53 protein-coding genes and 1 tRNA gene are annotated in these 57671 nt (G+C 65.7%); 15 read left to right on the top strand and 39 right to left on the bottom strand.

Annotated features, from left to right (window positions below; genetic code table 11):
- Window positions 1-112: 112 nt before the first annotated feature.
- A complete protein-coding gene (locus E3O65_RS08085; protein WP_241985806.1) occupies window positions 113-910 on the top strand; it encodes an IclR family transcriptional regulator in 798 nt (265 codons plus the stop codon).
- A gap of 15 nt (window positions 911-925) precedes the next feature.
- On the opposite strand, the gene E3O65_RS08080 is transcribed toward E3O65_RS08085, so the two are convergent.
- The gene (locus E3O65_RS08080) at window positions 926-1546 is read right to left on the bottom strand and encodes a TetR/AcrR family transcriptional regulator (RefSeq protein WP_241985805.1); all 621 of its coding nucleotides are present in this window, start codon (window positions 1544-1546) and stop codon (window positions 926-928) included.
- A 167-nt stretch (window positions 1547-1713) separates the two neighbouring features.
- Between E3O65_RS08080 and E3O65_RS08075 the strand changes: the two genes are divergently transcribed.
- From E3O65_RS08075 to E3O65_RS08060, 4 genes are all read left to right on the top strand, one after another.
- Window positions 1714-3306, top strand: a complete 1593-nt coding sequence (locus E3O65_RS08075) for an oleate hydratase (RefSeq protein WP_134363235.1) — start codon at window positions 1714-1716, stop codon at window positions 3304-3306.
- An 84-nt stretch (window positions 3307-3390) separates the two neighbouring features.
- The gene (locus tag E3O65_RS08070) at window positions 3391-4986 is read left to right on the top strand and encodes an oleate hydratase (RefSeq protein WP_134363234.1); all 1596 of its coding nucleotides are present in this window, start codon (window positions 3391-3393) and stop codon (window positions 4984-4986) included.
- Window positions 4987-5445: 459 nt separating this feature from the next.
- Window positions 5446-6045, top strand: a complete 600-nt coding sequence (locus E3O65_RS08065) for a TetR/AcrR family transcriptional regulator (RefSeq protein ID WP_134363233.1) — start codon at window positions 5446-5448, stop codon at window positions 6043-6045.
- Window positions 6042-7841: an alpha/beta fold hydrolase gene (locus E3O65_RS08060; protein ID WP_134363232.1), complete on the top strand. Its 1800-nt coding sequence runs from the start codon at window positions 6042-6044 to the stop codon at window positions 7839-7841. The genes E3O65_RS08065 and E3O65_RS08060 overlap by 4 nt, the downstream gene beginning before the upstream one ends.
- A 287-nt stretch (window positions 7842-8128) precedes the next feature.
- Here E3O65_RS08060 and E3O65_RS08055 read toward each other — a convergent pair whose 3' ends face one another.
- The 6 genes from E3O65_RS08055 to E3O65_RS08030 all read right to left on the bottom strand — a co-directional run bounded on the left by E3O65_RS08055 (window position 8129) and on the right by E3O65_RS08030 (window position 14818).
- Entirely contained in the window at window positions 8129-8845 is a 717-nt protein-coding gene (locus E3O65_RS08055) for a DUF4386 domain-containing protein (RefSeq protein ID WP_134363231.1), read from the bottom strand.
- A 752-nt stretch (window positions 8846-9597) separates the two neighbouring features.
- Complete coding sequence (gene arcC / locus E3O65_RS08050) at window positions 9598-10530, bottom strand: carbamate kinase (protein WP_134363230.1); 933 nt, start codon at window positions 10528-10530, stop codon at window positions 9598-9600.
- Window positions 10530-11531 carry an ornithine carbamoyltransferase gene (argF, locus tag E3O65_RS08045; RefSeq protein ID WP_134363229.1) on the bottom strand — a complete coding sequence of 334 codons (1002 nt, stop codon included), beginning with the start codon at window positions 11529-11531 and terminating at the stop codon, window positions 10530-10532. Before argF ends, arcC begins: the two co-directional genes overlap by 1 nt.
- Window positions 11528-12757 carry an arginine deiminase gene (locus tag E3O65_RS08040; protein WP_134363228.1) on the bottom strand — a complete coding sequence of 410 codons (1230 nt, stop codon included), beginning with the start codon at window positions 12755-12757 and terminating at the stop codon, window positions 11528-11530. Before E3O65_RS08040 ends, argF begins: the two co-directional genes overlap by 4 nt.
- Before the next feature lie 33 nt (window positions 12758-12790).
- The gene (locus E3O65_RS08035; RefSeq protein ID WP_134363227.1) at window positions 12791-14209 is read right to left on the bottom strand and encodes an APC family permease; all 1419 of its coding nucleotides are present in this window, start codon (window positions 14207-14209) and stop codon (window positions 12791-12793) included.
- A gap of 450 nt (window positions 14210-14659) precedes the next feature.
- On the bottom strand, window positions 14660-14818 hold the full coding sequence (locus E3O65_RS08030) for a hypothetical protein (protein WP_134363226.1): 159 nt from the start codon (window positions 14816-14818) through the stop codon (window positions 14660-14662).
- Window positions 14819-14944: 126 nt separating this feature from the next.
- Here E3O65_RS08030 and E3O65_RS08025 point away from each other — a divergent pair, with 126 nt between their 5' ends.
- The 3 genes from E3O65_RS08025 to E3O65_RS08015 all read left to right on the top strand — a co-directional run bounded on the left by E3O65_RS08025 (window position 14945) and on the right by E3O65_RS08015 (window position 16707).
- On the top strand, window positions 14945-15376 hold the full coding sequence (locus tag E3O65_RS08025) for an Lrp/AsnC family transcriptional regulator (protein WP_134363225.1): 432 nt from the start codon (window positions 14945-14947) through the stop codon (window positions 15374-15376).
- A 141-nt stretch (window positions 15377-15517) separates the two neighbouring features.
- Window positions 15518-15724, top strand: coding sequence for a hypothetical protein (locus E3O65_RS08020; protein ID WP_134363224.1), 207 nt, complete (start codon window positions 15518-15520; stop codon window positions 15722-15724).
- A 254-nt stretch (window positions 15725-15978) separates the two neighbouring features.
- Window positions 15979-16707, top strand: a complete 729-nt coding sequence (locus E3O65_RS08015; RefSeq protein WP_134363223.1) for a TetR/AcrR family transcriptional regulator — start codon at window positions 15979-15981, stop codon at window positions 16705-16707.
- A gap of 249 nt (window positions 16708-16956) precedes the next feature.
- On the opposite strand, the gene E3O65_RS08010 is transcribed toward E3O65_RS08015, so the two are convergent.
- From E3O65_RS08010 to E3O65_RS07980, 7 genes are all read right to left on the bottom strand, one after another.
- Window positions 16957-17418: an SRPBCC domain-containing protein gene (locus E3O65_RS08010; protein WP_166785693.1), complete on the bottom strand. Its 462-nt coding sequence runs from the start codon at window positions 17416-17418 to the stop codon at window positions 16957-16959.
- Between the two features lie 568 nt (window positions 17419-17986).
- Window positions 17987-18733 carry a RibD family protein gene (locus tag E3O65_RS08005; RefSeq protein ID WP_134363221.1) on the bottom strand — a complete coding sequence of 249 codons (747 nt, stop codon included), beginning with the start codon at window positions 18731-18733 and terminating at the stop codon, window positions 17987-17989.
- Entirely contained in the window at window positions 18730-19755 is a 1026-nt protein-coding gene (locus E3O65_RS08000) for a lysylphosphatidylglycerol synthase transmembrane domain-containing protein (protein WP_134363220.1), read from the bottom strand. Before E3O65_RS08000 ends, E3O65_RS08005 begins: the two co-directional genes overlap by 4 nt.
- Window positions 19752-20573 carry an SAM-dependent methyltransferase gene (locus E3O65_RS07995; RefSeq protein ID WP_134363219.1) on the bottom strand — a complete coding sequence of 274 codons (822 nt, stop codon included), beginning with the start codon at window positions 20571-20573 and terminating at the stop codon, window positions 19752-19754. The genes E3O65_RS08000 and E3O65_RS07995 overlap by 4 nt, the downstream gene beginning before the upstream one ends.
- On the bottom strand, window positions 20570-21673 hold the full coding sequence (locus E3O65_RS07990) for a glycosyltransferase family 4 protein (RefSeq protein ID WP_134363218.1): 1104 nt from the start codon (window positions 21671-21673) through the stop codon (window positions 20570-20572). Before E3O65_RS07990 ends, E3O65_RS07995 begins: the two co-directional genes overlap by 4 nt.
- Entirely contained in the window at window positions 21646-22044 is a 399-nt protein-coding gene (locus E3O65_RS07985; protein WP_134363217.1) for a 6-pyruvoyl trahydropterin synthase family protein, read from the bottom strand. The genes E3O65_RS07990 and E3O65_RS07985 overlap by 28 nt, the downstream gene beginning before the upstream one ends.
- Entirely contained in the window at window positions 22041-22928 is an 888-nt protein-coding gene (locus E3O65_RS07980) for a zinc-dependent alcohol dehydrogenase (protein ID WP_241985804.1), read from the bottom strand. The genes E3O65_RS07985 and E3O65_RS07980 overlap by 4 nt, the downstream gene beginning before the upstream one ends.
- Window positions 22929-23100: 172 nt before the next feature.
- Between E3O65_RS07980 and E3O65_RS07975 the strand changes: the two genes are divergently transcribed.
- A complete protein-coding gene (locus tag E3O65_RS07975) occupies window positions 23101-23853 on the top strand; it encodes a CDP-alcohol phosphatidyltransferase family protein (RefSeq protein ID WP_134363215.1) in 753 nt (250 codons plus the stop codon).
- Window positions 23854-23898: 45 nt separating this feature from the next.
- Here E3O65_RS07975 and E3O65_RS07970 read toward each other — a convergent pair whose 3' ends face one another.
- Together E3O65_RS07970 and E3O65_RS07965 are read right to left on the bottom strand one after the other, a co-directional pair.
- Window positions 23899-24267 carry a hypothetical protein gene (locus E3O65_RS07970; protein WP_241985803.1) on the bottom strand — a complete coding sequence of 123 codons (369 nt, stop codon included), beginning with the start codon at window positions 24265-24267 and terminating at the stop codon, window positions 23899-23901.
- A 254-nt stretch (window positions 24268-24521) separates the two neighbouring features.
- Window positions 24522-24611: transfer RNA gene (locus tag E3O65_RS07965), tRNA-Ser, on the bottom strand.
- A gap of 132 nt (window positions 24612-24743) precedes the next feature.
- Here E3O65_RS07965 and E3O65_RS07960 point away from each other — a divergent pair.
- Window positions 24744-25595, top strand: a complete 852-nt coding sequence (locus E3O65_RS07960; protein ID WP_241985802.1) for an SGNH/GDSL hydrolase family protein — start codon at window positions 24744-24746, stop codon at window positions 25593-25595.
- A 9-nt stretch (window positions 25596-25604) separates the two neighbouring features.
- Window positions 25605-26969 (top strand): DNA repair protein RadA, encoded by a 1365-nt coding sequence (radA, locus tag E3O65_RS07955; protein ID WP_134363214.1) that lies wholly within the window; start codon window positions 25605-25607, stop codon window positions 26967-26969.
- A 50-nt stretch (window positions 26970-27019) separates the two neighbouring features.
- Here the strand turns inward: radA and E3O65_RS07950 are convergent, their stop codons facing one another.
- The 6 genes from E3O65_RS07950 to E3O65_RS07925 all read right to left on the bottom strand — a co-directional run bounded on the left by E3O65_RS07950 (window position 27020) and on the right by E3O65_RS07925 (window position 38449).
- Window positions 27020-28618 (bottom strand): diguanylate cyclase, encoded by a 1599-nt coding sequence (locus E3O65_RS07950; RefSeq protein ID WP_134363213.1) that lies wholly within the window; start codon window positions 28616-28618, stop codon window positions 27020-27022.
- 167 nt (window positions 28619-28785) lie between these two features.
- The gene (locus tag E3O65_RS07945; protein ID WP_241985801.1) at window positions 28786-29211 is read right to left on the bottom strand and encodes a dehydrogenase; all 426 of its coding nucleotides are present in this window, start codon (window positions 29209-29211) and stop codon (window positions 28786-28788) included.
- Window positions 29212-29334: 123 nt separating this feature from the next.
- Window positions 29335-29973 (bottom strand): hypothetical protein, encoded by a 639-nt coding sequence (locus E3O65_RS07940; protein WP_134363211.1) that lies wholly within the window; start codon window positions 29971-29973, stop codon window positions 29335-29337.
- Window positions 29974-30027: 54 nt separating this feature from the next.
- A complete protein-coding gene (locus tag E3O65_RS07935) occupies window positions 30028-34917 on the bottom strand; it encodes an ExeM/NucH family extracellular endonuclease (RefSeq protein ID WP_134363210.1) in 4890 nt (1629 codons plus the stop codon).
- A 195-nt stretch (window positions 34918-35112) separates the two neighbouring features.
- On the bottom strand, window positions 35113-35619 hold the full coding sequence (locus E3O65_RS07930) for an amino-acid N-acetyltransferase (protein ID WP_134363209.1): 507 nt from the start codon (window positions 35617-35619) through the stop codon (window positions 35113-35115).
- A gap of 304 nt (window positions 35620-35923) precedes the next feature.
- Complete coding sequence (locus tag E3O65_RS07925; protein WP_134363208.1) at window positions 35924-38449, bottom strand: ATP-dependent Clp protease ATP-binding subunit; 2526 nt, start codon at window positions 38447-38449, stop codon at window positions 35924-35926.
- A gap of 273 nt (window positions 38450-38722) precedes the next feature.
- Here E3O65_RS07925 and E3O65_RS07920 point away from each other — a divergent pair, with 273 nt between their 5' ends.
- The 3 genes from E3O65_RS07920 (at window position 38723) to pgi (ending at window position 42401) form a co-directional block, all read left to right on the top strand.
- Window positions 38723-40288, top strand: a complete 1566-nt coding sequence (locus E3O65_RS07920) for a hypothetical protein (protein ID WP_134363207.1) — start codon at window positions 38723-38725, stop codon at window positions 40286-40288.
- Window positions 40289-40402: 114 nt separating this feature from the next.
- Entirely contained in the window at window positions 40403-40567 is a 165-nt protein-coding gene (locus E3O65_RS16685; RefSeq protein ID WP_166785691.1) for a hypothetical protein, read from the top strand.
- 106 nt (window positions 40568-40673) lie between these two features.
- The gene (pgi, locus tag E3O65_RS07915) at window positions 40674-42401 is read left to right on the top strand and encodes a glucose-6-phosphate isomerase (RefSeq protein ID WP_134363206.1); all 1728 of its coding nucleotides are present in this window, start codon (window positions 40674-40676) and stop codon (window positions 42399-42401) included.
- A 270-nt stretch (window positions 42402-42671) separates the two neighbouring features.
- Here the strand turns inward: pgi and cls are convergent, their stop codons facing one another.
- The 16 genes from cls to tilS form a co-directional block, all read right to left on the bottom strand.
- Complete coding sequence (gene cls / locus E3O65_RS07910) at window positions 42672-44135, bottom strand: cardiolipin synthase (RefSeq protein WP_134363205.1); 1464 nt, start codon at window positions 44133-44135, stop codon at window positions 42672-42674.
- A 6-nt stretch (window positions 44136-44141) separates the two neighbouring features.
- Window positions 44142-44318: a hypothetical protein gene (locus E3O65_RS16680; protein WP_166785439.1), complete on the bottom strand. Its 177-nt coding sequence runs from the start codon at window positions 44316-44318 to the stop codon at window positions 44142-44144.
- A 44-nt stretch (window positions 44319-44362) separates the two neighbouring features.
- Window positions 44363-44593, bottom strand: a complete 231-nt coding sequence (locus E3O65_RS07905; protein WP_134363204.1) for a hypothetical protein — start codon at window positions 44591-44593, stop codon at window positions 44363-44365.
- A gap of 7 nt (window positions 44594-44600) precedes the next feature.
- Entirely contained in the window at window positions 44601-46109 is a 1509-nt protein-coding gene (lysS, locus tag E3O65_RS07900) for a lysine--tRNA ligase (RefSeq protein WP_134363203.1), read from the bottom strand.
- A 143-nt stretch (window positions 46110-46252) separates the two neighbouring features.
- Entirely contained in the window at window positions 46253-47149 is an 897-nt protein-coding gene (gene panC, locus E3O65_RS07895; RefSeq protein ID WP_241985800.1) for a pantoate--beta-alanine ligase, read from the bottom strand.
- 32 nt (window positions 47150-47181) lie between these two features.
- The gene (locus E3O65_RS07890; RefSeq protein ID WP_134363201.1) at window positions 47182-47949 is read right to left on the bottom strand and encodes a Rossmann-like and DUF2520 domain-containing protein; all 768 of its coding nucleotides are present in this window, start codon (window positions 47947-47949) and stop codon (window positions 47182-47184) included.
- Window positions 47946-49529 carry a PH domain-containing protein gene (locus E3O65_RS07885; protein WP_134363200.1) on the bottom strand — a complete coding sequence of 528 codons (1584 nt, stop codon included), beginning with the start codon at window positions 49527-49529 and terminating at the stop codon, window positions 47946-47948. Before E3O65_RS07885 ends, E3O65_RS07890 begins: the two co-directional genes overlap by 4 nt.
- Window positions 49526-50053 carry a PH domain-containing protein gene (locus E3O65_RS07880; protein WP_422386413.1) on the bottom strand — a complete coding sequence of 176 codons (528 nt, stop codon included), beginning with the start codon at window positions 50051-50053 and terminating at the stop codon, window positions 49526-49528. The genes E3O65_RS07885 and E3O65_RS07880 overlap by 4 nt, the downstream gene beginning before the upstream one ends.
- Window positions 50016-50486 carry a DUF3180 domain-containing protein gene (locus tag E3O65_RS07875; RefSeq protein ID WP_134363199.1) on the bottom strand — a complete coding sequence of 157 codons (471 nt, stop codon included), beginning with the start codon at window positions 50484-50486 and terminating at the stop codon, window positions 50016-50018. The genes E3O65_RS07880 and E3O65_RS07875 overlap by 38 nt, the downstream gene beginning before the upstream one ends.
- Window positions 50483-51013, bottom strand: a complete 531-nt coding sequence (folK, locus tag E3O65_RS07870; RefSeq protein ID WP_134363198.1) for a 2-amino-4-hydroxy-6-hydroxymethyldihydropteridine diphosphokinase — start codon at window positions 51011-51013, stop codon at window positions 50483-50485. Before folK ends, E3O65_RS07875 begins: the two co-directional genes overlap by 4 nt.
- On the bottom strand, window positions 51010-51375 hold the full coding sequence (folB, locus tag E3O65_RS07865) for a dihydroneopterin aldolase (protein WP_134363197.1): 366 nt from the start codon (window positions 51373-51375) through the stop codon (window positions 51010-51012). The genes folK and folB overlap by 4 nt, the downstream gene beginning before the upstream one ends.
- Complete coding sequence (gene folP, locus E3O65_RS07860; protein WP_134363377.1) at window positions 51372-52166, bottom strand: dihydropteroate synthase; 795 nt, start codon at window positions 52164-52166, stop codon at window positions 51372-51374. Before folP ends, folB begins: the two co-directional genes overlap by 4 nt.
- A 20-nt stretch (window positions 52167-52186) precedes the next feature.
- Window positions 52187-52756, bottom strand: coding sequence for a GTP cyclohydrolase I FolE (gene folE / locus E3O65_RS07855; RefSeq protein ID WP_134363196.1), 570 nt, complete (start codon window positions 52754-52756; stop codon window positions 52187-52189).
- A 13-nt stretch (window positions 52757-52769) separates the two neighbouring features.
- Window positions 52770-54779 (bottom strand): ATP-dependent zinc metalloprotease FtsH, encoded by a 2010-nt coding sequence (ftsH, locus tag E3O65_RS07850; RefSeq protein WP_134363195.1) that lies wholly within the window; start codon window positions 54777-54779, stop codon window positions 52770-52772.
- A gap of 66 nt (window positions 54780-54845) precedes the next feature.
- Window positions 54846-55397 (bottom strand): hypoxanthine phosphoribosyltransferase, encoded by a 552-nt coding sequence (hpt, locus tag E3O65_RS07845; protein ID WP_104169606.1) that lies wholly within the window; start codon window positions 55395-55397, stop codon window positions 54846-54848.
- Window positions 55378-56472, bottom strand: coding sequence for a tRNA lysidine(34) synthetase TilS (tilS, locus tag E3O65_RS07840; RefSeq protein WP_134363194.1), 1095 nt, complete (start codon window positions 56470-56472; stop codon window positions 55378-55380). The genes hpt and tilS overlap by 20 nt, the downstream gene beginning before the upstream one ends.
- Window positions 56473-56517: 45 nt before the next feature.
- Between tilS and E3O65_RS07835 the strand changes: the two genes are divergently transcribed.
- On the top strand, window positions 56518-57066 hold the full coding sequence (locus E3O65_RS07835) for an inorganic diphosphatase (protein ID WP_134363193.1): 549 nt from the start codon (window positions 56518-56520) through the stop codon (window positions 57064-57066).
- A gap of 105 nt (window positions 57067-57171) precedes the next feature.
- Here E3O65_RS07835 and E3O65_RS07830 read toward each other — a convergent pair.
- Window positions 57172-57671, bottom strand: a 500-nt coding sequence (locus tag E3O65_RS07830; RefSeq protein WP_166785692.1) for a C40 family peptidase, incomplete at its 5' end; no start/stop codon positions are given.

The following is a 57671-nucleotide window of genomic DNA, read 5'->3' as shown; positions in this document are numbered from 1 at the left end:
GTTAGGGGGCGTTCTGTGGGACTGTCAATCACGGCCAAGTGATGCAATCTCTTGGGTATCCACGCAGTGAACACTACGCTTTCTAATATCCACATTATGGACAGGAGTACTCGTGACCGGCATCAAGCCCAATCACTCCGTGCCCGTGCAGGGAGCCCAGGTGGTCACCCGAATCGCCCGCATTCTGCAGCTCGTCGGGCGCAATCCCGCCGGGACGCCCCTGGCGGAGATCGTGCGGGATTCCGGCCTGACCCGACCCACGGTGCACCGGTTGCTCAGTTCTCTGGCCGCGGAAGGCCTGCTCGACCATGACCCGGCCAGGCACACCTGGCACTACGGACCGGAGATCTTCGTGATGGGCGCGGTCGCCACTCACCGCTACCCGATCGAGGAGTTGGCCCGGCCGAGCCTGCTCCGACTGGCGGAGGACACCGGCGAAAGCGCGTTCCTCTCCATCCGGCGCGGCGGCGAAACCGTGTGCCTGCTCCGGGAGGAGGGCAGTTTTCCGATTCGTTCCTTCGTGCTGCACGAAGGTCTGCGACTGCCGCTGGGAGTCGCGTCGGCGGGCCTGGCCATCCTCGCCTATCTGCCGGAGACCGAGATCGAGCAGTTCCTCGCGCAAGACGCCGCCTTCGCTCAGCGCTGGGGTGAGAATCACTCGCCTGCGGCTATCCGCGCCAACCTGGAAGAGACCCGGATCACCGGCTACTCGGTCAACCCTGGACTCATCCTGGAAGGCAGCTGGGGCATGGGCGCCGCGATCTTCGACCGCGCCGGCCTGCCCGGCTGGGCGCTGTCACTGACCGGCATCGAGCGGCGCTTCACGCCGGAACGCCGCGCAGTACTAGGCCAGTTGCTGCTCGAGGAGGCCAGCACGATCACCCAGTCACTGCAGCGCGCTCGCGTGTAGGCGCCAGCCCGTCCTCTATCTCTGGGCGAAAACCCCGTACAACAGGACATCGACGTGTGCACGTAAGGTCGCCGTCAGCGTCTGGGGATCCTCGCGCCCGATGCTGACGCGAATCAGTTCCATGTGCAGCGTGGAGAAGGTTGTTCGCGCCGCGCCATTGAGGTCAACCCCCGGCCTGACCCAGAGCGTGCCGGTGAACCTTCTCAGGATGTCCCCGATCGCGTTCTCGAGCTCGGAGATCCGAGCGAGTGCCTCGGTGCGGTACTGCCCCTGCTCGGCGCCGAAGAGGATCTCTCTCTGGTACACGGCGGTGTTCTCGGAGAATGCCGGTGGCAGGTGGATCTGCGGCGCCAGCAACGCCATGATCGCTTCGGTCGGCGAGGTGGGGGACGCGGACGCGGCAATGCCCTCGCGGGTGTCGAGCCGCATCTTCTCGTTCATTACCATCATCAGCAGTTCCGCTTTCGAGCTGGCGTAGCGGAACAGCGTGCCCGTTCCGACGTCAGCCTGGTCCGCGATCATCTGCGTCGTCACTGCCGAGTAGCCCAGCCTGGTGAACAGCTCCGATGCCGCCTCGAAGATCCGTTGCTGCTTATCCGCCTTATTGCGAGCCCGTCGGCCGACCGTTGCGAGCACAGGCGGTGCCTCCGATGGTGTCACAGGCAACGCTCCTTCCGCACGGGTGGTCTCGCTTATGGTTGCACGTTTCTTGGGCCGATTTGCGCGATCCATAAATTGCGGATTACGCTCCTAAACGATTCTACTCCGATTCATTCAGGGTCAGTCGAACGAGAGGAACGACCATGACGATCGAACCGAAAGAGGCACACGTCTGGATCGTGGGTGGCGGGATCGCCGGCATGGCGACTGCGGCCTTCGCTATCCGCGACGCCGGGGTACCCGGCGTGAACATCCACATCCTCGAGGAGCTGGGTCACGTTGGCGGTGCCATGGATGCCGTGGACTCTCCGGCGATTCGTGGCGCCATGGTCACGCGCGGGGCCCGGATGTTCTGCGAGGAGGTGTACCAGACCACGTGGGACCTGTTCGCAACGATTCCCTCGCTCGAGGACCCGGATGTCACCGTCCGGGAGGAGATGCTGGATTGGAACGACAAGCACGAGACCCACGGCAAGACCCGGCTGGCGGATGCGCGGCACCGCATCCTGGACGCCACCGACTATGGCCTGAACACGCGCGACCGTTTTGAGATATCGCGCATACTCGCCCTGAGCGAGAAGACCCTTGGCGCCCGCCGCATCGAAGACCTGTTCAGCGCACACTTATTGCAGACAAATTTTTGGCACATGTGGCGCACCACGTTCGCGTTCCAGAAGTGGAACTCCGCTGCCGAGCTTCGCCGCTACTTCCTGCGCTTCATCCAGGAGTTCGAAAACCTCGACACGCTCTCCGGAGTGCGGCGGACCAAATACAACCAGAACGACTCGATGATCGTGCCACTCCAGCGCTGGCTTGTGGCCCAGGGCGTCAACGTTCGTCTCGGCTCGCGCGTCACCGACGTCGACTTCACAAACTCTCCCCAGCGGCGGCGCGCAACCTGCCTGCACGTGGAGGACTCGGCCGGCAGCAGCACAATCGATCTCGGCCAGAACGACTTCGCCTTCATCACCATCGGCTCCAACGTCGCCGACACCACCTACGGCGACAACGACACCGTGCCGCCGCTGGTCCGGGACCGGGTGGACGGCAGCTGGTCACTCTGGGAGAAGTTGGCTAAGAAGGCCCCGGACTTCGGTCGCCCCAATACCTTCTGCGGCAACGTCGACGAAAGCAAATGGGAATCGTTCACCCTCACGATGCACAGCGATACGCTCATCAAGCGGTGGGTCGAGTACACCGGCAACGACCTGGGTACCGGTGCCATGACGACGTTAATCGATTCGGGCTGGTACATGTCAGCCGTCGTGGTGGCGCAGCCGCACTTCGCCAATCAGCCCGAGGGCACCTACACGATGTGGGGTTGGGGGCTGGAGATCGACAATGAGGGCGACTACGTCAAGAAGACCATGGCGCAGGCGACCGGCACCGAGATCCTCACCGAGCTCATCCACCAGTTCGGCTTCGAGGACATCCTCGATGAGGTGATCGCCACGACCGACGTCACGACGTCGATGATGCCGTACGCCTCCGCGCTGTTCGCCCGGCGCGTTCCGGGCGACCGTCCCAAGGTCATCCCCGACGGTGCGCAGAACTTCGCGTTCCTCGGGCAATTCACCGAGCTTCCCGGCGACGTCGTGTTCACCGTGGAGTACTCGATCCACGGGGCCATGCACGCGGTGTACGAGTTCCTCGGGGTCGACCGGGAGATTCCGCCGATTTTCAAAGGTCTGCACGACCCGAAGGTCCTGGTCACGGCACTTCAGGCTGCCTATTGAGCAGCCCCCGCGATTCAGCTGGGTCGAGCGAGGCCCCGTTCTGGATTCCAGTCCTACAGCACGCATCGATAGAGAGGAACAACCATGACCATTGATCCGAAACAGGCCCACCTGTGGATCGTCGGTGGGGGGATCGCCGGCATGGCGGCCGCCGCCTTCGCCATCCGCGACGCCCAGGTGCCCGGCCCGAACATTCACATCCTCGAGCAACTCGACGTCACCGGTGGCGGCATGGACGGGGCGAAGTCCCCCGTGGTCCCTGGTACCTATGTGACACGCGGCGGGCGGATGTTTGAGGAGCAGGCGTACCAGACCGTCTGGGACCTCTTCTCCACCATCCCCTCCCTTGAGAATCCAGAGGTGACCGTTCGCCAGGAAACCCTCGCCTTCAATGCCACCATGAAAACCCATGCCCGCGCGCGTCTGGTCGACGCGCAGCACCGCATCCTGGACGCCTCGAGCTACGGACTGAGCACCCGCGACCGGCTCGCCATGACTCGCATGCTGGCAATGAGCGAGAAGGCCCTCGGGGCTCGTCGCATCGATGAGGTGTTCGGCAAGCACTTCTTCGAGACCAACTTCTGGCACATGTGGCGGACCATGTTCGCCTTTCAGAAGTGGCACTCGGTCATTGAGCTGCGCCGCTACTTCCTGCGATTCGTCCAGGAATTTGACCTCCTCGACACGGTCGGGGGAATCTGCCGCACCACGTACAACCAATACGACTCGATGATCGTGCCGCTGCAACGCTGGCTCGTGTCCCAGGGCGTCGACGTCCGCTTCGGCACGCGCGTCACCAATGTCGACTTTGCCGGCGCAGATCAGCCACGGCGTGCAATACGCCTGCACGTCGAGGACTCCGCCGGCACCGGGGCGATCTCGCTCGGCACGAACGACTACACCTTCATCACCATTGGGTCCATCACCGCTGACACCACCTATGGCGGCAATGACACGGTGCCACCGCTGATCCGGGACCGCGTGGACGGTGCCTGGTCGTTGTGGGAGGAGATCGCCAAGCAGGCCCCCGACTTCGGGCGCCCCAATACCTTCTACGGCAACATCGACGAGAACAAGTGGGAGTCGTTCACACTGACGATGCACAGCGACCGGCTACTCAACCGCATCGTCGAGTACACGGGAAACGAACCGGGAACCGGGGCGTTGACCACGTTCATCGAGTCGGGGTGGCACCTGTCGATGGTTGTGCCTGCCCAGCCGCACTTCCCCGACATGCCACAGAACACCTACACGCTGTGGGGCTACGGCTTCGAGATCGACGACGAGGGTGACTTCGTCAAGAAGAAAATGTCGCAGGCCACCGGCAGGGAGATCTTGACTGAGCTCATCCACCAACTCGGCTTCGAGGACATCCTTGACGAGGTGCTCGCCACCACCGACGTGACCAGCGTGATGATGCCCTACGCCTCGGCGCTGTTCAGCCGCCGGGTCCCGGAAGACCGCCCCAAGGTCATCCCGGACGGCGCGCAGAACTTCGCGTTCCTCGGCCAGTTCACCGAGCTCCCGGGGGACGTCGTCTTCACGGTGGAGTACTCCGTGCACGGGGCCATGCACGCGGTGTACGAGCTCTTCGGCGTCGACCGTCCCATCCCTCCGATCTACCAGGGACTGCACGATCCCAAGGTCAGCCTGAAGGCTCTCCGGTCAGCGTTCAAGTGAGTTGACCGGGCGACCTCGCGGGGAACCCCCGGCCATGGGACCGCCCGCACGGGGGGCCGGGACTGCCGAGATTCATGGGACTACCGTCACGTCCGGCTATCAGGAGGGCTGGACACGGTTGGACTCCACGAATCTCACCCGACCTCAACCGACGGACTTACTCGGGGCTATTGGCCTCCGGTTTGACACGCAGGGCAATCCCTGCAGCTCAGCGACCAGAAGGAAGTTGAAGACTCTGGGACAGCGTCCGGGGAATCCCTGCTGCTCGGGGTGACCTCGAACGTGGACGAGTGGGCATTGTGTCACTTATCCCCGTGGATGTCGGGCCTATCGGTTGAAGCGCGTGCAGGTCGACCCGATCGCCACACGTCGACCGGCGGTGACATCACCTAGGAGATGGGTGTGCGTCACACTGAGATGATCATTGACGGAATATACAGACTGGTCTATATTTTTGGGATGAACGCACTCTTCACGAAGGGCGATGCAACTCGTCAGCGCCTCACTGAGTCGATGCTCCAACTCATTCAAGACAAGGGGTACCACGGCGCCGGCCTCACTGCGGTCCTTGAACACTCGGGCGCTCCGCGGGGGTCGTTGTACTACCACTTTCCGGGCGGTAAATCGCAACTGGGAAGCGCCGCCATTCTTCTGACTGCCGCACAGTTCCGGCTCTCGATCTCGGAAGGCATCGCGATGACCGATTCCGTTGACGGGCTTGTCGACACCATGGTCGAGGGGCTTATCGGACAACTAGTCGGGAGCGACTTCCGTGATGCCTGCCCCGTCGCCGCTGTCACGCTCGACGCCGGGTCTGAAGACGAGCAGCTTCGTGCAGCGTGCCGCGACGCCTACGCATCGTGGATTGCACCGCTGGAGGCGTATTTGGCGACGTTCCACACAGGTGACACCCGTGGCCTGGCCACGGCGGCAATCTGTCTCATCGAAGGCGCGCTGATTGTGTGCCGCGCGCAACGGAGCACGGAGCCGCTCGTCTCGGCTGCCAGAGCGCTGAAACTCCTGTTTGCCCCCGGCAACAGCCAGGAGGGAGACCGTTGAGCGCCTCTCGGACGGCACTCGTCTTCGGAGCGAGCGGATTCATCGGTCGGTGGCTAGTGCGTGAGTTGCTCGCGCGAGGGGTCGCCGTCGTCGCGGCCGTGCGGAGCGAACGCTCGTATGCGCAGCTCTCCTTGTGGCTCGCCGCCCACGGTACGGGTCGGCATGTAGATCATGTCCTCGTCGACTTCGATGATGCGCGCCTCGGGCTGGACCCGGCGGATCGTTCGATCGGCGGTGTAACCGAGGTCTACAACGTCGCAGGTGCCTATCGCTTCGGAATGACGATCAATCAGGCACGTGCAGCCAATGTCACATCATCCGAGCGGATCGTGGTTTTCGCCTCGCAGCTGCCCGCCCTGACCAGGCTGGTACACCTCTCCGGCTATCGGGTGGGCGGACAGGATCCAGCGCACGTGCCGTGGTCTTCCGCGCGAGTGGCGGCGGAGTACGCCTGCTTGGGTGCCTACGAGGCTTCCAAGGTCGAGTCCGATGCCGTGGTCCAAGCCACCGCCTCAGAACTCGGCGTTCCCTGGACCATCGTGAATCCAGCGACCGTGATCGGAGACTCGGTCACGGGCGAGTCGGAGCAGCTCCTCGGCATCGCCGGCACCATCCGCGAGCTTCATAACGGAAACCTTGCGGCATTGCCAGGCGGGGACGACACGTTCGTTCCCGTCGTGACCGTTGACTACCTTGCGGCATTCATGGCTCTCCTCCCAGTCGTGCCAAGCACCCAGAGCCAATCTTTCTGGCCACTCGATGACGCGACACCTCCGCTCCCAACGATGTTGACGATTCTCGCGGATCATCTCGGCGTTCGTGCGCCCCGGTTTCGAATTCCGGTCCGGCTCCTGCGTGCACTGCCACCGGGACTCACGAAGGCCCACCCCGAAACGTTGAGTTTCCTCTCCTCGGATCGGTATCCGACATCCTCGGCCAACGATCTCGCGGAAAGTCACGGACTGCGTCACCCCGACGTGAGCGTCTCACTCAAGCGATGGGCGGACTACCTCGTCGCCCATCGATTTGGCATGATTCCGCCCTCTGTGGCAGTGCGAATGTTCACGAGTCAAGCCGGTGTTCGCACCTTCTCCCTTGGGAAGTCCGACGCCCACACGATCGTGTTGCCGGGCCTGCCGGTGAGTGCCGAGACGTGGGCGGAAACCGCCCACCTGGTCGGCGGCCGGGTCCTCGACCTGCCGGGACTGGGGTCGAGCGCGGGATCAGCGCATGATTGGCATGCCTGGCTCGACTCGGTAATCGGTGATAGGAGAAACATTCATCTCGTGGGTCATTCTGTCGGTGCCGCACTGGCTCTGGAGTACGCGGCAGATCACCCGGGCCTCATTGCGCGCCTGACACTGGTCTCGCCCGATTTTCTCCAGTCCCGACCTGCGCTCACGCAGCGGATGCCCCCCCTCGCATGGGCGTACTTCGCAACCGTCACTGCTGCGCGTTTGGCACACGTGCTCACGGGAAGTCAGGACCAGGCCGAGAAGCTTCAGCCGAGCGTCGCGGACCTGCGCCGAGGAAGCGCTCGAGCCACCGCACGCCTCCTCCGCGGGGCGTCCCAACCGAAGCGCCGTCGAAATCTTGCTCGTCTACTCGCTGAATACCCGGGCGACGTGCAGCTGATTGTCGGGTCGGATGATCCGTTACTCGTCGACGCGGGAAGTGCCGCAGCGGTGTCACGTGACGGGCGACCCATTCCGGTCCACGTCATCCATAGTGCTGGCCATCACCCGCAACTGACGCACGCGACCACCGTCGCACGTCTCATCCACGCCGTGGTCTGAGATACGGGTCGGCCTCCCACCCCCTCGCAGCCCTCGCAGCCGCCTCCGTTAGTTGCTGCTCGCAACACCGATCGGGATCGTACCAAGCCTCGACCCACCGGCCGGATTGAGGAGTCCCGGATTGAGGAGTCCCGGATTGAGGAGCCAACGAGGCTTTAATCTGAGAACGTTCTTTCGATCGGGACGAATAGCGCTCACTACGGCAACTATTTACCGAACCATGGGCCCACGTCTCTTGTCCGCGACTGTCGACCATACGGATCTCGTGTCGACCGGTGGATCGAAGCTCAGGGCACGGCCGCAACGAGAGGAGGAGCGGGAGAGTTCAGAATGCTCACTGGGCGAAAGCCTTTGAGGATCAGCCAGAGCGCGAGAGATAGTTCCCAGGCGAACACCGGGAGCGCAACGACGAGGCCGAGGGTCGAGAACTGCCCGTACAAGCCCAGCACTACGGCGATGGCGGAGAGACCGATCAGTGCGCCGCCGACGAGGCCGAGCACGGCTATGCCCCGAGGCACCAGGCGGGACGAGTACATCAGCGAGGCCAGCAGCAGCGAGGCGGCCCCGAGAGCGAAGCCCGGCCCGAACAGGTAGGTCCAGTTTCGCAAGGCCACAAGCGTGGAGCCGATGGTGGACAGGGTGACCGGGTCGGCGTCTGTGGTTGACTCGAACTGCTGACGGAGCGTGACAATCGTCAACAGACTCAAAGATCCGACGAGGATGAGTACTGCTTCCAGCACACGAGCAGCGACGAACGCCAGGGCTAGGCCCTCGTGCTGCCGCTTCAGGATCGGGTACAGCGTGATAGCGGTGCTCACTGCGGCGATCACCAGGAGAAGTTCGAACAGCACACCGAGGAGGATCGAACCATCGGCCCCGGCGCCGGTGATGTAATCGGCCCCGGTCAGGATCGGGCCATAGAGAGCGACCGCCGCTATTGCGGTGACCTCCGTGAGCAGGAAGAACACTCCGGCGGTGACGGCGGTGGGTCTGTACAACTTCATGATGATCCCTTCATCTCTTCAAACCATTAACGTGTACGGCGTACACTTCATAGTAGGAAGCTACGGTGTACACCGTACGCTTGTCAAGCGATCGGTGATCCGTACTGCACCAGCTCTTAACAGCATGCAGAGGAGCACTATTGCGCCCTCGGGTCAGCTCGGAAGCGTTAGCCGGCCTACTTCCGCATCGAGTTGACCCGCTGGAGGCGATCCTGCGCCCGGCTGTTCAAATGCCCTGGGCGTAGAAGCTGAGCTCGACGCGGTCAGGAATAGGAATTCAACCGATTTTCTGCACGATAACGTGGGCCGCAGGCCGCCGCGGACAGGGCTGTCCAGCCGGTTTCCCATGGTCAGCTGGCCGGTTCCAAGGTCGAGGTCAAGGCCGCGTTCAAGCAAGCGCGTCCTCTGGTTGGCGGCCGCCCAGGTTTCATTCCTTATCCTGGTCAGGGTCAATGGGATCGCAGAGCTTATATGTTCTTCGTGCGGATCAAGAATCTGTAAAAGCCCTCACGCGAGGATTTCAGCCTCGAGCCACGCAGGTTGCTGGTGGCGAAATCGGCGGACTGATTCGCGTTTTGACTCCGATCGCCAAATTATTCTCGAGGCCGTTACTCCTGACATGACCTGGTTGCGAGAGAAGGCTGCGCTGCCCACCTGCCGTCTACGCGCACCTGCCCGGACCGTTGAGTCGGCCCGGGCAGGTTTCCGCCGCCCCCGTCAGCCGCCGTGGACCGGCGTCGGGGACCGCGGGGTCAGCGGTAGGCCACGCCGTTGGCTGTCACGGAGACCCGGGTGCCCGCGGTTCCGTCCAGGAGCGCCGGCAATTCTGTCAGGGATCCGATGAAGGCGTCGCGACCGGTGTTGCGGGCGAAGTCGATCGCCGCCTCAACCTTGGGTCCCATCGAGCCCGCCGGGAAGTCGAAGCCCGCGAGCGTGTCCGGGTGGACGAGCATGATGGCGCGCTGTTCTGGCGTCCCCCAGCCGGTGTAGACGGCGTCCGCGTCGGTGGCGATCACGAGGGAGTCGGCCTCGAGGTCCCGGGCCAGCACCGCGCTGGCCCGGTCCTTGTCGATCACAGCGTCGACGCCGATGAGATTGCGGGAGCCGGGCTGGTACATGGTGGGTATGCCACCGCCGCCGGCGCAGATCACCACCGTGCCGGCCGCCACCAGCGTTTTTATCGTGCTCAGCTCGAAGATCCGCTGCGGCATGGGCGAGGGCACCACCCGACGCCAGTGGTCGCCGTCGGGTTTGACGACCCACCCCCGAAGCGCCGCCAGGCGACGCGCCTCGTCGGCGTCGTACACCGGCCCGACGAACTTCGTCGGGTCCGTGAACGCCGGGTCCGCCGGGTCCACCTCGGTCATTGTCAGGATCGTCGCGATCGACTTTTCGAACGGGAGTCGGTTGCCGAGTTCTTGTTCGATCATGTACCCGATCATTCCCTCTGTCTGGGCGCCCAAGACGTCAAAAGGGTACTCGGACGTGTGGTCGTAGGCGGCCGCCTGGAGCGCGAGCAGTCCGACCTGCGGCCCGTTGCCGTGGGAGATCACCAGCTGATGCTCCTGGGCGATTGGCGCCAGCGCGGCACATGCCTTGGCGACGTTGGCACGCTGGTTCTGCACCGTCATCGGGGCGCCGCGCTCCTGGAGCGCGTTGCCGCCGAGAGCGACCACGATGCGCATCAGGAACCCAGGGTGGCGACCATGATCGCCTTGATCGAATGCATCCGGTTCTCGGCCTGAGCGAACACGATGGAGCTGGACGACTCGAACACCTCGTCCGTGACCTCAAGCTCGCTGAGGCCGGTCTGCTTGAACAGTTGTTCCCCGACGGCCGTGTTCCGGTCGTGGAACGCCGGCAGGCAGTGCATGAACTTGACGTCGGGGTTGCTGGTCTTAGCCAGGACGTCCGTCGTGACCTGGTAGGGAAGCAAGGCGGCGATGCGTTCGTCCCAAGTTTCCTTGGGCTCGCCCATGGAGACCCAGATGTCGGTGTAGATGAAGTCGACCCCGGCCACGCCCTCGGCGACGTCCTCAGTGTGGGTCAGCCGCGCGCCCGTGCTTTCGGCGATGGCCTGGGCGGCCGCGATCACTTCGTCGGTGTTCCACAGCTGGCGGGGGGCCACGATGCGCACGTCCATCCCCATCAGCGCCCCTGCCACCAGAAGCGAGTTCGCGACGTTGTTGTGCGCGTCTCCGAGGTACGCGAAGGCGATCTCGTGGTCGTTCTTGGTGGAGTTCTCGCGCATCGTGAGCATGTCGCACAGCGACTGGGTGGGGTGCCACTCGTCCGTCAACCCGTTCCACACCGGCACGCCCGACGACGCGGCCAGTGTCTCGACGTTGGTCTGCGCCGAGCCTCGATACTCGATGGCGTCGAACATCCCGCCCAGCACCCGCGCGGTGTCCTTGACGGACTCCTTGTGCCCCATCTGCGACCCGCTCGGATCGAGGTAGGTCACGTGGGCGCCCTGGTCGTGCGCGGCGACCTCCATGGCGCAGCGGGTCCGGGTGGAGGTCTTCTCGAAGATGAGGGCGATGTTCTTCCCGGTTAGCCGCGGCAGCTCAGTGCCGGCGTATTTGGCTGCCTTGAGGTCCGCGGCCAGCCCGATGAGGAACTTCCACTCCTTCGGGGTGAAGTCGATTTCCTTAAGGAAACTCCGGTTGTGCAGGTTAAAGCTCACAGGATCACCGCATCTCTTTCGATTGGACAGGACAGACATCGCGGACCGCCGCGGCCGCGGCCGAGCTCAGATCCCACGACGGGTACGACTTCGATGCCCTCGTCGGCGAGGTATCGATTGGCGGTCGTGTTCCGCTCATAGCCCAGCACGACGCCGGGGGAAACGGCGAGGAAGTTATTTCCATCGTTCCACTGCTCTCGCTGCGCACCCGCGCGATCGATTGGGGTGCGCAGGACCCGGACCTTGTCGACGCCGAGGGCCTCGGCCACGAGAGGAAACAGGTCCGTGTGCTCCGTGATGTCGTAGTCGCCGCCGGACCCCACCGGGGTGAGCATGAACGCGCGCAGCGTGTCGGGCAGGTACGGATATACGGAGAACGCGTCCCTGTCGACCATTGTCATGGCGGTGTCCAGGTGCATGAACGCCCGCTCTTTCGGCAACTCGACGACGATCACCTGGCGGACATGGCCGCCTTGGAAGAGCAGTCGGGCCAGTGTCTCGACCCCCTGGGGCGAGGTCCGCTCGCCCATCCCGATCATCAGCACCCCATTCCCGATCACGAGCACGTCACCGCCCTCGACGGTAGCGGGCTCGTGGGGCAGGGAATCGTCGCCGTAGACGATCTCCAGCCCGGCGTCGCGGAACATCGGGTGGAACTTGTAGATCAGGCGAGAGTTGATGGTCTCGCGTTTGCGGGCCCGCTTGGCCATCGGGTTGATGCTCAGGGCGCCGTAGATCCAGGCCGAGTTATCGCGCTGGAACAGGTGGTTGGGCAAGGGGCGCAGCAGGAAGTCGTCGATGCCGAGGGACTCCATCAGAAGGCTGGGCGTGTGCAGCAACGGCATGACGTCACTTTTGAGCACGCCCCCGATCAGGAGTTCGGAAAGCATCTCCGACGACGTTTGGTCGACGATCCGCTCCAGCGGCTTGTCCAGCGCGGGCCCGAACCGGATGGCCGTGGTCAGACACTTCTGCAGGAACTCCCGGGCACCCGGCGCGTCCAGCGCCGCGGCGAGCAATTCGCGGAAGTAGTGCACCGTCACGTTGCGCTCTCTGAGCTGGCCGACGAACGCGTCGTGCTCTTCCCTGGCCCGATCGGCCCACATGACGTCGTCGAAGAGCAGGTCGTCGACGTTGTCCGGGGTCAGCCGGCTGAGCTCGAGACCCGGCCGGTGGACGATCACCTGGCGGAGCACTCCTACCTCGGATTCAACACGAAATGGCATGGCTATTCCTCACTATATTGATGGTGTAAATGCTCAGCGGTACTCGGGCACGGGGGCCGGCTCAGTCATCCGGTGCCGCTGCGCAAGGTAGACCGGGATCCCGACGACAAACGCGCCGCCGGCCATCAGGAACGGGCCCCAGACGACGTACCACAAGTCGCTGGTGTTCCTGGAGTAGTAGATGAAGGCGACCGAGAAGATCAACGCCACGATCGCCACCGACACATCGAACACGAACCGTGAGGTGTGGACTGGGTGACTGTCCCGCCAACGCCACTTGATCTGGACCAAGGCGGAGAATGCGTAGGGCACGGCCGCCGTGATCCCGGTCATCAGGACCAGGGTGGTAAACACCGTTGAGCCGCTGGTTCCCAGATAGCTGATCACCACGGCGACCGACGCCAGCGCGGTGGACGCGATGATCCCGAAGGCCGGAACCCGGCGCCGCGACAGGCCCCCGAACCGTGCCGGGAACAGCCCGTCCTTCGCGGCAGCCAACGGCATCTCCGCGCAGATCATTGTCCAGCCGTTCAGCGCGCCGATGCCGGAGACGATGACGGCCAAAGCCACCAAGTCCCCGGCCCAGGAACCGCCGCCGACGATCGAGTTGGCCGCGACGGAGTAGGACGCTTTGTTCACGTCCATTGCCAACTGCGAGGCAGGCACGATGCCGAAGACGGCAACCATCGACAGCAGGTAGACGATGGCGCTAGCGAGCGTGCCGTAGATGGTCGCCTTCGGGACATTCCGTTCTGGATCGCGGACCTTCGCCGCGGCAACGGCCGCGGTCTCGACGCCCAAATAGCTGAACAGTGCGATCGCCATCGCTCCACCGATCGCCGACAGGCTGCTGTCACCGCTGAGGTTCCACGGCGTGAAGTTCCCCGCCTTAATGAATAACAATCCGACGGTCGACATGATGGCCAGCGGGATAAACTTCAGCACCGTCGTCCAGACCTGGACCGAACCCATCGCGCGCACGCCAGTCAGGTTGATCACGGCCGGGATCCACAACCCGACGAGGGCGATCAGGATGGACCAGCCGACCGCGCCGTCCTTGTTGAGGAAGTGCTCGACGTAGTACACCCAGCCAACGACGATCGCCGCGTTGCCCGCCCATGCCGTGATCCAGTAGGACCAGGCGTTAACGAACCCGGCCGCGTTGCCGAACCCTGAGCGTGCATAGGCATACGGTCCGCCGGCAGCCGGGAGGCGTCGCGACATCACCGCGAACATCAGCGCAAGCGCGACCGCCCCGACGGTGGCGAGGCCCATGGCGACCAGGCTGATCGGGCCATACGACGCTAATGCGTAGGGCAGCGAGAAGATGCCGACACCGATGATACTGCCCATAATCAGTGCTGTCGACTGAGGCAGGGACAGGGCGCGCTCGGTTGTGCGCCCCTCGGGCTCGGTCGGGACAGACCCGACCTCGGACCTTGGTTGGACCATAATGACCTCCGGCGTTGATACGGATATGTGACATCCGATCGTCAGGTCGAAAGGTTTCCGGGCCTAGCGGCCGAGGGAACTAAGTGGCGAGTTCACGGATGTTCTTGAAATGGATGTTCTTGAAATGGATGTTCTTGAAATCTGCCGTGCATTTCGGTGGAGCATGTCAGAAACCGACGCAGGGCAATGGCTGATCAGGTGCTAAGAAACGCGGTGATTGGACTTGACATTTGCGGCACGCCGATCACCGCCCCATAGAGCCGGCGCTTTCGTCCGAGCAGAAATCGAGACAGTGACGTCAGCGACCAGACCAAATAGGTTCTGAGGATCGACGGGACCGGCGATCAGATCGAGTTCGACGAAGAATGAGGCGCCGGCGACCGAATCGCGCAGGTAGCGCAGTCCCGATGAGTCCTCGATGGCAAAATCGACCGAGTCGAAGATGGCGATCTAGTCGTAGTGCGTGCGTCCCGCCGCCTGGGTCATATCAGCTGTGGAGGTCGTGATGATGTCGGCGCCTGCCACCGCGTTCCGCACGCTCGCTACCACGACGATGTCGAAGCCGAACGGCCGAGCGGCGATGTTCTTCACGTTCATAAAACGCACCACGGCAACCTTCTCTTTGTTTTCTATAATTAGCCTATGACCGGGCAATGTGCACGCGTAACGAGCAGACCGAGCCAATATGTTCCATCAATCTCTCAAGATGATTACCATGGCTGTACAGTGTGAATCATGTACACGCTCGACGACCTTGATCGCCGCCTTATCGGCGCGTTGCGGGCGGATGGGAGAACCCCCGTCACCACGCTCGCCCATGACCTCGGAGTCACGAGGGCAACGGTGAACATCCGACTCCAGCGACTGCTGGACTCGGGCACCGTCCTCGGATTCTCCGTCCGGGTTCGCGAAGAGCGGGATCCCGACTCGATCCGGGCGATCGCGCTCATCGAGGTCGAGGGGCGCTCAACAGATCGGGCGATCAGCCAACTTCGCGGATTTCCCGAGGTCCGGGCACTGCACACCACGAACGGCGGCTGGGACCTGGTGGCCGAGATCCGGACCGACACGCTGAGCAACTTCGACCGGCTACTCGGCCAGATTCGCTCCGTCGAGGGCGTCGTTAACAGTGAGACGAGTCTGCTGCTCAGTTCGACGCTGTCCTAGGCCTCATTCCACCGACCGACCGAGGTTGGGAGTCGTTATCTGATCAGAGATGCGGCGGCGTGCTGGGGCGTGGTTGTGCGCTGAGCCTCACTTCTCGCGTTGTTCCACTTGGCGTCCAGGTCGTGCCGGGTCGGGGTGCTGGTGAAGAAGAACGCGGGGGAACCGGTGCAGGTCGAGGACGGTAGCCTGGCCGGCGCTCGCGCCCTTGTCAGTGGGACGCTCAACCATTTGTCGGCCAGCCGCCGCCGGCCCACTCTCTCGGCCAGTTTCATCGCCGGGACCAAACCCGCAGAAGACACGGGGTTTGGAGTCATCGATGACGTGCGACACGACGCGGGTGGTGTGTGAAACGTGCGTCTACGAGATGTCCTTCTGGATCAGGTGAATTGCTCTTTAGTCGACACAATTTGTCTCATATCAAGGGCCCCCGCTGTTCAACGCGCCCCTTGATCCCAAATCTGATCGCCGGATTCAGGCCAAGAGGCGATTGGGGCCGACGACCGAGCTGAGCGCCCACGGCACAACCCTGCGGGAAATGAGCTGAAGAGCGTACCGCGTACACTCGATACCAGCATGGGCCGCGATGCGGAAAGGTTCTGAGAATGAGCGATCATGAGCTCTCCCCGACACGTGTCCGGTTGAACCGAGCACGTGTGCTCAAGGCTGCAATCGACCTCGCCGACGAAGTCGGAATTGACGCACTGAGCATGCGACGACTCGCCCAGGAGCTTGATGTTGTCCCCATGGCGCTCTACAAACATGTCGCCGATAAAGAGGATCTGCTCGACGGGATGGTCGAAGAAATCGTTCGAGAGATTGACGTTTCCGTTCCGGGATCCGGCTGGCGCGAAGCGATTCGTCGACGGGTGTTGTCCGCGAGGCGTACTTTTCAACACCATCGTTGGGCTCGCCAGGCAATCGAATCCCGGAGCAAGCCCACACCCGGCGTACTGGAGTATCAGGACTCCTTCGCCGGTCTCTTTCTGACCGGTGGATTCTCGCCCGACCTTACTCATCACGTTATGCACGCCCTGAGCGGCCGAATGTGGGGATTCACCCAAGAGTTATTCGACAGCTCGGCCAACCCAAAGACACGAGCGTCACCCGAGGCGAGTCAGGGCGTTCAAGCCGAGGTGTTCGCAGAGATGGCAACGCTTTACCCGAACATTGCGGCGATCGCCACATCGACACCGCACGACGACTCAGTGGTCGGACATGGCTGCGATGACCAGTTCGAGTTCGAGTTCGCTCTCGATGTGCTTCTGGATGGATTTGAGCACCTTCAGCGGCGCGAGTGGACGTCCCCGGGAAGACGGAACTCGGGTGGGTAGGACTTGGGCGTCATGACGTCTTTCCAGCGAAGAAGAATCTGCACAGCGGCAAGAAAAAAACCCGGCCTCCCACTCGAACCAGGGGATGCAGGGGGTCTTCTGTGACGGGTTCTTCCGAATAGCTCACAGGCCGCTGAATCACTGGGCAATCTTTCGGCACTCTCGCGCACGTCTTCTGTGCTCTGCCGAAGAGTCCTCTACCGGCCGAACAACGTGGCCAACACGTCGAGCTACTCCCCTAATCGTGAACTACGGGGTGACACCCTCGAGCAGGATCGCGAGCTCGTCGAGTTCGACGTCCCAGCCCTCTCGGTTCTGCTCAAGACGCTCGCGACGGTAGCGGGTGCCGCCGGGGAGTGTGTCGAAGCCCGATTCGATCACCGTGACATCCGTGCCGGTACCAGCATCTGCGATGGTAAAGCGCACGTGCGTCGAGTACTCGTCGAGCTCTTCGGCGGGAATTCCCGACCAACGGAAGCCGAACGAGCAGTCGGGCACCACCTCGGTGATTTCGATCGGGAAGCTGCCGTAGTCATCCCACTCGATGCTGCCAGTAGCACCGGGCTCGAGCGCGTCGAACCCCACACCGTCGCCGAACCACTTGACCATCACCTCGGGGTCGGTCAGCGCCTTCCAGACGCTCGCGCGCGAGGCCTCGATGTGCACGGTGCGGGTCACGGTGTGGCCCTTGATTCTTGCGTGATCAGACACGGTGTTTCCTTCACGTTCGAGCCGAGCGCGACGGGACATAGCCCGCCGAGCGGCACGTCAACTAGTTCTGCAAACGCACCTCATTGAGCGTACCCATGATTGCGTATCTGTTCACAAGCGGGGAAACTCCTCGCTGGGGAAGCACCGCCACAACAAAACACCCCCTGCTTCCCAGTGCAACCGAGTACGACACTCTCGTGCCCGCATCCGATACCCGAGCCTCCTTGCTCGCGGCGCAGGGTCGGCCCTGCGCCACGTTCTCAAAAGTGCGCCGCGGCGATCACGGGCAGCGGATGCCGGCGCTCACCGCCTCGAAGCGCCGACGCGCGTGCGGACCGCCGATAGGCACGGGTGGCAGGGTGACTCGGTGACCAGTGCAACCAGGCAGGTTGCCGAACGCCGTGAGAAATCGGTCCCGGAACTCGTCCATCCGCCAAACCGGCGCTGGGTGTGCGGGCTCTGCCAGACGATGCTCAGAGGTAGTCTCTGATCCGGCTGTCGGTCGTAGACCGTCAGGCGGACGGGTCTCGGGCGGATCGCCCGGTGGACGTTCCGGGTTCTCCTGCTTTCACCGCATTCCAACCGTGAGGGGCGCGGTCATCGCGCGGTGTTGGGCTTCGGTGTCGTGCTCGGCGCATCGACCTGAGAGTGCATAGCGCATCAGGACCATGTCGCCGATCTGCCGGACCTCGGCGAGGCTCGCCCGCCGATCACTGTTCCACGGAAACGCTGCGTCGCCGACGAATCGGGCGCCGCCGGCGTTGCCGACGAAGAACGGCGCCATCGAAAGGTGGAGTTCGTCGACGAGATTCGCGGCCAGGAACTGGGTGTGGATCATGGCTCCTCCCTCGACCATGAGCTCGCCAATCCCGCGATCCCCCAGGTCCGCAACGAGGTCGGTCATCGTCACATCGCCGCCCAGGCCGACGACGACGGCGGCGCATCCGAGCCGTCGCCGGAGGCTTTCGGCGATCAGTGCGGGGCAGTACACCAGCTTGGTCGTGTCGCCTGCGGTGAAGAATGCGGCGTTCAGATCCAGATCGCCCGTCGCCGTCACCGTCACCTTCCACGGTGAGCGAGCCAGGCCTTCGGTCTCTCGAAGGCCTTGGCGGGCAACGCTGCGCACCAGCAGTCGCGGGTTGTCGCGCCGCACGGTGCGTGCCCCGATCAGGATGGCGTCGCTGCGTGCGCGCACCTCATCGACGCGATCGAAGTCGGCGTCATTCGAGAGGGTGAGCCGTGGAGGACTCGCTGTGTCGAGATACCCATCTAGTGAGATGGCGCAACTCAAAGTGACGTAGGGCGTGACGCTCATGATGCCTCCTCCTGATCGAGAGCGGTCGGAATGAGGATAGATGCCGTGCGGGTGGGTGGCGTCCCCGGCATGGCGTGCTTCGATCCTCGTCGGCGGGCGGCGGACACGGCGGCGACGATGGCCCCCGGCGCGATGGAGATGATGGCGAGCACGCCGAACAGGGTGGATGCTGCCACCCCCGCCGAGGCTCCGAATCCGGTCAGTGCGAAGGCCCAACCGGCGATTCCCTCACGCGGTCCCCAGCCGCCGATGTTCACCGGAACCCCGGCGCCGAGCAGGACGACCAGAGCCAGAGTGAGCATGGGCCCCACCGGCACTCTCTCGCCCACCGCCGCGGTTGCGATCGTGAAGGTCGCCACGTGGCAGCCGATCACGATGACCGATGCGATCGTGACCTGCACGGCGGTGCGAATCGACCCGAGGGCGGCGCGGAGTTCGTGCGCCTCTCGCAGCAATGCCCGGCGCACGCGGGCGCTTGCCGCCGACACCGCAGCAAGTGCTCCGATGACAACACCGAATCCGATCCCCAGCGCCGGCAGCAGGAACCTCTCGATCTCGGTTCCCAAATAGGCCAGCACCATCAGGGTCAGTGCGAGTTGAACCGCCTGCCCGGAGAAGCGTTCGATCGCGACCGCGCGTGCAGCGTGCACGAGACGTGTTCCGCTCGGGACGCGGGTAACCGCTCGTCGAATGTCCCCGATGATGCCGCCGGGAAGCATCATGTTCACGAACTGGGACTGATAGTACATTCCGACAGCAGTCGGCAGGCGCAGGGGGATTCCCAGCCGCGACGCGATGAGTTGCCACCGCCACGCGGCTGCCACGGTTGCGGCCGCCGCGAGGAGGAGAGCCGCGACGATATTCGCACCGTTCAGACTGAGGATGCCAGTGATGAACGGGTCAGCGCCTACATGCGCGCCCACCCCTACGAGAATTCCGCCGCCGACGATGAGACGAGCGGTCCGGCGGAAACCGGGAGAGTGAACTGCCCGGCGAAGCAGGGTTCGGATGGCGTGTGTCATCCGCGGGGCCAGGCCAACAGGTCGACGTGACGGATGCGTGCGGCAAGCTCCCCGCGTGCGATCTGGGACAACCGAAGTCGGCAGTATCGGTCGACCTCGGTGCGCAGCCGGGGATCCTGTTCGATGGCGGCATCCACCCAGCCGTGAAACCACTCGACCAGCAGGCGTTGCCGGCGGCGGTCAAGCCGCCATTCGGTTGTGCTCGGCCGCACAGTCCAGCCGGCCTCCGTGAACAGTCCCCGCGCGATGGGCGCACCATGCGGACCGAGCTGCCGGCGATCGTCGGTCAGTCGAAGTTGATGCGCATTGAAGGCGGCCTCAAATGCTGCGTCCAGGTCGTCGCGAGGACTGAAGCGAACCTGTCCAGTCACGCTGAGCGAAAGGAGAGCGGGACACCTGGCTTCAACGCAGGCGTTCACGATCGTGTGGGTCTCGTGCGAGCTCAGCACGTCGAGCAATGCGGACGCTGTCACGAGTGACGCTCCCGCTAGATCAGACGGACGCAAGTCGGCGAGATTACCCGGTTGCGCGAGAACCGAGATTGCCACATTGTTCGCGTCCCTCGGACGCGTGCTGTGGATCGCCCGTTCGATCAGGTCTGCATTCCAGTCATGGAGAACCCACGTCTGCGGTCCGGGAAGGAGCGGAGCCAGCCAGCGCATCATCGAACCGGTCCCGCTGCCCAGATCGTGAACAATCACCGGCCCCTCGGCGATCCTCATGGCGGCTGCCAGCGCGAGGTCGTGTGAGCGCGCATCCGCGTCCTCCGGTTCCCGAAGCGCCAGCCAGTCCGCACTGACCAGAGGAATTTCGATCATGCGGACACCGCCACTCCGCTGAGTGCCATCTCGTCGAGCGTTGACGCAATGGCGGCGACCGTCGCGCTCCAGGGTCGGACCGATCGGCGAGCCTCCACGGCCGCCTCTATGAGCCGTGACCTCTGGGCCGGACTGGCCCACCAGCGGCGCAGCACCACTGCGAGGGCCTGCGGATCGTCCGGCGGGACAAGGATTCCTGCCGTCATGCTCGATAGGGCTTCGGGTATGCCACCGACACGGGCGGCCACGACGGGGATGCCCCGTGCCAATGCCTCCGCGACAACCATGCCGAAGCTCTCGTTTCGGGACGGCACCACGACGAGGTCAGCTCGGGCGTATGCCGCGTCCAGTCGAGCTCCGGCGAGAGCGCCGGTGAACGTTGCCCTGGCGGTGAGGCGATTTCGGTAGGCAATCCGCGTCAGCTCGTCGGCGAAATCCGTTGCAATGTCGAGTGATCCGGCAAAGGTGCACGTCCACCCGGCGATGTCGGTGAGCTGCGCCAGGGCGCCGAGGAGAACGTCCTGACCCTTGTGCGGGGCGACCGCGCCAATGCACAGCAGCCGGTTGCCAGATCGTGAAGCACTCGTCCGGGCGGCCGGATCCGTTCCGGGGTAGGCGACGATCACGTCGTGGGGCCGACCGAGGCTGCGCGCGATGATTTCGGACCGTGTCCATCCGCTTGTTGCGATGATGCGTTTCGCCGCCCGAAATGCGTGTCGCTCACGATCGGCAGACACGGCATCGGCTTCCGCTGTTGCCGCTGAGACGACGCTTCCGACCATGTGCGCCAGGATGATGAGCCGGAGCCGGGTGGAATGTGCCGTCATCGCCACCGATTCGCGCACAGCGACCAGACCATCGACTAGTGCGAGGGCGCCGTTCGGCAACTGGGCCAGGGTCTGAGCCGTCAGTGTGTGATCATCCGGCGGAATCAGAACCGTGTGAACCGCCCAGCCGCTGCGTCGAAGCCCATCGCGAACGTGCCGGTTGTAGACATTGCCGCCGCTGACTCTGCCCGCGTCGTCGATCGAATCAGGGACGAAGAAATACACCCACCGTGCCGAGGAGACGCTCACGGTGCCCTCGTGTAACTTGCCCACGCGATGTGCGACTCGTGGAGCGTGACCGTGATGGACTGAAGCTGCTGGCCGGGGGCGAGAGCCCCGGTGGTCACCTGTTCTGCCAGGCGATCCGCGATCACTTTGCAGAGTACTTCGGTGGTCGTGTTTCTGCCGACGAACCGAGGATCCTCGTCGAGGTTGCGATAGGTGAGAGAACCTGTGATCTCTGCGAGCGCGGCAGTCACCCGTCCGATGTCCACCACGACGCCGTCGGCGTCCAGCTCGGTGGCCGCGAAGGATGCGTCGACGACGAATGTGGCTCCATGGAGTTGTTGCGCGGACCCGAACGATTCGCCGGCGAGGCTATGGGCGATCATCATGTGGTCCCGGACCGTCACCGTGAATGTCATTCTGGTTCTCCCCAATTGATTGTGTGACACAGGGTGTTCGGCGCTCCGTCGAAAAGACCCGTCATCACCTCGGGGAGATCATGCCAGCAGGATTCGTCCGTCAGCAAGGCCTCGAAGGCAGGGTCGTGCAGAAAGTCCAGGGCCAGCACGAGGCGTTCGCGCGTCGTTCGGTTCCGCCGATGCCCCGCGGCTACCGCGCCGACCTGGCTCGACCGGATGGTCAGTCGCCGTGAGTGGAAGTCGGTCCCGAGCCTGAGTGTGGCCGGGCGATCTCCGTACCAGCTCGCCTCGATCACGTCACCGTCGGTGACCACGGTTTCGAGTGCGAGCTGCAATCCGGCATCCGAACCACTCGTATTGATCACGATGTCCCGGTTGCCCGGGGGGCTGGCCGTGTCGGCGAAGCCCACTCCAAGTTGGTCCGCCACCTCCTTCCGTGCCGGGTTCACGTCGATCAAAGCCACCTCGACGCCGGGGACGCCGCGCAGAAGTCGGGCCACGCAGCATCCGATCATGCCCGCGCCAACAACGGAGACACGGTCACCGAGGTGAGGACGAGCATCCCAGAGCACGTTGACGGCCGTTTCAACCGCGCCCGCGAGCACGGCCCGGCGGGCCGGGACTCCCTCGGGAATCGGGAAGACAGCATCGGCGGGCACAACGAATGCGGACTGGTGCGGGAAAAGCGTGAACACGGTCCGGCCTCTGAGAGACTCAGGCCCACTCTCCACGACGCCGACATTGAGGTACCCGTATTTGACCGGGCCGGGAAAGTCGCCGTCCTGGTATGGTGCACGCATCCGGTCGTACTCACTGGGTGGCACATTTCCGCCGAACACCGAGACTTCGGTTCCTCGGCTCACTGCCGTGTAGAGAGTCCTCACGAGCACCTCCCCGTCGCCGGGTAGCGCTAGCGGTTCCCGCCGAAGATTCCCGACGCCAGGCCTGTCAATCCAGAAAGCGGTGCAGTCGAGCATATTCCCCCCTAATAGTGAACGGTTCCCGGCGGAGTGCCGCCTTACTGAATAGATGGTTCAAGAGAGAAACGAGGCAGGGATGGCCAAAGTTCACTTCGTGCCGATTTCAGCCGCGATCGTGGGGGCGGCAGCCGCGACGCTCCTCGGCCTTGTCGCTGTGCACTGGTACCGGTCATGGGTGCCGATCGTCGGGTGGTTGGCCACTCTGAGTTATCTTTTGCTGTCGACTGTATTCCTGCTGAGCGGGCTTCGACGCAGGAGGACAACTTTGTTCGGGCCGGCAAACGTCGTCACAGCGGTTCGATCAACGTTGGTCGGCCTGATCGGAGGGATGGTCGTTGTATCGTTCGCGGAGCCGATTCCCGTCCCCCTCCTGGTCGCCCTGATCGTGCCGGCCCTGCTTCTGGACGCTGTCGACGGATGGGTTGCCCGCCGCACAGATTCTGTGAGCGAGCTGGGCGCGCGGTTCGACATGGAAGTCGACGCGTTCCTTTTGCTCGTTCTCAGCGTGTACGTTTCGAATACCCTCGGGATCTGGGTACTGGCAATCGGCACGATGCGCTACGCCTTCGTGCTTGCGGGCCTGATCTTTCCCTGGTTTCGTCGGGTATTGCCATCCCGCCCGTGGCGGAAGGTGGTCACGGCCGTGCAGGGCATTGCACTGGCGACGGCCGTGGCGCGGATCCTCCCGGGGTTGGATGCCCTGCTGGTCGCGATTGCGCTAGCCCTGCTCGTCGAATCCTTCGGTCGTGACGTCGTTTGGCTCGCCGTGCGGCGGGCACGTCCCGACAGCGAGGAGAGGGACTCACTCACGACGCGGACGCTGGGGTGATGCAGCTGCTCGGGGCGCCAGCCTGCCATCCGCGTCGTGGTCTGCTCAGTCAATTCGTGGTTTGCGGAGCACCAATGCCGCGGTGAGGGCCAGCACCACGACGCCGGCAGCCTCGATGACGACCGTCTGCGGCACGAGGGTGAAACTCCACGTCTGCGCAATGCCGAACAACCCCACCGTCAGGGCGAGCACAAGCGCCAGAAGGCTCGCGATCATGAACAGCAGACCAAGCACGGTGGTGAGCCCCAGAAGCCTGCCGCGCAGCGTCAGGACCCCGATGGCCAGCAGGATGCCCGCGATGCCGTTGAGAACGAAAGACACGCCGAGCACGCCGCCGACGCCGTCGAACACCAGGAACAGGTGGATGGCGCCGGTCGCCGCGAGAGTGATCGCGCTGAGACTCCGCATCACCATGGGAAATCCTTTGCTCATGTCGTTCATCGTCACGCCTGCTTCCGATTCGCGTCACCCTCACTGCGGACATACTAGTGAAACGAGTCGGGCATCCCTGGCCGTGCATCAGCTTTTAATCCGCGCCACCAGCCTGCATGAGCGGGAAACCACGCACTACCCACGCCGGAAACGACGAATGGCCTCCGAAACCTCGGAGGCCATTCGTTCTGGGACGAGTTCTAAGAGCAGATCAACCAGTTCGCAGAACAACCCTGTGGCGGTACCGGTGGGATTTGAACCCACGGTGGAGTCTCCCCCACACAACTTTTCGAGAGTTGCACCTTCGGCCGCTCGGACACGGTACCGAGGGAGAGTTTAGTTGCAAGCGGGGGCCGTGCGCGAATCGCGATGCGGGCATCCGTGCCTGACTGCCCTTGAAGGCACCCCGAACAGCCCCTGACCGGCGGGAACCCAGCGTAGAGCGGTATTCTCACCGGGTGATATCGACGAACCACAGCATCCGCACACTGGCTCTGACGGCCGCCACTCTCGCCACGGCGGCCGGTATCGGCGCCGCCGCCCTGGTCAACTACCGGGGCTTCCAGCGTCGGGTCGCCGAAAGCTCGGTGATGCTCAACGAGACCCTGCCGGTGCACTCGCTCTGGTGGCGCACCCGCGCTAAGGACAAGGGGGAACTGCTCTACGCCGTCATCGGAGACAGCGCCGCCCAGGGCATCGGGGCGAGTTCCCCGCATCGCGGCTATGTCGGAATCCTGACCGACCATATCCGTCTGTCCACCGGACGCTCGGTGCGCGTGGTGAACCTCAGCGTGTCGGGCGCCACGGTCGAGTTGGCCGTGCGCGACCAGCTGCCGAAGTTCATCACCCTCACGCCCGATATCGTCACGGTCGCGATCGGTGCCAACGACATCGCCCTCTGGGACGCCGCCGTGTTCGAGGCCGGCATCCGGCAGATCTTCCAGGCTCTGCCCCAGCACGCGCTGGTGGCCGACCTGCCCTGCTTCCACCTGCCCCGCAACGAACGGATGGTCGCAGTCGCCAACCGCATCCTCCGCCAGGTGGCCGCGGACCACCGGCTGACCGTGGTGCCGATGCACGCCACGACCAAGCGTCTCGGGCTGCGCAGCGTCGCCACGCATGTCGCGGGCGACCTGTTCCACCCCAATAACCGCGGCTACCGGGCCTGGGCCGAGGCTTTCCTGCCGGCGCTGGACTCTCATCTCGAGCGCGGCATCCGGCCTGCCGACCTCCCCTCCCCCACACCGGGAGCAGCGCAGTCGTTCTCCGCCGGCACGCCCCAAAGGAGCGGTGTCAGCGGCCCGAGCTAGGCTCGCAGAATGGCCAGACCCGTTTCCTCCTTCCGCTGCACCGAGTGTGGCTGGACCACCCTGAAGTGGGCAGGCCGCTGCGGCGAATGCCAGCAGTGGGGCACCGTGGTCGACACCACAGAGAAGGCGAGCCTGGCCCGGGCGCTCAAGCCGGCCAGCGTCAGCGGCGCGGGAGTCGCCCGCCCCATTACTCACGTCGACACCACGGCCGTCTCGCACTGGCCCACCGGAATCGCCGAGTTCGACCGGGTGCTGGGCGGCGGCATCGTGCCGGGCTCGGTCATCCTGCTCAGCGGTGAGCCCGGCGTCGGCAAATCGACGCTGCTGCTCGAAGTGGCCTCAAAGGCCGCGGCCGCAAAGTCCCGCGTGCTCTACGTCAGCGCTGAGGAGTCGGTCAGCCAGGTGCGCCTGCGCGCCGAGCGCACCGGGGCGTTGCAGCCCGAGCTGTACATCGCCGCCGAGACCGATTTGGCCACAATCCTCGGCCAGATCGATGCCGTGCAGCCCAACCTCGTCATCGTCGACTCGGTGCAGACGGTGGCCAGTTCACTCTCCGACGGCCTCGCGGGAATGCCCAGCCAGGTGCGGGAGGTGGCGTCCACGCTGATCCGGGTGGCCAAAGACCGTAACCTTCCCATCCTGCTCGTCGGGCACGTCACCAAAGACGGCTCGATCGCTGGGCCCCGCCTGCTGGAGCACCTTGTCGACGTGGTGTGCCAGTTCGAAGGCGACCGGCAGACGGCGCTGCGTTTCGTGCGCGCGCTGAAGAACCGGTTCGGCTCGACCGACGAGGTGGGCTGCTTCGAGATGACCGGCGACGGCATCGCCGAGGTTCCCGACCCCAGCGCACTGTTCCTCAGCCGCGGCTCCACCCCCGTGTCGGGCACCTGCGTCACCGTGGCGCTCGAAGGCCGCCGGGCGATGCCCGTCGAAGTGCAGGCCCTCGTGATCAAGACCCAAGCGCCGAACCCCCGCCGCGTCACCAACGGGGTGGATTCTTCCCGAGTGGCCATGCTCCTCGCGGTGCTCGAGCGCCGGGCGAACCTGTCGGGCCTCGGCAGCATGGATGTCTACGTGTCGACAGTGGGCGGCATCCGTCTCACCGAGCCGGCCGCCGACCTCGCCATCGCCCTCGCGATCGCGTCGGCCTTCAAAGACCAACCCATCGCGCAGGGTGCCGTGGCCTTCGGCGAGATCAGCCTCGCCGGCGAGGTGCGGTCGGTTTCGGCGGCCAAGCTGCGCGCGGCGGAGGCTGCGCGGCTCGGATTCACCATCCGCATCGATGCCCAGTCCGGGGCTATCGGCACCGCGGTCGCCGCGGCGATCGCAACCGGCCAGTCCGCGCGGGACGCCGAGCTCGACCGCGCGTTCTAAACGGTGGGACAGGTCTCGCCAAGCCCGACCGACACAGACCCGACCGACGGTCAGCGGACCGCGAGCAGGTCCGGCTGCGGCTCCGGCGCCGTGGTCGAGATGACGGCCACATGCACGACCCGGTTGCGGCCGTCACGCTTCGCGACGTACAGGCGAACATCCGCCGCCCGCAAGAGGTCGGAACTCTGCTGGCCGTCGGCTGGGGCCAGGGCAACCCCGATGCTCGCGGTCACCGGCAACGTGCCCGTGATCCGAGACCAGTCGTAGTCCGCGATGGACCGGCAGACCGCCTCGAAGCGCATTTGGGCTTCGGCGGCTTCGACGCCGGGCAGTACCAGCAGGAATTCCTCCCCGCCGAGACGTGCGGCGATGCCGTCGACCACGGATGCCGCGGCAGCGATCAGGATGCTGCCCACCTCCCGCAGCACGCTGTCTCCGACCTCATGCGACAGGGTGTCGTTGATGCGCTTGAAATGGTCCAGGTCGACCATCGCGATGGCCAGGGTCGGTCCACCCTCGCGCATCCGGAGCAGCGCGACGCCGAGGTGCTCGTCGACGAACCGCCGATTGTGCAGTCCCGTGAGCGGGTCGCGTTCGGCCAGCTCGCGGTACCGTTCGCTCTCCCGCCGGGCCTCGGCCGTCTGGAAGACGGCCTCGAGGATGCGCCCGCGGGACTCGTTCTCGCTGGCGCCCAGCGCCTCGGACTGCTCGTGGAATTCACGATAGGCCTCGAACGCCGCACGAAAGTCCCCGTTCGCGGCGTGAATCTCGGCCTGTTCCCTGGCCGCCGCCGTCGACCAGCGGATCAGCCCGTTGCGCTGCGACAGGTCCCGGCACCGGTCGATCACGGTCTGGGCCTGAGCCAGCTTGCCCTGCATGCGATAGATCTCAGCCAGGGTGACCAGGGCCGCCGTGGAGCCGTCAGGGTGCCGGTCGCCCACGGCCGGGTCCATGGCGGGCAGCAGCTTCTGCTCGGCCTCGTCCAAGCGCCCCGCCGTGAGGTAGACACGCGCAACGGTGTCAAGGGCGTACATGCCGATCTGACGGTCACCCACCTCGGACAGGCCGATCAGCTGCTCCACGGCCGCAAGGGCCTCGGCCTGGTTGTGAGCCAGGTACTCGGTGTAAGCGAGATTGTTCAGGATGTTGTATCGAATGATGGTCTCAGGGTCGTCGATGACGAGACGGAGGGCGTCGTCGTAACGGCGCCGAGCCTCGTCGAGGGATCCGGCAGAGCCGAGAGCGTCGGCCAGGCACTTACGCGCGGCCGCCCGCATGAGCGGCACCTCCGAGTCCTCCAGCAGGTCGTTGGCCGCGACGGCGTGCTCGAGCGCCAGCGCGCGGTCGCCCACCATCTCGAAAATAGAGCCGAGCACGTCGTGGCAGCGCGACTGCAGGGCGAGTTCGACGTGCTGCTCCGCCCAACTCAGAATCTCCTGCACGTCGACGGCACTCTGACTCGGGTCTCCGCGACGGATGCGCACAGCTGCGACGACAACCTGCAACCGGCGTGCGGTCGCTCCGTGATCCCCCTCGCCGAGCTCAGCGAGCCACGTCTCGGCATCTTCGAGGGCCACATTTCGGTCGATCCAGAACTGACGTTCGATGCGCGCCAAACGCACATTGGTCGGATCTGATTGAGTTCCCACCACCACGACCTGCTCCCCGACAGGCCGATTGCTGACCGTGAAAAGTCCGTCGAACTCCGCTCGAGGAGCGGGCCGAACACTGTCTAGCGCCAGCCTAGCCCCAGCCAACCGCCGCACCCATCGATGCAGACCCCCAGCCCGAGGGGGCAAAAAGGTGTTGTTCCCGGTTACTGCCCGGCTTCGGTTTCGCCGGTCAGTTCCTCGCCCGGCAGCGGACCGAGAGCGCGCATCAGGTCTGCCGGAGCCGCCTGCATCACGTGGGGGCCGGCAATGTCGAAGAACACCATCTCGAGCACGTTCTGGTGCACCGTGAGGAACTCACGGAGCCATTGGGCGTCACCGATCATGACCTGCGGATCGACCTCGTCAGGAATCATGCGGGCGTAGTTCTCAGCAGAGGAGAAGAGCAACAGCATCCGGCGGTCGGTACCCTCCCGGCCGAACACACGCACCTGCTCCGCCTGGCCGTTGACGACCAGCTGGGGCACGATCATCACGTCGTTGCGGAGGGCATAGGCCACTGCCACCACATCCTGCGCGGCCAGAGCCGCGGCGAGCGCGAGGGAATTCGTCGGTGGAGTCTCGTCAGTCACACTGTCTATTCAACCAGTTGGTTCGACGTGGCCTCGACGACTTCGACCCGCGGGAGACCTGCCATGAGCGAACGGGGGCAGCAAGGGGTGCGGCAATCGACAGGTCACTTCGCCACCGACAGGTCAGGAGAGCAGGAACTGCTTCGGGGTGGACGCCTCGACGCCGCCCACGGAGACGCTCAGGTTGTACGCCGCTCCACCGGCCGGTGCGGCCTCACGGCTGGCCTCGCCGCAGGTCTCCAGGCTAGACCGGGTGCGATCCCAGGCGATCGGCTCCCCCGAACTGAGCGGCTTCCCAGGAGTCAGCGTGACCTCCGCGTCGGCCGGATCCTGCTGGCAGTCGGTCGACGTCCAGTAGACATCCGAGCCGCTCGACACCGTGAAGACCTGCGTCGCCGTACCGGCATTCAACACGCAGGGTTCCGTGCCGATATTGGTGACGCTCAGGGACAGCATCGGCTGCGCCCCCGGCTCGTACGTGACCGCGTCGGTGATGGCCTCCACCTGCACGGATGCCGGGTCGCAGGCGGCCGGGCCGGCCGCCGGGTCAGAGGCGGGGGCCTCCGTCGCCGTGGCCGAAGCCGCGTCAGAGGAGGTCGGCGCACCACCCGGACCGCCGTTGCCGGCGGCCGGGCGCACGATGAACGAGACGACCATGATGAGGAAGGCAAGCACGAGGAGCAGGCCCAGGCCCACTACAAGACGACGGCGCCAGTACACCGTGCTGGACTGGGGGCCGACTGGATGTTTGATCGTCGACATGACCCAAGGCTAGCGAGGTATACCGGCGCCGCCGGCACTACTGTGCGTGTCGGTTTATGATTCCCCGAATCCCACGCGGCGACGCCGAGCCAGCAGCAATCCTCCGAGCAGCAGCAGCAGCGTGCCGCCCGCCGCGAGGGGTGCGAGCTCAACACCGGTGTGAGCGAGGCCGCCCACGCCCGAACCTGAGCCTGAGCCCGTGGACGTGCCGGGTGTCGGCGTGGTCGGCGGCGTGGTCGGAATGATCGCCGCAGCGAACACCTCGATCTCGGTCCAGCCGATGACTCCCCCGGCGGCATCCTGAACGACGAGGCGGTACATCCCCGCCGTCGCGTCGGTCGGAACCACGGTGGTCACCTGACCCTGGGCGTTGGCGCGGAGCCAGCCGCCCAGGCTCGTGTCGTCGAGGGTGACCCAGACGTACTGACCGGCGAACTTCTCACCCACGGTGACCGTGATCGGGTCGCCCGCGTCGTAGCTGGGCTTGTCGGTCGTGACGAGGTTTTCCAAGTCGGCGTCGACGTCGCCCACGCTGGTCGGGGCATCCGTCGGCGCGATCGGAGCGTTGACGTCGATGGCGACCCGCACGATCGTGCCGGATTCCTTCGCAGTCAGCTCGAGCACGCTGTCGGCCGGGGCGTCGAGCGGCACCGTGAATGAGACGACCGACGAGCCTTTGGCGTCAACGGATGCCGTGCCCAGGACCGCTGTGCTGCCCGGCCAGAGCAGGGTCAGCACGGTGTTCTTCGGGGCCCCGAGCGAGCTCAGGTTGAGGCTCGACACCGTGAGGCTGACCGTGGCGCCAGGGTTGACGGCCGCAGCCGGCACGCCCGTGACGCTGGCCTGACGAGCCGCGAACGACGGCGTGACCGGGCTCGTGGCCGTGAGGTAGGCGATCCAGGCGTCCCGGTCGACAAGACCGGAGTCGCGCGTGTTCGTTCCATTCTTGAACTCCCGGAAGTTGTCGCCGCCGGTGAGCAGGAAGTTGAACGAACCCACCCGGTAGGAGCGCGCCGGGTCGATGGCTGAACCATCGATCCAGATGCCCGTCACGCGGTCACCCTCGGCCCGGCTCGCGTCGAACGTGTAGTTCACGTTGTCGGAAAGGCCCAGCTGCAGGTAGGGGCGGCTCGGGATGCTTCCCTTGGCATCCCGCTGCCACTGCTGCTCCAGAACGGTTTTGAACTGCGCGCCGGTGAGGCTCGTGGTCCAGAGGTTGTTCAGGAACGGCAGCACCGCGTTGGCCTCGGAGTAGGTGACGACGCCGTCCGGAGAGTAGACCAGCTCGGTACGCATGCCGCCCGGGTTGACGACGCCGATTTCGGCGCCACCCTTCTGCGGGTCGGAGAGCGATTCGCGCAACGAGTTGGCCACCAGGGTGCCCATGGCCGACGGTGCGGACCGGTCCTCGGCGCACGGTGCGACGGCACCGATGCACGCGCGGGTGATGTCAGCGGTGATTGAACCAATCGGCTTGCTGCCAATGACGGCGGACTCGGCGATCGCGGCATCCGTGATCGTCTTCACTGCGGCGACCCGAGGGTAGGCGGCGACCAGGGTGGCGTCAACGGCCTTCGTGCGCGGCACGTTCCGGTTCTCCACGGTGGTGGTGGCGCCTGTGGCGCGGTCGTAGTTGAGCACGACCTGACCGATGAACTCGCCGTAGCTGCCGGTCTGGAGCACCGGGCGGGTGACGCCGGCAGCCGCACCGGGAACCTGAGCATCCCAGTCGTACAGCTTGTGCGTGTGGCCGGTGAAAATGGCGTCGACCTTCGCTGAGGTCTGCGTGGCGATCTTGGCGAAGGCACTGTCGGTGAGGGCGAGCTCCTGCTCGAGTGTCGCGTTCTCAACGGTTCCCGCGCCGGCACCTTCGTGGTATTCGGCGATCAGCACATCGGCTTCGCCGTTGTCCAGGTTGCCGTCGGAGAGCTGGGCCGCGACCCGGTTGACCGCGGCGACCGGGTCACCGAAGGTGAGGCTGGCGATCCCGTTAGGCGACACCAGGCTCGGCGTCTCCTGCGTGACGGCGCCGATGACGCCGACTGTGACGCCGTTGACCTCGAAGAGCGCGTATTCCTTCATCGCCGGGGTCGTCGTGCCGAGCTTGTAGACGTTGGCACCGAGGTAGTCGAAGTCGGCCGCGTCAGCGACTCGCCCATTCAAATCCGCGAACCCCTGGTCGAACTCATGGTTGCCCACGCCCGAGGCCTTGAGCTCCAATGCGTTGAGCACGTCGATGGTCGGCTTGTCGTTCTGCGACGCCGAGGCGAAGAGCGTGGCGCCGATGTTGTCACCGTCGGAGAGGAACAGCGTTGCCGCGTCTCCGTACTCCGCACGGAGCTGCTCGATCGTGCCCGCGAACTTCACCGTATTGGCATCGATCCGACCGTGGAAGTCGTTGATGTTCAGCAGGTTGATGTTGACGCTGCTGGACAGCTTCAATCCGACGATGGCCGGGTCGTGGTCGGACGAGCGGAAGGCGTCGGCCGCGTAGAAGTCGGTGACGTTGTTGTTGTACCGGCTGTACTCGAGGGCGACGGACTCGACCGAGTTGATGTTCCAGACATCCACATCGGTGACCGCCGAGTTCGCCTCTGGCGACGCGAACACGTGGTCGAGCGAACCGACGGTGCCGCCGAAGGCATACGTGTATTCGCCACTCTTGGCTTCCTGACTGACGTACCCCGCGTCGGTGATGACCTTGATCGGGTCTTCCTGGTCGTAGGCGTTGAAGTCTCCGGCGAGCAGCACGCGGGCGATGCCGGTGGTCTTCTTGATGGTGTCGGCGAACGTGACGAGGGCAGTCGCCTGCTCCACACGGGACAGGTTCGACGCTCCCTGGCCGTCGCCCTGATCGGCATTGGCGCCGGTTCCGGAGCCCTTGGACTTGAAGTGGTTGGCGATCGCAACGAAGCTGCTGCCGCTGTCACCGACCAGCTGGAAGGCCTGGGCGAGCGGCTGGCGGGCGTTGGCGAACACGGCGTTGTCGAAGATGACGGACTGGCCCACGGTTTCAACGGCGGCCGTCTTGTAAATGAAGCCGGAGCGGATGACGTCTTCGCTGGCGGGGAGGGCGGCCGGCGAGGGTACGTGCGCCCAGACGTTGCTGCCCACCTGCGCGTTCAGCGCAGTGACGAGCGCCTTGAGAGCAAAATCTCGATCCTTGCCGAACCGGGCGGAGTTCTCGATCTCGAGGAGCGAGACAACCTGAGCGTCGAGGCCGTTGATCGCCGAGACGATCTTGGCCTGCTGGCGCTCGAAGCTGACCTGGGTGGCCGCGCCTCGGGCATCGCAACCACCGTTGACCGTGATCGGTGTTCCGGCCCGGTCGGAGTAGTAGGTGCAGCCCGGAATGGAGTCACCGGTAGTGGCGAAGTAGTTCAGCACGTTGAACGTGGCCAGGCTGATGTCGCCGCCCACGTCGCGCGGAGCCGCGGTGCGCGTGTTGCTGAAGGTGGCCGGCTGAACCGTCGCCGCGTTGGCGGGGACAAGTTCGGTGGTCGGCTGAAACTTCCACGCCTTGTTGCGGAAGTCGAAGATGACCGGCTTCGTGAAGGTGGCTGCCGCTCCGATGCGCAAGGGGTTGGCGGGCGTGAGGTACGGGACCGGCAAACCCTTGTTTGTCGCGTTGCTGAGGTAGTTTGTGGTGGCCCCGTCATCGAGGGTGACCGCGCGTGCCGCGTTGCCGGCAACGGCCGCGGTGTAGGCCTCCGTTCTGGGGCGAGCCGTGACGGTCGGACCTACGAGAGGGGTCTTTCCGGCGGCCAGGCCGATATCGCCGTACTGGTTGGTCGTGTAGTTGCTGGTTACCGTGAAGTCACCCTGGGGGGCGACGAGCATGCCCTCGAGCGATTCGCGGGCGGCATCCGTTGCCGGCAGCCCGACCGTGGCGGGCAGCGGAGCCACGATTCCGGCCTTGTCAAGCGCGATCACGTCGCTGAGCGAAGAAATCGCGAGCTGGGTCAGGTTTGAGAACTCGCTCACGGCGCCGGTGATGGAGAGGTAGTCGCCGATCGCGACCGGGGCGGTGGAGGTGTTCGTGTAGACGAAGATACCGTCGGACGCGGTGTGCGTGCTCAGGTCGACCGCGCCGCCCGAGCCGGCGGCCTGCAGGTAGAAGCCCTTGAACCCGCCCGTGGGATAGGACGCGGTGACGACTCCGGTCGTGGTGACGATCTGGCCGGCCTTCGGGCTGACGTCCGTCGTGCCCTGGATCTCCCTGATCGGGATGGCGTTAGCCGGGGTGACGGGGGTGACCGGCGGCTCCGCGGGCGGCGCGGTGGTCACTGGGGCGGCGGTCTCACCGGCCTTGTTGGTCGGCGTGGGAGCCGCGAGGGTGAAGTCGCTTGAGTTCGTGTCGGCGTCGGCGCCGGCCGTTCGGCCGAGGGCCGTGGTGACGGACGCCGCCGAGGCGACCGCGGTCTCGAAGGTCAGCGAGGTGCCGTAGCCGAGCAGATCGGTGACACCGGTCGCTCCAGCTTGGTTGCCCTGAGGCAGGGCCATCTTGGTGGTCGAGTTCGCGAGGAACAACGTGCCGCCGTCGCCACCGAAGGAGTCGCCTACCGTGGCGTCCGGAGTCGGGAGAGCGGCACCGATCGCGCCGTTAGAGGAGCCCTGAACGAGGTAGTAGCCCTTGGCGGGGATCGTTCCGGTCAACGCGACTGCGGTGGTGGCCGCTTCCACAGCCGTCCCGCCGGGCTTGCGGTACTGCAGAGAGGTCCCGTCGAGGGAGACCGCTGCACTCGTGGGGTTGTAGAGCTCCACGAACTTGTTCAGGTACGTCGCTCCGGCGCTACCGCCGTGGAGGTAGGCCTCATTGATGACAACCCCAGTGCCCAAGGTGTTGGCGGAGGCAGGCAGTGCGACGAGCGGTGAGACGACTAGGCCCAACCCCAGGAGGGTGGCACAGGTCAGCTTTAGATGGCTGCGTGATGCGGACGACATTGTTCCCCTAGCTATTCAATGAACGACTTTGTTCGAAAGAGTACGGAGTGAAGATACCGTCCGAGCATCCTGCAAGGTAACGATTGGTGAATTCGGGCGTTCTGCTCGAATGAGCGCCGATTGGTCCCGATCGGCAGCTTGTGCAGATCGGGGTTCGGCACCCCTGTCAGGGCATGGTCCAGTGCCAGCCGACGCTCAGACGAGCCGCTTGACCATCCGTGTGTTGCCCAGCGTGTTCGGCTTGACCCGGGCCAGGTCGAGGAACTCGGCGACGCCCTCATCGTGCGAGCGCACGAGTTCGGCGTACACGAGCGCGTCGACGGTTTCGGAGCCCATATCGGTGAAACCGTGCCGAGCGAAGAACGGCACCTCGAAGGTCAGGCAGAAGAGGCGGCTGAGGCCAAGCTCGCGGGCATCCGCTACGAGCCGGTCCATCAGCGCGTGGCCCACGCCGCGGCCGAGCCAGTCCGTGGTCACGGCGAGAGTGCGCACCTCGCCCAGGTCCTCCCACATAACGTGCAGGGCGCCGCAGCCGATCAGGGCACCGTCGGCATCCTCGACCACCCGGAATTCCTGCACGGCCTCATAGAAGACGACGCTTTCCTTGCCGAGCAGAATGCGCTCTTGAACCAGCGGCGCCACGAGGGCCTGGATCCGGGGCACATCGGTGGTGCGCGCCCGGCGCACCGAAAACTCCCGCATTCGCTGCCCGCCACCTCTCGGTTCACCCATTCGAAACATCCAAACCATCAGTCTAGGCAGCGGCACTGGGGGCGAATTCGACGGAGATTTTAGTGGATCTGCCCTGTTTGGGCCGAAAACAGGCCCACAGGAGCAAAATCTCCATCGAATTCGTTAGGCAGCCGCGGCAAGTCAGAGCCGGTGCCAGAGCCCGAGGCAGTGCCAGTGCCCCGGCCGAGCCGAGCCGAGCCGAGCCGAGCCGAGCCGAGCGAGAACGCGAAGGGGCCCGGCGGATGACTCCGCCGGGCCCGTTCTTGCGGGTTACCTACTCGCTGGTCACCGCGAGGTCGGGCGAACCTGGCCCCGTTCCGATCGCGGCCGTGGTGTTCACACCGACCGAGACCGCGGACTCGCGCACCGTAGTGGTGAAGATGTACTCCCCGCCCACGTAGTCCACGTGCACGTGGTCGCCGGCGTTGAGCTCGCCCTGCAGGATCTTCTCCGACAGGCGGTCCTCCACCTCGCGCTGGATCGCGCGACGCAGCGGCCGGGCACCGAGTGCGGGGTCGAAGCCAACCTCGATCAGGTGTTCCTTCACGGCGAGGGTCAGGTCCACGGTCATGTCGCGGTCGAGCAGGCGCTCGCCCAGACGCTTGATGAACAGGTCCACGATCTGCAGCAGTTCCGGTTTGGTCAGCTGCGGGAAGACGATGATCTCGTCAACGCGGTTGAGGAACTCGGGCTTGAAGTGCTTCTTCAGTTCCTCCTTCACCTTGCCGCTCATCCGGTCGTAGCCGGTGGACGTGTCACCCTCGAGCTGGAAACCGACGGGCGCGCCGCTGATGTCCTTGGTGCCGAGGTTCGTGGTCATGATGATCACGGTGTTCTTGAAGTCGACGACGCGACCCTGGCCATCCGTCAACCGGCCCTCTTCCAGAATCTGGAGGAGCGAGTTGAAGATGTCCGGGTGGGCCTTCTCGATCTCGTCGAAAAGCACCACGGAGAATGGCTTGCGGCGCACCTTCTCGGTGAGCTGGCCGCCCTCTTCGAAGCCGACGAACCCGGGAGGGGCACCGAACAGACGCGACACGGTGTGCTTTTCGCCGTACTCGCTCATGTCGAGTGAGATCATGGCGGCCTCGTCGTCGAAGAGGAACTCGGCGAGCGCCTTGGCCAGCTCGGTCTTTCCGACGCCGGTGGGGCCGGCGAAGATGAAGGAACCGCTGGGGCGTTTCGGGTCCTTCAGTCCGGCACGGGTGCGACGGATGGTCTTGGCGAGCGCCGAGATGGCCTCTTCCTGACCGATGACGCGCTGGTGCAGGGCCTTTTCCATGAAGACGAGCCGCGAGGACTCCTCCTCGGTGAGCTTGAAGACGGGGATGCCCGTGGCCTGGGCCAGAACCTCGGCGATCAGCCCCTCGTCGACGACCGCGGTCGTCTTGACGTCGCCCGACTTCCACTTTTTCTCGAGGCGCAGACGCTCGCCAAGGAGGTTCTTCTCCTCGTCGCGCAGGCCGGCGGCCTTCTCGAAGTCCTGCTCCTCGATGGCGGTCTCCTTGGCGGCGCGCACCACGGCGATCTTCTCGTCGAATTCGCGCAGCTCGGGCGGGCTGGACAGGATCGACAGGCGTAGGCGGGCGCCGGCCTCGTCGATCAGGTCGATGGCCTTGTCCGGCAAGAACCGGTCGGAGACGTAGCGGTCGGCGAGGTTCGCCGCGGCAACGAGGGCGCCGTCGGTGATAGACACCTTGTGGTGCGCCTCGTAGCGGTCCCGCAGTCCCTTGAGGATGTTGATGGTGTGCGGCAGAGACGGCTCCGCCACCTGGATCGGCTGGAACCGGCGCTCGAGCGCGGCATCCTTCTCGAAGTGCTTGCGGTACTCGTCGATCGTGGTGGCACCGATGGTCTGCAGCTCGCCACGGGCGAGGAGAGGCTTCAGGATGCTGGCCGCGTCGATGGCACCCTCGGCGGCACCGGCACCGACGAGGGTGTGGATCTCGTCGATGAAGATGATGATGTCGCCGCGGGTGCGGATCTCCTTGGTGACCTTCTTCAGGCGCTCCTCGAAGTCGCCGCGGTAGCGGCTTCCGGCGATGAGCGAGCCGAGGTCGAGCGAGTAGAGCTGCTTGTCCTTCAGCGTCTCAGGCACATCACCCTTGACGATGGCCTGGGCGAGACCCTCGACGACGGCAGTCTTGCCGACGCCGGGCTCACCGATCAGAACGGGGTTGTTCTTGGACCGGCGGGACAAGATCTGCATGACCCGCTCGATCTCTTTCTCGCGCCCGATGACAGGGTCGAGTTTGTTGTCGCGTGCGGCCTGCGTGAGGTTGCGACCGAACTGGTCGAGAATCTGGCTGCCCGCCGGACCGCTCGCCTGCTCGTTCGCGCCGACCTGCACCTGCTCCTTGCCCTGGTAACCAGAGAGGAGCTGGATGACCTGCTGGCGCACCCGGTTGAGGTCGGCGCCGAGCTTGACGAGCACCTGGGCGGCAACGCCTTCACCCTCGCGGATGAGGCCGAGCAGAATGTGCTCGGTGCCGATGTAGTTGTGGCCGAGCTGCAGCGCTTCGCGCAGGCTCAACTCGAGCACCTTCTTGGCACGGGGCGTGAACGGGATGTGACCCGTCGGCTGCTGCTGGCCCTGGCCGATGATGTCCTGCACCTGCTCGCGCACGGCGTCGAGGGAAATGCCCAGGCTCTCGAGGGCCTTGGCAGCAACTCCCTCGCCTTCGTGGATCAGGCCGAGCAGGATGTGCTCGGTACCGATGTAGTTGTGGTTGAGCATCTTGGCCTCTTCCTGGGCCAAAACAACGACTCGACGAGCTCGGTCGGTAAATCTCTCAAACATGTGATCGCTCCCTTGGCGCCAGGGCAGTTGTGGCGCCGATACATCGAGAGTAACGAGCGAACCCTGAAATGAGTGCCTCTGTTCGCCGCAGGCGTGACGGATGTCGAAAACGGCCAGGTACGCATGGCGCGCTCCTCGACGACGACGCCCGCGTGAGCGCCGGGGCGCGCGAGCGCCTTGCGCATCGTCTGTCGAGCGCAATAATGACTCCGAACGGTGGCAGGGGGCGCCGGGGGAACCGTGACCATCGCACGCAGGCGAGAGGCGGAGTCCATGGCCCAATCGGAGAATCCCAGGCAGGACGCCCCAACGCCGACCTTCCCCAGTCAGAACTCGCCAGCGCACGCAGAACTCGTGGGGCTGTCCCGCGAGAATGCCAGTCTCCGGGAGCGACTCGATGCGGCGGAAGCGGCCGGGGCGGCCAGCGCCGAGACCGTCCCGCTCCCCGGGTTCGCCGCCCGGGCAGCTCGCCCGCTCACGCGTCTGCGCTGGCGGGCGTTTCTGGCCGTCGTGCTGATCGCCGTCGGGGTCCTGCTGGCACCGGTCGCCGTGGTGTCCCAATGGACCAAGACCGTCGTGACCGACACCGACGCGTTCGTGGCGACCGTCGCCCCCCTAGGCGACGACCCGGCAGTCCAGGCCTTCCTGGTCACCGAGATCGTCGGGGTGGTCGAGGAACAGGTGGACATCGAGGCCCTCACTTCAGACCTGTTCGACGGCCTGGCCAGCCTCGACTTGCCGCCGCGGGCGCAGAACGCGCTCGCACTCCTCAAGACACCGGCTGTGGAGGGCGTGCGCTCGCTCATCCGTACGGCGGCCGAGCGGGTGGTGGCCTCGGATGCCTCCGCGAAGGTGTGGGAGGAAGCTCTGCGACTCAGTCAGGTGCAGATCATCGCCGCGCTGGATGGTGACACGTCGTCGGCGCTCGTCATCAGCGACACCGGCGACGTAGGCATCCAGCTCGGGCCCATCATCGCGGAGGTGAAGAAGCAGCTCGTGGACCAGGGCTTCGGCCTGGCCGCGAACATCCCGGAGATCGACCGCACGATCCCGATCGTCCAGTCGGATGCCCTCGTTCTGGCGCGTACGGCCTACCAGCTCCTCAACGTGGCCGGCACCTGGCTGCCGTGGCTGAGCCTGATTCTCATCGCGGCCGGCGTGCTCATGGCCCGGCGCCGGTATCTGGCACTGATTTGGACGGGCGTCACGCTCGGCCTCTCGATGGCCCTCCTGGCCGCCGGCGTCTCGGTGGGCCGGTTCATCTTCATCAACGCCCTATCGCCGGACTACCTGCCGAGCGACCTGGCTGGCACGGTCTACGACTCGCTCGTGCCACTGGTCTACGCATCGGCCCTATCGGTGGGGCTATCCGCCGTGACCGTCGCCGTTGTGACCTACCTGGCCGGACCGTTCCGCGGCGCGATCGCGGTGCGCCGCCTGGTCACCGAGGGCGCTCGGCACCTGCGCGCCAGCGCCGCCGGCAACGGAGCGGCCATCGGGCGAACCGGCGTCTGGTTCTACCGGACCCGCAGCTTCATCCGGGCCGGAGTCGGAATCGGGGCGGCCTCCGTCGCCCTCTTCTGGCGCCCGCTCACCCCGACAGTGATCATCTGGACGACGGTGCTCGCTCTCATCGTGGTGCTGCTGCTCGAACTGCTGCAGCGTTCGCCCGAGGAGGTGCTCACCGTGGCCGCAGGCGAGGCCGAGCCGGGAAAGCCCGGCGCAGGTGCGAGCGGCAGTACGACCGCGGGCACGAGCGCCGATCTCACCGAGACGGTCGAGCTTTCGCGGCGGTCGGAGAGCACGACCGTCCCGGACCGCCGCCCCGACGTCGATTGAAAGTCCCTCGTCAGAATCATGGCGTCCGCGATGTGGAGCGAGGAACCGGCACCGGCACCAAGCGCCACACTGCGATAGCAACCGCATTCCGCCGGTCGTCCTGGACGGGTCGGCATGCGCGTGTTCGCGGGCGAGCTGTCCGGTGTCCGCTCCTCTGCAACGGTCTGCAGTCCGCTCGTCACGGATGCCGCGAGTCGCTTCGGCACCGTGCCTGGCCACAAGGGCTCTCCCCTGCCTGCACCACAGCTGCCGACCGTGCGCCTGACGCCCCGCGGCTGAAAGCCTGCGAGCACAGCATCCGGCACAGCAATAGGCTTGAAGCGGTCCGCCTCGCTGCGCTGCGGGAGTCGCGGGCAATCTGTTGTTCCGGTATCCAGGAGAAACCATGACCGAATCCGCCCCCGTTGATCCCACGTCTACCGAAGCCTGGGGTCAGCTCGCCGGCATCGCCGAGGGTTTCTCTCCTGATCTTCGCGCTTGGTTCGACACCGACGCACGACGAGCCGATCGGTTCACCTATCAAGCAGCGGACCTCACGGTTGACCTGTCGAAGAATCTCCTGACCGACGAGATTCTGACCCACCTCGTGCAGCTCGCTAAGGACATCGGCGTCACAGACCGGTTCCAGGCCATGATCGCCGGCGAACACATCAATGTGACGGAAGACCGCGCGGTGCTCCACACGGCGCTGCGCCGACCGAAGGGCGGCACAGGCCTCGTGCCACCGAGGGGCTTCCTCGTTGACGGCCAGAACGTTGACACCGACGTTCACGCCACACTCGACAAGGTCTACGCCTTCGCCGAAAAGGTCCGGTCCGGCGCCTGGACCGGCGTGACCGGCAAACGGATCACGACGGTCGTCAACATCGGGATCGGCGGTTCCGACCTTGGCCCGGTGATGGTCTACGAGGCGTTGAAACCGTATGTGCAGGCGGGCCTGGAGTGCCGTTTCGTCTCGAACATCGACCCAGTCGACGTCTACGAGAAGACCGCGGACCTGAACCCGGAGACCACCCTCTTCATCGTTGCGTCGAAGACGTTCGGCACCCTTGAAACGCTCACGAACGCCCGTTTGGCACGCGAATGGCTCTGGACCCAGCTGCTCAGCTCGGGCGCAATCGACGATACGGACGCCGCCCGCGTTGACGCCGTCGCCAGGCACTTCGTCGCCGTCTCTACCGCTCTGGACAAGGTCGCGGCCTTCGGAATCGATCCCCAGAACGTCTTCGGGTTCTGGGACTGGGTCGGCGGACGTTTCTCGATCTGCTCCGCCATCGGCACCGCAGTGGTTATCGCCATCGGCCCCGACAACTGGCGCGAATTCCTATCAGGCTTCCACGCCATCGATGAGCACGTGCGAACCACGCCCCTCGAGCGCAACGTGCCCGTCCTGATGGGGCTCCTCAACGTCTGGTACTCCAACTTCCTCAAGGCTCAAAGCCACGCAGTCCTCCCGTACGCGCAATATCTCCACCGGTTCCCGGCCTACCTTCAGCAGCTCACGATGGAATCCAACGGAAAGGGCGTTCGCTGGGACGGGACACCGGTCACGACCGACACCGGGGAGATCTTCTGGGGCGAACCGGGCACGAATGGTCAACACGCGTTCTACCAGCTCCTCCACCAGGGCACGCGCCTGGTCCCGGCGGACTTCATCGCGGTCGCGAATCCGGCCCACGCGTTGAAGGACAAGACCGGTGACGGTGGCGCTGTTGAGCCCGGCCAGGACGTCCACGCGCTTTTCATGTCAAACTTCTTCGCCCAGACCCAGGCCCTTGCCTTTGGAAAAACCGCCGCCGAGGTTCGCGCTGAAGGCACTGAGGAGTCCGTCGTACCGGCCCGGGAGTTCAGCGGGAACCGGCCCACCACGTCCATCCTCGCGCCTGCCCTCACCCCAAGCGTCGTCGGCCAGCTGATCGCCCTGTACGAACACATCGTGTTCACCGAAGGCACGATCTGGGGCATCGACTCTTTCGACCAGTGGGGTGTCGAACTGGGCAAGCAGCTTGCACAACAGATCGCGCCGGCCGTAGGCGGCAATGCGGATGCCCTCGAATCCCACGACTCGTCAACGAAAGCCTTGATCAGAAAGTACCTCGAGCTGCGAAGCTGACTCCACCACCGGCCCCCGGCAGCCAAGCAGGACTCACTCGTTTCGATGAGTGAGTCTTCATCGATCTAGCCGTTCGAGGCGGGCCTGCGGGTGGCAGTCCCTGCGCAGCTCCGTAGCGAACGAATTCGACGGAGATTGTGAGCGAAACAGCCTCATATTCTGAAATACAGCCGTTTCAGGCCGGAATCTCCGTCGAATTGGTTCGCCGCCGGGCGCGGCAGCACGCGAAAGCCGGCACCGTCGGTGCCGATTTCCGCACGTGGCGTGCCGCTACTGCACCGCGGAGGTAAGCCGGGCGAGGTTGTCGAGCACCGTGGAGCGCAGCGGCTGCTTCATCCACTCCTCGAGGGTGAGTTCGCGGCTGTCGGCTCGGTAGCCGTCCTCGACCTCCCGCAGCTGCTTCACGAAGGAGCGTCCGCGCACCATCATCGACACCTCGAAGTTGAGGCTGAACGAGCGCATGTCCATGTTGCTCGACCCGATCACGGCCACCTCATCGTCGATCGTGAAGTGCTTGGCGTGCAGCACATACGGCGCCTTGTACAGGTAGATCTTCACGCCCGCCCGCAGCAACTCCTCATAGTAGGAACGCTGCGCGTGGTGCACGAGAGCCTGATCGCCGACCTCGGACACGAACAGTTCCACATGCAACCCGCGCTGCGTGGCCGTGGTGATGGCATACATGATCGACTCGTCCGGCACGAAGTACGGGCTCGTGATGATGATGCGTTCCTGGGCGTAGTAGAGCAGCGCGAGGAACAGGCGCAGGTTGTTCTCGCCCTCGAAGCCGGGCCCGCTCGGCACAACCTGGCAGTCAAGGGAGTGCGGCACGATGTCAGTGGGCACGGGCTGGATGTCCCGGGTGAGCAGATCATCGGTCTCGCTGTACCAGTCGGTGATGAAGATCGCGTTGAGGCCGGACACGATCGGCCCCTCGACCCGCGTCATCAGGTCTTTCCATTTCAGGCCGCGACGGATGTTCTTAGACATGTTGTACGTGCGGTCGATGACGTTCTGCGACCCCATGTAGCCGACAATGCCGTCGATCACCAGCACCTTGCGGTGGTTGCGCAGGTCGGGGCGCTGCCATTTGCCCTTGAGCGGCTGCAGCGGCAGCAGCAGCTCCCACTTCACACCGGAGTCGGTGAGCCGGCGCAGCGTCTTGCGGTAGCCGGGCTTGCGCATCGATTGGATGTGGTCCATCAGCACGCGCACCGTGACGCCGCGCTTGACGGCGTTCTCGAGAGCGTCGAAGAACGGCGCTGTGGTCGGATCCAGCGACAGGATGTAAAACTCGACGTGCACGAAGTTGCGAGCCCGGTCGATGTCGGTCACCATCTCGGCGAACGTGCTCTCGTAGTCCCCGAGCAGCCGGGCCTGGTTGCCGCCGACCAGCGGCATCGACCCCAGGTTGCGGTTGAGTTCGACGACCGAGTCAAGCCACTGCGGCCAGGGGTGGTCACGGCGCACCTGTTCGATCCCCTCGGTGCTGTCGAGGATGAACTGGTTGATCTCCTCCTGCATCTCCAACCGCTTCTTCGGCAGGGTGCGGTAGCCGATCAGCAGAAAGAGCAACGCCCCGATGTACGGCAGGAAGAAGATGGCGAGCAGCCACGCCATGCCCGACGTCGGTCGCCTGTTGCGGGGAACGACGATGATAGCCACCACGCGGATGGTGAAATCGACCACGAGGGCAATCACCAGGATGACGGTCGAAATGTCTATGCCGAACATCCGGTGCTACGTGACCGGTTTGTCGAGCCCGAGCTTGGCGCGTTCTTCCGCCTCGATCCGGGCGTAGACCTTCCGCTCCGTGCGGTCGGCCCGCACGATGGAGCGCATCACAATCCAGAAGATGAGCCCGACCGCGACGGTGGGCAGGAGCGACCAGAAAGCGCTGACCCAGAAGTTGTCCATGATGTCTCCAACGATACGGGAAAACGGCGGGCGGGGGCGCGGTGCTACTTGTCCAGCATCCCAGCGATGCCGGTGCCGATGGCGTAGATCCCGGTTCCCGCGACGCCGAACCAGATAGAGAGTTCGAGCAGGGTCGGGCGACGGCGGGCACGGCGGGCCGCCATGCCCGGCACGGATTCGCCCTTCACGGGCTCGCCGGGCACGGATTCGCCGTTCACGGGTTTACCGGACACGGGTTCACCCGGTTGCGGCTCATGGGGAGACTCGGAACTCATACGGGGATTATTTCACCAGCGGGAACAGGATGGTCTCCCGGATGCCTAGGCCGGACAGGGCCATCAGCAGACGGTCGATGCCCATGCCCATGCCTCCGGTGGGCGGCATCCCGTATTCGAGCGCGCGCAGGAATTCCTCGTCGAGACGCATGGCCTCGGGGTCGCCGCCGGCGGCAAGCCGGGCTTGCTCCACGAAGCGCTCCCGCTGCACGACCGGGTCGACAAGCTCGGAGTAGCCGGTGGCCAGCTCGAAGCCGCGCACGTACAGGTCCCACTTCTCAACGACACCGGCCACGCTGCGATGGCCGCGCACGAGTGGGCTGGTGTCGATCGGGAAGTCCATCACGAAGGTGGGGCGGGTCAGACCGCCCTTGACGAAGTGCTCCCACAGCTCCTCGACGTACTTGCCATGAATGGGGTGATCGATTTCGAGGCCCTCCGTGTCGGCGAGCACCTTCAGCTCGGCCAGCGGTGTGGCCGGAGAAATCTCGTAGCCGACGGCCGCGGACAGGCTGTCATACATGCCGATGCGGTCCCAGTCGCCGCCCAGGTCGAATTCGGTGCCGTCTGCCCAAGTCACCACGTGGGAACCGGAGATGGCGAGCGCGGCATCCTGAATCAGGGTCTGGGTGAGGTCGGCGATCGAGTTGTAGTCGCCGTAGGCCTCATAGGCCTCCAGCATGGCAAACTCGGGCGAGTGGGTGGAGTCGGCGCCCTCGTTGCGGAAGTTGCGGTTGATCTCGTAGACCCGGTCGATGCCTCCGACGACGGCGCGCTTGAGGAACAGTTCAGGTGCGATCCGCAGGTAGAGATCGGTGTCGAACGCGTTGCTGTGGGTTGTGAACGGGCGAGCGGATGCGCCGCCGTGCATGACCTGCAACATCGGTGTCTCGATCTCGATGAAGCCCAGATCGGTGAAGGTTCGGCGCAGGCTCGCGACGGTCTGCGACCGTTGGATCACGCTGCGGCGGGCCTGCTCACGGGCGATCAGATCGAGGTACCGGCTGCGCACCCGAGTCTCCTCGCTGAGCTCAGTGTGCAGGTTCGGCAGCGGGAGCAGCGCCTTCGCGGCGACCTGCCACTCCGTCGCCATGATGGACAGCTCGCCGCGGCGGGAGGAGATGACCTCACCGGAGACGAAGAGATGGTCGCCGAGGTCGACCAAGTCCTTCCAATCGGCGAGGGACTCCTCCCCCACCTCACCGAGGGAGATCATGGCCTGGATCCGGCTGCCGTCGCCGGACTGCAGACTGGCGAAGCAAAGCTTCCCGGTGTTGCGGAGGTGCACCACACGGCCGGCAAGACCGACGGTGACGCCGGTGACGGCGTCCGCTTCGAGGTCACCGAACTGCGCACGCACAGCCGGGATCGTGGCGGTGACAGGCACGGACACCGGGTAGGCACCGCCGGCAGGGCTGGTCGCCGCGGCGTTCAACCGATCACGCTTGGCCAGACGCACGGCCTTTTGCTCGTTGGCCTCGTCCTCGGTGGGTTCTGGGTTCTGCTGCTCGCTCATGCGGTTCTCCGTGGCAGGTGGCGGCCGGGCGGTGCCCGGCGCTCCCGCGCTTGCTCATAAAGGGGTGTGACGACGTGGTGGTGACAGGTCCGGCTGGTGCCAGGCCAGGCCGGGCTGGTGCCGGGTACGGCTGGTGGTGCGACCTAGGGAAGGTCCAGGGCCACGTTGTCGATCAGCCGGGTATGGCCGACCAGCGCGGCGACCAGCATGCGGGCCGGGCCGTGATGCAGGGCCCCGACCGGAAGGAAGGTCTGGGGATCGACGACAACGAGATAGTCCAGCTTAACCAGTGGCTGAGCATCGATCCGCGCGTGGGCGGCCAGCAGCGCGGCCTCGGATCCCTGGTCGGCGACGGATGCCGCCGCCGCGAGCCCGGCGGACAGCGCCCGGGCGGCTGCGCGCTGCGCCGGTTCGAGGGCGCGATTACGGCTGGAGAGGGCGAGACCGCCGTCTTCGCGCACAATCGGGAGCACCTCAATACGGGTACGGAAGTCGAGGTCGGCCACCATCCGTTCGACCAGGAAGACCTGTTGCGCGTCTTTCTGGCCGAAGACGGCCACGTCGGGACCGACGATGTTGAACAGCTTCGCGACGACCGTGAGCATGCCGTCGAAGTGCCCGGGACGAGCGGCGCCCTCGAAGAGGCTGCCGACGGTGCCTGCGGTCACCCGGGTTGAGGCGGCGCCCTCCGGGTACATCACCTGGCTGACCGGGGCGAAGACGAACGGAACGCCCTCAGCGGCCAGGGCGGCGACGTCGGCCTCGAGGGTGCGCGGGTAGGTGCCGAGGTCTTCCCCGGCACCGAACTGCAGCGGGTTGACGAAGATCGACACCACCACGATGTCGCCGAGGCTGAGGGCCCGGCGTACCAGGGTCAGGTGCCCGGCGTGCAGGGCGCCCATTGTTGGGACCAGCACGATGCGGGGTGTGCCGCCGGCGTCGCCGCGCCCGGCGCGTTCGCTCTCGAGGCGGCCCTGCGCGTCGGTCAGGCGGCTCCGCAGTTCCTCGATGGTGCCGATGACTTCTGGTTTGGTGAGCACGTTCACTCGTCCTCCGGTGTGTTGCGGTTGTGTCATTCGTCGAAATCGTCCTGGTCTCGCGCCTCGCGGGCGTCCTGCGCCCCCGGCGCGCCGAGCTGCGAGAGGTCGAGGCGGTCGGGGCTGGTGCGGGCCAGCGCATTCTCCATGGCGGAGCGCATCAACGGCGCGATCACCGCCCCCGGATGCTCGATGCCGATCCCGGCCAGCAGGCCCGTGGCCTGCTCCACTATCGAGGTCGAGAACGCCGTGGCGGTCTCTATGGCCTCGGCGTAGCCGGCCCGGTCTGCCTCCGCGACGATCACGGGTTCTCCACCCATCTCCACGACGAGGGCCTGCCCGATCGGCAGAACCGGTGTGGGAGCCGTCACCGCGAAGTAGCTATCGGCGAGGCGGGCCAGATCGATGCTGGTCCCCGTGAAGCTCATGGCCGGATGGATGGCCAGAGGGATCGCGCCGCCGGCCTGCGCGGGAGCGAGCACCGCGGTGCCGTACCGCGCCGAGGTGTGCAGCACGAGCTGCCCGGCCTGCCAGGTTCCGGTGGCCGCGAGCCCGCTGATGAGGCTCTCGAGCTGCGCGTCGGGCACGGCGATGATGACCAGCTCGCTGCGTTCGACGATCTCGGGAACCGTGAGAATGGGCACCTGAGGCAGAATCGCCTCGGCCCGATCGCGGCTGGACTGCGAGATGGCAGAGATCCCCACGATCGCGTGACCGGCGCCTGCGAGGGCGGCACCGAGGATGGGTCCGACCCGGCCGGCACCGATGATGCCGATTCCGAGACGTCCGGGGCGTTGCGTCATTCGGCCACTCCGTCGGGTTGGTTCCAGTGGTGGCTGGTGTCCGACAGGGCCGACGAGATGGCACCGGACGAGATCCGGTCGAAGAGCACCAGAGCCTCGACGGCGTCCACCACACCCAGATCGGCGGTCACCGGCCCGGCGACGGTGTGCAGCCGGGCGGAGGCGAGGTGCAGCATCCGGGTCAGCGGGCCCTGCGAGATGGCGACACTCTGCAGGCGGGCCAGTGGCACCAACACCAGCTCGCGCGCGATCACTCCGCGTCTGAGCAGGGCGGTGCCGTTCGAAACCGTGTAGCCGGTGCGACGCCACGAGAACGGATGCAGCCAGGCCGCCCGGCGCGGAGCGTTCGTGTAGCCGTCGACGCCGCCCTTCGAGTTAAGGCCCCGTTCGATCAGGGCCTGTTGTTCCTCCGAATCAAACCCCGGGAGGATCAATTCGAGCACCCGGGCGACGTCGGCGAGGGTACCCACCGGGAGAATAGTGGTGTTGGCCTCGCCGGCGGCGCCCTTCGTACTGGAGTGGCCGGCCGTATTGATGCGCACCTGCCACCAGCCGGACGGGCGCCAGAGCAGAGGCTGCGAGACGCCGATCGCGTGGATCCGGCCCGGCGGCAGGGTTTCGTTGCTCGTGGTCAGCAGACCGAAGCCCACCCGCACCCCGTCGGGCGTGCCTGCGATGCTGTACCGCAGCGACTTGGTGACGCGGGTGAAATAAAAGCTGACACTGGCGATCAGGGTGGGAATGAAGGCTACGAGCAGCCAGTCGCTGACACCCGCGACCACGCTGACGGTCAGAGCGATGCCGGCGAGCACGACGAAGACCGTGAACCCATTGAGAATGACGGATCCGATCAGCCGGCCGGGTGGAATGCGCACCACCGATTCCGGCGGGGCAGCGTCGGGGTCCAGCTCGGGGGCGAAGAAGTCCCGGGCTCGGTCGGCCACGGCGGTCGCCGCTGAGTACGAGGCCCCGGCGGTCGGAGCGAGCCCGTACCCTGGCGGCGGCGACAGGGCGGCGTCCGGTGCGGCGTCCCGTGCTGCGTCCCGTGCCGCAGGGGGCGGCTGACGCAGCCCGGACGCCAGGCGAAGGATGTCGCGGCGAAGCTGGTCGGCGAGGGACGATCCGAGGTAGGCCAGCTGTACATTGGCATCCTGGCCGGCAACGCTGACCTCGAGCTTGGCGGCGCCGAAGAGGCGCGGGATGAGCGGGCGCACGATGTTCACGCCCTGGATGCGGTCGACCCGGGCCCGGCGGTTGCTGCGGAATAGCATCCCACTGCGCACCTCCACGACCTCCGCGGTGACCCGGAAGGTGTGCATACGCCATGAGAGATAGAACACAGTGAGGATCAGCAGGAGCACCACGACAACCGCGAGCAGTGCCCAGCCGACTGCGCCGCGTGCGAGGATCTCGTCTACCGGGTCGCCGCCGTAGCGCGGCACCCCGAAGAACACCTCGACCAGCCGCTCGCGCAGGTTGGTGATGATGAAGCCGAGCACCGCGACGATGAAGATCCCGCCGCGCAACAGGGGGCTGGCCGGGTGCAGCCGGTGCCATTCCCCGTCGGCGAGCGTGGTCACAGTCCGGCCCGGCGGCTCTCGGCCAGCTCCACGAGACGGTCGCGCAGGCTCTCCGCGTCTGCTTCGGCGAGTCCGGGGATGAGCACACCGGACGAGGCCGCGGCGGTCACGAATTTCAAGTCGGCCAGCCCCAGCCAACGCGCGATCGGGCCGCGCGTGATGTCGACCAGCTGCATGCGGCCATAGGGCACGGACACAAACCGAGTGAACATGATGCCGCGGCGGAAGATCAGGTCGTCCTCTCGCAGCTGGTAGCCGATGGCCCGCACCCGGCGGGGTTCGAAGGCGACCGTGGCCGCGGTGATCACGACGATCGCCACCATCGCGTAGAGAGCCCACTGCGCGTCGGCCAGCAGCCACAGCGCGGTGGCGGCGCCGGTGAGCACCAGCCCGAAGACGATCGTGCCGGCCGTTTCCACCACCACGTACCGCGGCGAGACGCGCTTCCATTCGCCCACGTCGGAAAGGTCCATTCGCTCGGCCGGGTCAGGCACGCACTTCTCCCTGCTCTTCATCGTCGTCATCCGGGGGCAGTGTGCAGAAATGCTCGGCCACCAGCCCCAATGTCAGCAGGATCGCGGCACCCGCCGCCGTCCCGATTGCAGGCCATAACGATGTTACCGCCGGTGCGACCGAGCGGGTCAGGATGTAGAGCACGATCCCGAGTCCGCAGCCCAGAACCAGCGCGCCGCTGAGGGCCGAGGCCTTCGCGAGCAGTGCCACCCGCATGGCTAAGAACGGGTTGACGTGTCTCCGCCCCGTGCCACGGGTGGCCTGCCGGATCGGACGGGCCACGAGCAGCACGCCGACACCGATGGCGACCAGGGCGATCGGCAGGGTGACCGGGGGCAGGATCATCGCCGAGCCGCCGGCCACGGCGGTCACCTCGAGCAGGAATCCGATGACCAGGCCGAGCAGGCCGAGCGCGATCAGGGCGGTCGGCTGGGTGCGTCTCACCGGTTGCCGCCCAGGGTCGGCGCCACCCGGTGGGGCCGCACTGTGCTGTCGATCGCAGCGAGCAGCGCACGGACGGGGCCCCGGCCCGGCAGCACGGCCTCCGGGTCGATGTCCAGCCACGGCGCGAGTACGAAGTCTCGCTCGAAGGCTCTCGGATGCGGCACGTCGAGGCAGGCATCGTGCAGTTCGAGCTCACCGAACACCACAATGTCGATGTCGAGCGTACGGTCGCCCCAACGTTCGACGCGCACCCGGCCGTGCTCGTTCTCGATGGCGTTCACCGCATCGAGCAGGGTGTGCGGGTCGCCGGTGTAACGGATGCCCACCACCAGGTTCAGGTAGCGGGGCGCGTCGTCGTCGACGCCGCCGACCTTCACCGCGGCGGACTCGTAGACCGGGGAGACGCCCGTGAGGTCGAGCCCTGGCACCTGCTGCAGCGCGGTGATCGCCGCAGTGAGGGTGTCCAGACGATCACCGAGGTTACTGCCGAGGGCGAGCACCGCCGGCAGTGGGGTCAGGGCGGTCATGCGCGCGTCCGCACAATTTGCACCGCGACATCCGTGAACGGAACGGAGATCGGCGCCTGCGGCTTGTGCACCGTCACCTGCACCTTCTCGGCTGCCTCGTGCGCCAGCACCACGGCGGCGATGCGCTCGGCGACGGTTTCGATCAGGTCAACCGGGTCGTGCCTGGCGGCATCTGTCACCTCGATGGCGAGCTCGCCATAGTGAATGGTCTGGGCCACGTCGTCGCTTGCGGCGGCGCGCTGCAGATCGAGCCAGACGGTGACATCGATCACGAAGTCCTGCCCGTTCTCACGCTCGAAGTCGTAGACGCCGTGATGGGCGTTGACGCGCAGGCCGGTGAGCGTGATGGAGTCGCTTCTCATGGTCCCATTCTGGTGGAGTCCGCGAGTGCGAGCACGTTGAGGGCCGTCCGCGTGGCCGCGACGTCGTGCACGCGTACCGCCCAGGCCCCGGCCTGCGCGGCGAGCACGCTGACCACAGCGCTGGGCAGGTCACGGTCCGCGACCTGCGCGTCGGCCGGCAACGCCGCGGCGAGGAACCGTTTGCGGGAGGCCCCCACCATAACCGGCAGCCCAAGGCCGGCGAAGACGTCCAGCTGCGCCAGCAGCCTCCAGTTGTGCTCGGGCAGCTTGGAGAATCCAAGCCCGGGGTCGAGCACGATTTTCTCGCGCGGCAGCCCGGCCGCCGTGAGCGCGTCGACCCGCGCAGACAGCTCGGCCCGCACCTCGGCTACGACATCGCCGTAGACGGCGAGGTCGTCCATCTCCTTCGCGTGGGCGCGCCAGTGCATGGCCACGTAGGTCAGCCCGCTACGGGCGGCGACAGATGCCATCAGCGGGTCCGCCAGGCCACCGGAGACATCGTTGATGATGCGGGCCCCCGCGGCGGCGGCCGCGGCCGCTGTGCTCGAGTTGAGGGTGTCGACGCTGATCGAGAAACCCTGACGGGTCAGCTCGGTGATCACCGGGATCACACGGGATTGCTCCTCGGCGGGCGTAACCCGGCCCGCGCCCGGGCGCGTGGACTCACCGCCCACGTCGATCAGGTCGGCACCCTGGGACCGCAGGTCGAAGGCGTGGCTGATGGCAGCATCCGTGGACGCCCACTTGCCGCCGTCGCTGAAGGAATCCGGGGTGACGTTGAGCACCCCCATGATCAGGGTCTGCGGCCGGGTCACCGCCCGGAGCCGATCAGGGCCATGATCTCGGCGCGCAGGAGGGGCTCCGAGAGCGTGCCGCGGCTGGCCATGGTAACCGTGGAGCTGCCGGTCTGGCGCGGCCCGCGGGCCGTCACGCAGCCGTGCACGGCATCGAGCACAACGAGAACCCCAAGGGGTTCAAGACCGGTCTGCAACGCCTCGGCGATCTCCTCGGTCAGTCGTTCCTGCAGCTGCGGACGCGCGGCGACGGTGTCGACGACGGCCGGCAGCTTACCGAGACCCACCACCCGCTGGCGCGGCACGTAGGCCAAGTGGGCGACCCCGAGGAAGGGCAGCAGGTGGTGTTCGCAGACGGACCGGAAGGCGACGTCGCGAAGCAGCACGAGTTCACCCGTGTGCGGGCCCACGGGGATGGTGTCGCGCAGGTGGTCAACCGGGTCGACGTGCACCCCGGCGAAGAATTCGGAGTAGGCCTCGGCCACCCGGCGAGGGGTGGCCTCGAGGCCCGGCCGGGTGGAATCCTCACCGATCGCGGCGATGATCTCAGCGACCGCGGCTTCGATCCGCGCTCTGTCTACTGCCACCCCGCGCCCCGTCCTACGCCGTGGCGGGACGAGGAGCGCGCGCCGGCGCGCGGGTCGGCGTGCTCGCAGCGGCCTCACCGGCGGAGTCGCCGTCGACCACTCCGCTCTCGACCGACGGCTTGGGAGCCGGCATCTCGATGGGCGGAAGGTCAGAGACCGGGCGCTTCTCACTGGACAGCCACTGCGGCCGCGGGGGCAGCTGAACGACGTCCGTGAACAGTTCGGCCAGCGCGTGCTGGTCAAGCGTCTCGTGCTCCAGGAGCGCAGCGGCGAGTTCGTCGAGGACACCACGGTTCGCGTTCAGCACCTGATAAGCCTCGTCGTGAGCGTCTTCGAGCAGCTGGCGCACCTCGGCGTCGACACTCTCAGCGACCCGCTCGGAGTAGTCACGCTGGTGACCCATGTCCCGGCCGAGGAAAACCTCGCCGGAACCCTGGCCGAGCTTGAGTGGGCCGACGGCAGAGCTCATGCCGAATTCGGTGACCATCTTGCGAGCGGTCGACGTGGCCTTCTCGATGTCGTTCGACGCGCCGGTGGTGGGGTCGTGGAAGATGATCTCCTCGGCCACCCGCCCGCCCATGGCGTAGGCGAGCTGGTCGAGAAGCTCGTTGCGGGTGACTGAGTATCGGTCCTCGACGGGCATGACCATCGTGTACCCGAGGGCACGGCCACGCGGAAGGATCGTGATCTTGGTCACCGGGTCGGTGTTGCGCATCGCGGTCGCCACGAGCGCGTGGCCGCCCTCGTGGTAGGCGGTGATGAGCTTCTCCTTGTCGCGCATCACGCGGCTGCGGCGCTGCGGCCCCGCCATCACACGGTCGACGGCCTCGTCGAGCGCGCGGTTGTCGATCAGTTGCGCGTTGGAGCGTGCGGTGAGCAGGGCGGCCTCGTTCAGCACGTTCGCCAGGTCGGCGCCGGTGAAGCCCGGCGTCTTGCGCGCCAGGACCTCGAGATCGACGCCGGCGGCCATGGGCTTGCCCTTGGAGTGCACCTCGAGGATGCGCTTACGGCCGAGCATGTCGGGAGCATCCACGCCGATCTGCCGGTCGAAGCGCCCGGGGCGGAGCAGCGCGGGGTCGAGGATGTCGGGCCGGTTGGTGGCCGCGATCAGGATGACGTTCGCTTTGACGTCGAAGCCGTCCATTTCGACCAGAAGCTGGTTGAGGGTCTGCTCGCGTTCATCGTGCCCGCCGCCCATGCCGGCGCCGCGGTGGCGGCCGACGGCGTCGATCTCATCGATGAAGATGATGGCCGGAGCGTTCTCCTTGGCCTGCTGGAACAGATCGCGCACGCGACTTGCGCCCACACCCACGAACATCTCAACGAAGTCAGACCCGGAGATGGCGTAGAAGGGAACGTTGGCTTCACCGGCCACGGCCCGGGCAAGGAGGGTCTTGCCGGTTCCAGGAGGGCCGTACAGCAGCACGCCCTTCGGGATGCGCGCACCGACGGCCTGGAACTTAGCCGGCTCCTTGAGGAAGTCCTTGATCTCCTCAAGCTCCTCGATCGCCTCATCGGAGCCCGCGACATCCGCGAAGGTCACCTGCGGGCTCTCCTTCGAAACGAGCTTGGCCTTGGACTTTCCGAACTGCATGACCTTGTTGCCGCCGCCCTGCATGCCGGCCAGCATGAACCAGAAGAACGCACCGATCAGAAGCAGAGGCAGCAGGATGCCGAGGAGCGACAGGAACCAGCTCGACTGCGGCACCTCGTCGGTGAAGCCGTCCTTCGGGCTCGCGTTGGTGACGGCCGTGATGACCTCTTCGCCACGCGGGGCCACATAGAAGAACTGCACCTGCTTGCCGAGTTCCTCATCCGCTTTGAGCAGCGTGAGGTCGACGCGTTGCTCGCCGTCGACGATCTTGGCCTCGGAGACCCTGCCGTCCTTGAGGAACTCGAGTCCCTGTTGGGTGGGAATCTCTTTGAATCCCGACATGGTTATGAGGCTCGACCCTACCCACACGGCAACAATCGCCAGCAGAATGTAGAGGAGCGGCCCGCGCAGTAGTTTCTTGACCTTCATCGTGGTGACAGGCTATCGTGACGCCGCTGCAGGAAGACCGTGTGTTCGCCCAAAGCGCTACGCGGGTCAGCTGTAGATGTGCGGGGCGAGCACGCCGACCGAGCGAAGGTTGCGGTAGCGCTCGTCGAAGTCGAGGCCGTAGCCGACGACGAACTGGTTCGGGATGTCGAAACCAAGGTACTTCACGTCGATGTCGACGCGGGCGGCATCCGGCTTGCGCAACAGGGCGCAGATCTCAACGGATTCCGGCCCGCGCGACTTCAGGTTCGAGAGCAGCCAGGAGAGAGTCAGCCCGGAATCGATGATGTCCTCGACGATGAGCACGTTTCGCCCGTGCAGGTCGGTGTCCAGGTCCTTGAGGATGCGCACGACGCCGCTGGACTGCGTGCCGGAGCCGTAGGAGCTCACCGCCATCCAGTCCATCGTGATCGGGTGCACGAGCTCGCGGGCCAGGTCGGCCATGACCATGACCGCGCCCTTGAGCACGCCCACCAGGAGCAGATCCTTGCCGGCATAGTCTGCCTCGATCAGGCGGCAGAGCTCGGCGAGCCGGGTGCGGATCTGCTCCTCCTCGATCAGAATCTCGGTGAGGTCGCCTTCAATGTCGCGGGGTTCCATGGGAGCGGGAGGGTCCTTTGCTCGGAGCGGGTCCAGGCGCGGTGAAAATCAACCAGCCGTCCTGCCGTACAACTCTAACGCCTGGCAGATCCAGCGGCTTCTGCCCGTGCCAGTCGGTGACCAGCCCCAGCACGGCGAGCGTGTGCACCCGCTCCAGGGACACACCGAACTCGCGCTCGACCGCGAACCGCACGATCCGCTGCCGTACCGCGGCCGGGTTCGGTGCCAGCTCACGCACCTCCAGGCGGATCCCGGGGACTGCGGGTTCGTCATGCTGGGCGCTGAGCTGCTCGCTGAGGTGATCACTCAAGCCTCGGGCCAGGTCGTCGAGGGCGCTCGAATCCTCGCGCAGCTGCATGGCCGTGCGCACGAGCGCGTCGGCCACCCCGGGACCGAGCTCCCGTTCGAGCACCGGCAGCACCGTCTGGCGCACCCGCACCCGTTTGAAGCCCGGGTCTTCGTTGTGCGGGTCCTGCCACGGGCGCAGGCCGGCGTCCACGCAGAACTGACGGGTCTGGGCGCGACGGATGCCCAGCAGTGGTCGCAGGATCGGCCCGCCCACCGGTTTCATGCCCTGCAGGCTCGCTGGCCCCGACCCCCGGGCGAGGCCGAGCAGCACGGTCTCCGCCTGGTCGTCGAGGGTGTGCCCGAGCAGGATGTGGCTCGCACCGGTGTCGTGCAGCGCCCGGTCGAAGGCGGCGTAGCGGGCGGTGCGGGCGGAGGCCTCCGGGCCGCCGGCATCCGTGCCGTGCTCGACCGTGACCCGTACCACCAGCACCGGGTCGAGGCCGAGTTCAGCGGCCTTCCGCGCCGCCTCGGCCGCGACCTGCGCCGAGCCGGACTGCAGCGCGTGGTCGACGATGACCGCCCCGGCGCGCAGGCCGGCGCGCGGAGCCTCGAAGGCCGTGGCGGCGGCCAGGGCGAGCGAGTCCGCTCCCCCGCTGAGACCGACCAACACCAGCCCGCCCGGGGGAACGCTCTGCCCGGGCGGGCCGGTGCCGGGCAGCAGGGCACGCACGTGCCGTCGCACATCGGCAATGGCCGGGGTTAGCCTCGGGCGGCGTGGGGACTCCATCCAGTAACGTTATCCGCAGACTGTGAACAAGGGAGAGACCAGGCCATGGCCGCATACGACGCAGTAATTGAAATCCCTCGCGGGAGCCGCAACAAGTACGAAGTCGATCACGAGACCGGGCGGGTGTACCTGGACCGGGTGCTCTACACGAGCTTCGTGTACCCGACCGACTACGGATTCTTCGAGAACACCCTCGGACTCGACGGCGATCCCGTCGACGTTCTCGTCCTGATCGAATTCCCCCTGTTTCCCGGGGTCGGCCTGTCGGTTCGCCCGGTCGGCGTGTTCAACATGACGGATGACGGCGGCTCAGACGCCAAGGTCATCGCCGTTCCCGCCGGCGACCCGCGCTGGGAGTACATTCAGGACGTCACCGACATCCCGGAGTACACCCGCAAGGAAATCGAGCACTTCTTCGAGCACTACAAAGACCTCGAACCCGGCAANACCCGCAAGGAAATCGAGCACTTCTTCGAGCACTACAAAGACCTCGAACCCGGCAAGTGGGTCAAGACCGAGGGCTGGGGCGACGCCGCTGAGGCCGATCAGATCGTGCGGGACGGTATCACGAAGCTGGCGGAGGAGGGTCACTAGGCTCCCCGCAGCAGGAATTCCGGCGACCCACGTCGCCGAGCCGTGAGAAAGCCCCTTCCAAGGAGGGGCTTTCTCACGGCTCGGCGACCGGGTGTGGCAACGGAATCAGCCGGAGGGGCGGCCCACGTAGGGTGCCACGTCACCGATGGACCAGATGTTGTGGATGCGCACGGGAGCCGAGGCATTCGGGGCCTCGAGGATCTGACCTCGGCCCGCGTAGAGCGCCACGTGGTAGTAGTCGCCCCCGCCGCCCCAGAAGACGAGGTCGCCGCGCTGTGCCTGGCTAAAGGGAACCAACCGACCCTGGTTGGCCATAGTGCGGTATTGATTAGTGGCCGAATGCGAGCCGATGTAGATGCCCGCCGCCGCGTAGGCGGCCTTGGTCAGGCCGGAGCAGTCCCACTGATTTGGCCCTGAGCCGCCCAGAACATACCGGTCGCCGAGCTGCTGGGTGGCGAACGACATGGCCGTGTCGACCGCGCTCGCGCTCGGGGCAGCCGGTGTTGCCGGGGCCGGTGCGGGAGCGGCGGGAGCCGGTGCCGGCACGGGAGCCGCGGGAGCGGGCGGTGCCGGCGCGGGAGCCGCGGGAGCGGGCGCTGCCGGTT

It is taken from the genome of Cryobacterium breve (assembly GCF_004402375.1).
GTDB classification, from domain to species: domain Bacteria; phylum Actinomycetota; class Actinomycetes; order Actinomycetales; family Microbacteriaceae; genus Cryobacterium; species Cryobacterium breve.
This window is presented reverse-complemented; position numbering and strand designations above follow the sequence as displayed.

Bases quoted from the DNA above. Each gene is read 5' to 3' on its own strand.
- E3O65_RS08075 (WP_134363235.1), top strand. From the start codon at position 1,714: ATGACGATCGAACCGAAAGAGGCACACGTCTGGATCGTGGGTGGCGGG.
- E3O65_RS08070 (WP_134363234.1), top strand. From the start codon at position 3,391: ATGACCATTGATCCGAAACAGGCCCACCTGTGGATCGTCGGTGGGGGG.
- E3O65_RS08065 (WP_134363233.1), top strand. From the start codon at position 5,446: ATGAACGCACTCTTCACGAAGGGCGATGCAACTCGTCAGCGCCTCACT.
- E3O65_RS08055 (WP_134363231.1), bottom strand. From the start codon at position 8,845: ATGAAGTTGTACAGACCCACCGCCGTCACCGCCGGAGTGTTCTTCCTG.
- arcC (WP_134363230.1), bottom strand. From the start codon at position 10,530: ATGCGCATCGTGGTCGCTCTCGGCGGCAACGCGCTCCAGGAGCGCGGC.
- E3O65_RS08040 (WP_134363228.1), bottom strand. From the start codon at position 12,757: ATGCCATTTCGTGTTGAATCCGAGGTAGGAGTGCTCCGCCAGGTGATC.
- E3O65_RS08035 (WP_134363227.1), bottom strand. From the start codon at position 14,209: ATGGTCCAACCAAGGTCCGAGGTCGGGTCTGTCCCGACCGAGCCCGAG.
- E3O65_RS08025 (WP_134363225.1), top strand. From the start codon at position 14,945: ATGTACACGCTCGACGACCTTGATCGCCGCCTTATCGGCGCGTTGCGG.
- E3O65_RS08015 (WP_134363223.1), top strand. From the start codon at position 15,979: ATGAGCGATCATGAGCTCTCCCCGACACGTGTCCGGTTGAACCGAGCA.
- E3O65_RS08005 (WP_134363221.1), bottom strand. From the start codon at position 18,733: ATGAGCGTCACGCCCTACGTCACTTTGAGTTGCGCCATCTCACTAGAT.
- E3O65_RS08000 (WP_134363220.1), bottom strand. From the start codon at position 19,755: ATGACACACGCCATCCGAACCCTGCTTCGCCGGGCAGTTCACTCTCCC.
- E3O65_RS07995 (WP_134363219.1), bottom strand. From the start codon at position 20,573: ATGATCGAAATTCCTCTGGTCAGTGCGGACTGGCTGGCGCTTCGGGAA.
- E3O65_RS07985 (WP_134363217.1), bottom strand. From the start codon at position 22,044: ATGACATTCACGGTGACGGTCCGGGACCACATGATGATCGCCCATAGC.
- E3O65_RS07975 (WP_134363215.1), top strand. From the start codon at position 23,101: ATGGCCAAAGTTCACTTCGTGCCGATTTCAGCCGCGATCGTGGGGGCG.
- E3O65_RS07970 (WP_241985803.1), bottom strand. From the start codon at position 24,267: ATGGTGATGCGGAGTCTCAGCGCGATCACTCTCGCGGCGACCGGCGCC.
- radA (WP_134363214.1), top strand. From the start codon at position 25,605: ATGGCCAGACCCGTTTCCTCCTTCCGCTGCACCGAGTGTGGCTGGACC.
- E3O65_RS07940 (WP_134363211.1), bottom strand. From the start codon at position 29,973: ATGTCGACGATCAAACATCCAGTCGGCCCCCAGTCCAGCACGGTGTAC.
- E3O65_RS07935 (WP_134363210.1), bottom strand. From the start codon at position 34,917: ATGTCGTCCGCATCACGCAGCCATCTAAAGCTGACCTGTGCCACCCTC.
- E3O65_RS07930 (WP_134363209.1), bottom strand. From the start codon at position 35,619: ATGCGGGAGTTTTCGGTGCGCCGGGCGCGCACCACCGATGTGCCCCGG.
- E3O65_RS07925 (WP_134363208.1), bottom strand. From the start codon at position 38,449: ATGTTTGAGAGATTTACCGACCGAGCTCGTCGAGTCGTTGTTTTGGCC.
- E3O65_RS07920 (WP_134363207.1), top strand. From the start codon at position 38,723: ATGGCCCAATCGGAGAATCCCAGGCAGGACGCCCCAACGCCGACCTTC.
- E3O65_RS16685 (WP_166785691.1), top strand. From the start codon at position 40,403: ATGCGCGTGTTCGCGGGCGAGCTGTCCGGTGTCCGCTCCTCTGCAACG.
- pgi (WP_134363206.1), top strand. From the start codon at position 40,674: ATGACCGAATCCGCCCCCGTTGATCCCACGTCTACCGAAGCCTGGGGT.
- cls (WP_134363205.1), bottom strand. From the start codon at position 44,135: ATGTTCGGCATAGACATTTCGACCGTCATCCTGGTGATTGCCCTCGTG.
- E3O65_RS16680 (WP_166785439.1), bottom strand. From the start codon at position 44,318: ATGGACAACTTCTGGGTCAGCGCTTTCTGGTCGCTCCTGCCCACCGTC.
- E3O65_RS07905 (WP_134363204.1), bottom strand. From the start codon at position 44,593: ATGAGTTCCGAGTCTCCCCATGAGCCGCAACCGGGTGAACCCGTGTCC.
- lysS (WP_134363203.1), bottom strand. From the start codon at position 46,109: ATGAGCGAGCAGCAGAACCCAGAACCCACCGAGGACGAGGCCAACGAG.
- E3O65_RS07890 (WP_134363201.1), bottom strand. From the start codon at position 47,949: ATGACGCAACGCCCCGGACGTCTCGGAATCGGCATCATCGGTGCCGGC.
- E3O65_RS07880 (WP_422386413.1), bottom strand. From the start codon at position 50,053: ATGACGACGATGAAGAGCAGGGAGAAGTGCGTGCCTGACCCGGCCGAG.
- folK (WP_134363198.1), bottom strand. From the start codon at position 51,013: ATGACCGCCCTGACCCCACTGCCGGCGGTGCTCGCCCTCGGCAGTAAC.
- folB (WP_134363197.1), bottom strand. From the start codon at position 51,375: ATGAGAAGCGACTCCATCACGCTCACCGGCCTGCGCGTCAACGCCCAT.
- folP (WP_134363377.1), bottom strand. From the start codon at position 52,166: ATGGGGGTGCTCAACGTCACCCCGGATTCCTTCAGCGACGGCGGCAAG.
- ftsH (WP_134363195.1), bottom strand. From the start codon at position 54,779: ATGAAGGTCAAGAAACTACTGCGCGGGCCGCTCCTCTACATTCTGCTG.
- hpt (WP_104169606.1), bottom strand. From the start codon at position 55,397: ATGGAACCCCGCGACATTGAAGGCGACCTCACCGAGATTCTGATCGAG.
- tilS (WP_134363194.1), bottom strand. From the start codon at position 56,472: ATGGAGTCCCCACGCCGCCCGAGGCTAACCCCGGCCATTGCCGATGTG.